44 protein-coding genes and 1 pseudogene are annotated in these 51,140 nt (G+C 71.6%); 27 read left to right on the plus strand and 18 right to left on the minus strand.

The window, feature by feature from the left end; translation table 11 throughout:
- Window positions 1–1,114 (plus strand): hypothetical protein (locus tag P1P70_RS03365; RefSeq protein ID WP_319234423.1); only part of this gene is annotated, 1,114 nt, incomplete at its 5' end.
- A gap of 270 nt (window positions 1,115–1,384) precedes the next feature.
- On the opposite strand, the gene P1P70_RS03370 is transcribed toward P1P70_RS03365, so the two are convergent.
- Together P1P70_RS03370 and P1P70_RS03375 are read right to left on the minus strand one after the other, a co-directional pair.
- The gene (locus tag P1P70_RS03370) at window positions 1,385–1,996 is read right to left on the minus strand and encodes a hypothetical protein (protein WP_319234425.1); all 612 of its coding nucleotides are present in this window, start codon (window positions 1,994–1,996) and stop codon (window positions 1,385–1,387) included.
- A 249-nt stretch (window positions 1,997–2,245) separates the two neighbouring features.
- The gene (locus P1P70_RS03375) at window positions 2,246–3,301 is read right to left on the minus strand and encodes a LacI family DNA-binding transcriptional regulator (RefSeq protein ID WP_319234427.1); all 1,056 of its coding nucleotides are present in this window, start codon (window positions 3,299–3,301) and stop codon (window positions 2,246–2,248) included.
- A gap of 375 nt (window positions 3,302–3,676) precedes the next feature.
- Between P1P70_RS03375 and P1P70_RS03380 the strand changes: the two genes are divergently transcribed.
- Window positions 3,677–4,990 carry an ABC transporter substrate-binding protein gene (locus tag P1P70_RS03380; protein ID WP_319234429.1) on the plus strand — a complete coding sequence of 438 codons (1,314 nt, stop codon included), beginning with the start codon at window positions 3,677–3,679 and terminating at the stop codon, window positions 4,988–4,990.
- 202 nt (window positions 4,991–5,192) lie between these two features.
- A complete protein-coding gene (locus tag P1P70_RS03385; RefSeq protein WP_319234431.1) occupies window positions 5,193–5,822 on the plus strand; it encodes a class I SAM-dependent methyltransferase in 630 nt (209 codons plus the stop codon).
- 23 nt (window positions 5,823–5,845) lie between these two features.
- Here the strand turns inward: P1P70_RS03385 and P1P70_RS03390 are convergent, their stop codons facing one another.
- The 3 genes from P1P70_RS03390 to P1P70_RS03400 all read right to left on the minus strand — a co-directional run bounded on the left by P1P70_RS03390 (window position 5,846) and on the right by P1P70_RS03400 (window position 9,310).
- Window positions 5,846–7,288 (minus strand): FG-GAP and VCBS repeat-containing protein, encoded by a 1,443-nt coding sequence (locus tag P1P70_RS03390; protein WP_319234433.1) that lies wholly within the window; start codon window positions 7,286–7,288, stop codon window positions 5,846–5,848.
- A gap of 106 nt (window positions 7,289–7,394) precedes the next feature.
- Window positions 7,395–8,561: an FAD-dependent oxidoreductase gene (locus P1P70_RS03395; protein WP_319234434.1), complete on the minus strand. Its 1,167-nt coding sequence runs from the start codon at window positions 8,559–8,561 to the stop codon at window positions 7,395–7,397.
- 35 nt (window positions 8,562–8,596) lie between these two features.
- Window positions 8,597–9,310, minus strand: a complete 714-nt coding sequence (locus tag P1P70_RS03400; RefSeq protein WP_319234435.1) for a GntR family transcriptional regulator — start codon at window positions 9,308–9,310, stop codon at window positions 8,597–8,599.
- 130 nt (window positions 9,311–9,440) lie between these two features.
- Here P1P70_RS03400 and P1P70_RS03405 point away from each other — a divergent pair, with 130 nt between their 5' ends.
- Window positions 9,441–10,397 (plus strand): aminoglycoside phosphotransferase family protein, encoded by a 957-nt coding sequence (locus tag P1P70_RS03405; RefSeq protein ID WP_319234437.1) that lies wholly within the window; start codon window positions 9,441–9,443, stop codon window positions 10,395–10,397.
- A 13-nt stretch (window positions 10,398–10,410) separates the two neighbouring features.
- On the opposite strand, the gene P1P70_RS03410 is transcribed toward P1P70_RS03405, so the two are convergent.
- A complete protein-coding gene (locus P1P70_RS03410) occupies window positions 10,411–11,991 on the minus strand; it encodes a TIGR03086 family metal-binding protein (protein ID WP_319234491.1) in 1,581 nt (526 codons plus the stop codon).
- Between the two features lie 141 nt (window positions 11,992–12,132).
- Here P1P70_RS03410 and P1P70_RS03415 point away from each other — a divergent pair, with 141 nt between their 5' ends.
- From P1P70_RS03415 to P1P70_RS03440, 6 genes are all read left to right on the plus strand, one after another.
- Window positions 12,133–13,533 carry a M1 family metallopeptidase gene (locus P1P70_RS03415; RefSeq protein ID WP_319234438.1) on the plus strand — a complete coding sequence of 467 codons (1,401 nt, stop codon included), beginning with the start codon at window positions 12,133–12,135 and terminating at the stop codon, window positions 13,531–13,533.
- A 229-nt stretch (window positions 13,534–13,762) separates the two neighbouring features.
- Window positions 13,763–13,918, plus strand: a complete 156-nt coding sequence (locus P1P70_RS03420) for a hypothetical protein (protein ID WP_319234439.1) — start codon at window positions 13,763–13,765, stop codon at window positions 13,916–13,918.
- Window positions 13,915–16,065: a molybdopterin oxidoreductase family protein gene (locus P1P70_RS03425; protein ID WP_319234440.1), complete on the plus strand. Its 2,151-nt coding sequence runs from the start codon at window positions 13,915–13,917 to the stop codon at window positions 16,063–16,065. Before P1P70_RS03420 ends, P1P70_RS03425 begins: the two co-directional genes overlap by 4 nt.
- A 42-nt stretch (window positions 16,066–16,107) precedes the next feature.
- Window positions 16,108–17,337 (plus strand): NAD(P)/FAD-dependent oxidoreductase, encoded by a 1,230-nt coding sequence (locus P1P70_RS03430; protein ID WP_319234441.1) that lies wholly within the window; start codon window positions 16,108–16,110, stop codon window positions 17,335–17,337.
- Complete coding sequence (locus P1P70_RS03435) at window positions 17,334–18,953, plus strand: FAD-dependent oxidoreductase (RefSeq protein ID WP_319234443.1); 1,620 nt, start codon at window positions 17,334–17,336, stop codon at window positions 18,951–18,953. The genes P1P70_RS03430 and P1P70_RS03435 overlap by 4 nt, the downstream gene beginning before the upstream one ends.
- Before the next feature lie 143 nt (window positions 18,954–19,096).
- The gene (locus P1P70_RS03440) at window positions 19,097–19,624 is read left to right on the plus strand and encodes an SMI1/KNR4 family protein (protein ID WP_319234444.1); all 528 of its coding nucleotides are present in this window, start codon (window positions 19,097–19,099) and stop codon (window positions 19,622–19,624) included.
- A gap of 165 nt (window positions 19,625–19,789) precedes the next feature.
- Here P1P70_RS03440 and P1P70_RS03445 read toward each other — a convergent pair whose 3' ends face one another.
- Window positions 19,790–20,521 carry a DUF1963 domain-containing protein gene (locus tag P1P70_RS03445; RefSeq protein WP_319234446.1) on the minus strand — a complete coding sequence of 244 codons (732 nt, stop codon included), beginning with the start codon at window positions 20,519–20,521 and terminating at the stop codon, window positions 19,790–19,792.
- Between the two features lie 155 nt (window positions 20,522–20,676).
- Between P1P70_RS03445 and P1P70_RS03450 the strand changes: the two genes are divergently transcribed.
- On the plus strand, window positions 20,677–23,139 hold the full coding sequence (locus tag P1P70_RS03450) for an ATP-binding protein (RefSeq protein ID WP_319234448.1): 2,463 nt from the start codon (window positions 20,677–20,679) through the stop codon (window positions 23,137–23,139).
- Between the two features lie 162 nt (window positions 23,140–23,301).
- Here P1P70_RS03450 and P1P70_RS03455 read toward each other — a convergent pair whose 3' ends face one another.
- From P1P70_RS03455 to P1P70_RS03465, 3 genes are all read right to left on the minus strand, one after another.
- The gene (locus P1P70_RS03455; protein WP_319234450.1) at window positions 23,302–24,360 is read right to left on the minus strand and encodes a macro domain-containing protein; all 1,059 of its coding nucleotides are present in this window, start codon (window positions 24,358–24,360) and stop codon (window positions 23,302–23,304) included.
- Window positions 24,361–24,535: 175 nt separating this feature from the next.
- Window positions 24,536–25,297 (minus strand): nuclear transport factor 2 family protein, encoded by a 762-nt coding sequence (locus P1P70_RS03460; protein WP_319234451.1) that lies wholly within the window; start codon window positions 25,295–25,297, stop codon window positions 24,536–24,538.
- A 154-nt stretch (window positions 25,298–25,451) separates the two neighbouring features.
- Window positions 25,452–26,318 carry an SDR family oxidoreductase gene (locus P1P70_RS03465; RefSeq protein WP_319234452.1) on the minus strand — a complete coding sequence of 289 codons (867 nt, stop codon included), beginning with the start codon at window positions 26,316–26,318 and terminating at the stop codon, window positions 25,452–25,454.
- 92 nt (window positions 26,319–26,410) lie between these two features.
- On the opposite strand from P1P70_RS03465, the gene P1P70_RS03470 reads away from it, so the two are divergent.
- Complete coding sequence (locus P1P70_RS03470; RefSeq protein WP_319234454.1) at window positions 26,411–27,370, plus strand: AraC family transcriptional regulator; 960 nt, start codon at window positions 26,411–26,413, stop codon at window positions 27,368–27,370.
- A 175-nt stretch (window positions 27,371–27,545) separates the two neighbouring features.
- On the opposite strand, the gene P1P70_RS03475 is transcribed toward P1P70_RS03470, so the two are convergent.
- Both P1P70_RS03475 and P1P70_RS03480 read right to left on the minus strand, forming a co-directional pair.
- Window positions 27,546–29,405, minus strand: coding sequence for a ricin-type beta-trefoil lectin domain protein (locus P1P70_RS03475; protein ID WP_319234456.1), 1,860 nt, complete (start codon window positions 29,403–29,405; stop codon window positions 27,546–27,548).
- 13 nt (window positions 29,406–29,418) lie between these two features.
- Window positions 29,419–29,640, minus strand: coding sequence for a hypothetical protein (locus P1P70_RS03480; RefSeq protein ID WP_319234457.1), 222 nt, complete (start codon window positions 29,638–29,640; stop codon window positions 29,419–29,421).
- A 596-nt stretch (window positions 29,641–30,236) separates the two neighbouring features.
- Between P1P70_RS03480 and P1P70_RS03485 the strand changes: the two genes are divergently transcribed.
- The 4 genes from P1P70_RS03485 (at window position 30,237) to P1P70_RS03500 (ending at window position 33,092) form a co-directional block, all read left to right on the plus strand.
- Window positions 30,237–30,365 carry a hypothetical protein gene (locus tag P1P70_RS03485; protein WP_319234458.1) on the plus strand — a complete coding sequence of 43 codons (129 nt, stop codon included), beginning with the start codon at window positions 30,237–30,239 and terminating at the stop codon, window positions 30,363–30,365.
- Entirely contained in the window at window positions 30,358–31,239 is an 882-nt protein-coding gene (locus P1P70_RS03490) for an amidohydrolase family protein (RefSeq protein WP_319234460.1), read from the plus strand. The genes P1P70_RS03485 and P1P70_RS03490 overlap by 8 nt, the downstream gene beginning before the upstream one ends.
- A gap of 206 nt (window positions 31,240–31,445) precedes the next feature.
- A complete protein-coding gene (locus P1P70_RS03495) occupies window positions 31,446–32,168 on the plus strand; it encodes a FadR/GntR family transcriptional regulator (RefSeq protein ID WP_319234463.1) in 723 nt (240 codons plus the stop codon).
- Window positions 32,169–32,495: 327 nt separating this feature from the next.
- Window positions 32,496–33,092 (plus strand): GNAT family protein, encoded by a 597-nt coding sequence (locus P1P70_RS03500; RefSeq protein WP_319234464.1) that lies wholly within the window; start codon window positions 32,496–32,498, stop codon window positions 33,090–33,092.
- Window positions 33,093–33,394: 302 nt separating this feature from the next.
- On the opposite strand, the gene P1P70_RS03505 is transcribed toward P1P70_RS03500, so the two are convergent.
- Window positions 33,395–34,090 (minus strand): type 1 glutamine amidotransferase domain-containing protein, encoded by a 696-nt coding sequence (locus tag P1P70_RS03505; RefSeq protein WP_319234465.1) that lies wholly within the window; start codon window positions 34,088–34,090, stop codon window positions 33,395–33,397.
- A 471-nt stretch (window positions 34,091–34,561) separates the two neighbouring features.
- On the opposite strand from P1P70_RS03505, the gene P1P70_RS03510 reads away from it, so the two are divergent.
- The 3 genes from P1P70_RS03510 to P1P70_RS03520 all read left to right on the plus strand — a co-directional run bounded on the left by P1P70_RS03510 (window position 34,562) and on the right by P1P70_RS03520 (window position 38,970).
- Window positions 34,562–36,820, plus strand: a complete 2,259-nt coding sequence (locus P1P70_RS03510) for an MMPL family transporter (RefSeq protein WP_319234467.1) — start codon at window positions 34,562–34,564, stop codon at window positions 36,818–36,820.
- 132 nt (window positions 36,821–36,952) lie between these two features.
- Window positions 36,953–38,317 (plus strand): sensor histidine kinase, encoded by a 1,365-nt coding sequence (locus tag P1P70_RS03515; protein ID WP_319234469.1) that lies wholly within the window; start codon window positions 36,953–36,955, stop codon window positions 38,315–38,317.
- Window positions 38,314–38,970 carry a response regulator transcription factor gene (locus P1P70_RS03520; RefSeq protein ID WP_319234471.1) on the plus strand — a complete coding sequence of 219 codons (657 nt, stop codon included), beginning with the start codon at window positions 38,314–38,316 and terminating at the stop codon, window positions 38,968–38,970. Before P1P70_RS03515 ends, P1P70_RS03520 begins: the two co-directional genes overlap by 4 nt.
- Before the next feature lie 113 nt (window positions 38,971–39,083).
- Here the strand turns inward: P1P70_RS03520 and P1P70_RS03525 are convergent, their stop codons facing one another.
- Window positions 39,084–39,617 carry an alpha/beta hydrolase fold domain-containing protein gene (locus tag P1P70_RS03525; protein ID WP_319234472.1) on the minus strand — a complete coding sequence of 178 codons (534 nt, stop codon included), beginning with the start codon at window positions 39,615–39,617 and terminating at the stop codon, window positions 39,084–39,086.
- 235 nt (window positions 39,618–39,852) lie between these two features.
- Here P1P70_RS03525 and P1P70_RS03530 point away from each other — a divergent pair, with 235 nt between their 5' ends.
- A complete protein-coding gene (locus P1P70_RS03530; protein WP_319234474.1) occupies window positions 39,853–40,296 on the plus strand; it encodes a DUF4436 family protein in 444 nt (147 codons plus the stop codon).
- Window positions 40,297–40,606: 310 nt separating this feature from the next.
- Window positions 40,607–41,119: an ATP-binding protein gene (locus P1P70_RS03535; RefSeq protein ID WP_319234493.1), complete on the plus strand. Its 513-nt coding sequence runs from the start codon at window positions 40,607–40,609 to the stop codon at window positions 41,117–41,119.
- 64 nt (window positions 41,120–41,183) lie between these two features.
- Here the strand turns inward: P1P70_RS03535 and P1P70_RS03540 are convergent, their stop codons facing one another.
- Both P1P70_RS03540 and P1P70_RS03545 read right to left on the minus strand, forming a co-directional pair.
- Window positions 41,184–41,570, minus strand: a complete 387-nt coding sequence (locus P1P70_RS03540; RefSeq protein WP_319234475.1) for a hypothetical protein — start codon at window positions 41,568–41,570, stop codon at window positions 41,184–41,186.
- Between the two features lie 425 nt (window positions 41,571–41,995).
- Window positions 41,996–42,583 (minus strand): hypothetical protein, encoded by a 588-nt coding sequence (locus P1P70_RS03545; protein WP_319234476.1) that lies wholly within the window; start codon window positions 42,581–42,583, stop codon window positions 41,996–41,998.
- Window positions 42,584–42,721: 138 nt separating this feature from the next.
- On the opposite strand from P1P70_RS03545, the gene P1P70_RS03550 reads away from it, so the two are divergent.
- The gene (locus tag P1P70_RS03550) at window positions 42,722–43,339 is read left to right on the plus strand and encodes an SUKH-4 family immunity protein (protein WP_319234478.1); all 618 of its coding nucleotides are present in this window, start codon (window positions 42,722–42,724) and stop codon (window positions 43,337–43,339) included.
- A 229-nt stretch (window positions 43,340–43,568) separates the two neighbouring features.
- Here the strand turns inward: P1P70_RS03550 and P1P70_RS03555 are convergent, their stop codons facing one another.
- Complete coding sequence (locus tag P1P70_RS03555) at window positions 43,569–45,005, minus strand: FG-GAP repeat protein (protein WP_319234480.1); 1,437 nt, start codon at window positions 45,003–45,005, stop codon at window positions 43,569–43,571.
- Between the two features lie 246 nt (window positions 45,006–45,251).
- Here P1P70_RS03555 and P1P70_RS03560 point away from each other — a divergent pair, with 246 nt between their 5' ends.
- The 5 genes and pseudogenes from P1P70_RS03560 to P1P70_RS03580 all read left to right on the plus strand — a co-directional run.
- Window positions 45,252–45,878 carry a hypothetical protein gene (locus P1P70_RS03560; protein WP_319234495.1) on the plus strand — a complete coding sequence of 209 codons (627 nt, stop codon included), beginning with the start codon at window positions 45,252–45,254 and terminating at the stop codon, window positions 45,876–45,878.
- Window positions 45,875–46,561, plus strand: a complete 687-nt coding sequence (locus P1P70_RS03565; protein ID WP_319234482.1) for a hypothetical protein — start codon at window positions 45,875–45,877, stop codon at window positions 46,559–46,561. Before P1P70_RS03560 ends, P1P70_RS03565 begins: the two co-directional genes overlap by 4 nt.
- 101 nt (window positions 46,562–46,662) lie before the next feature.
- Window positions 46,663–47,151 carry a MarR family winged helix-turn-helix transcriptional regulator gene (locus P1P70_RS03570; protein ID WP_319234484.1) on the plus strand — a complete coding sequence of 163 codons (489 nt, stop codon included), beginning with the start codon at window positions 46,663–46,665 and terminating at the stop codon, window positions 47,149–47,151.
- Window positions 47,148–48,449, plus strand: coding sequence for an MFS transporter (locus tag P1P70_RS03575; protein ID WP_319234486.1), 1,302 nt, complete (start codon window positions 47,148–47,150; stop codon window positions 48,447–48,449). Before P1P70_RS03570 ends, P1P70_RS03575 begins: the two co-directional genes overlap by 4 nt.
- 43 nt (window positions 48,450–48,492) lie before the next feature.
- Window positions 48,493–48,669 (plus strand): annotated as a pseudogene (locus P1P70_RS03580) (aldo/keto reductase); the annotation flags it as partial.
- 126 nt (window positions 48,670–48,795) lie between these two features.
- On the opposite strand, the gene P1P70_RS03585 reads toward P1P70_RS03580, so the two are convergent.
- A partial coding sequence (locus tag P1P70_RS03585; RefSeq protein ID WP_319234489.1) for a hypothetical protein occupies window positions 48,796–51,140 on the minus strand: 2,345 nt, incomplete at its 5' end.

Raw genomic sequence — 51,140 nt, forward strand, 5'->3', positions numbered from 1 at the left:
GAGGAGGGGTGGTCGGCGGACGGCCGGGCTGGGCGCCCTGGTCGGTGCGGTGCTGGTACTGGGCGCCTGCGGTCCGGAGGGCGGGGACGCCGGCACCACCTCAGGCGACCGTGAGTCGACGTACAAACGGGTCATCGAAGATCCTCACCCGAGCCCCGCCGACGTGATCGAGGCGGCTGGGGCTCCCTCCGGTGTGGTGAGCGCGGGCGACGGCTCGCTGCTGCTGACGTACGAAGCCAACAACGTCGAGGACGACGAGGGCCCGGCCGCGACTGCCTGGCGCATCGTCGGCCCCGACGGCCGTACGGTCGCCGAACACGCGGAGCACGCCGACGCGGAGGATGTGCAGCCCGTGTTCAGGGGAGTGCGCGGCGGTTTCGTACAGGTGCCGGGGGACCGGGGAGCGTACACCCTCGATGTCCGGGGAAAGCGGGCCGAACTCGCCCTCACCGAGACCCCGTTGCGCACCCGCCCAGGCGACGTCCTGCTCTCCGAGGTGGAGTCGGCCCTCGTCTACCGCCCCGCCACCCGCACCGTGGCACCTCCGGCCGGACTGCCGGACGAGGCCGTTCATGTCGCCGTGGACGAGCGGGGCACGGTCTGGAGTCTCGATCAGTCGCTGTCCGAGGAGCCGCATCGCGTGGTGTGGCAGCGTGACGGTCGCACGCTCGGCTCGGAGGCCGTGCCGAAGGCGTACGGGGTCGCCGCTCTCGCCGCGCGGGGTGGCACGGCGGCCGTCGCCCTGGACACGGACGAGGGCGTGCGCGGCCTGTTGCTGACGTCGGACGGCGGTGAACACTGGCGTACGGTCCTCGCGGGCGGCATCCCCTGGAACGACCTGGGGCGCGGCCAGGAGTTGTTCGTCCTGGAGGTGCTCGCGGACGGACGACTGCTCGTCGGGGAGGTGGGCGGCCGCTACTGGCTCGCCGCCGCCCCCGCCGACAGCGCCTTCCGTGAAATCGAGACCCCGGCGAAGTTCACGTCGTTGACCGTCGAGGGCACCACCCTCTACGGCATCGTGGACGCGACGACGGCGACGTACGACCTGGTGCGGGACGAGGGGCTGTGGGTCTCCGACGACGGCGGACGTGAATGGCGCCGCATGTCGGGCTAGAGGCACCGCTGCACCGCGGCACCGGGCTCGGGACCCCGTGGCTCCGTGACCTCGGAACAGGCTCCCTGTACCTGGGCACCGAGGACGAGTGCGGCGCCCCGCTCACCAACGCCCCGTACGAACTAGCTCGCGCCGGTGGCCCTACGTCCTTGAGCCACAGCCCGCTGATCCCGTTCGACCGGGGCGACGAAGCGGCGGGTGCCCTCCCATGGGGTCGAAGTCCAGGGGTGCGGGGTGCCCGCCGCGACGACGGCCCGGGCGCGGGGACGGTCAGCGCTCGCAGCTGTCCTTGAGGTCGTTGGCGTCTCCCGTGCAGGTGTCGGTGCCGGCGTCACCGAAGGAGCGGTCGTTGCCGGGCGTGGAGTCGCCGGCGACGAGGCGGTCGTCGCCGTTCCTGCCGAACATGACGTCGTCCCCGGCGCCACCGGTGATGTTGTCGACCCCGGCACCGCCGAAGACGGTGTCGTGCCCGCCCTGTCCGTCCAGGAAGGTCCTCGCGGTGGATGTGTAGTCCATGGTGATGATGTCGTCGCCCGTGCCGCCGGTGATGTTGGCGGACAGATTGCCGGTGACGAGGACCATGTCACCGAGGTCCCCCATGTCGAGCGTGAGGGTGCGGCCGTCGTACGGGCAGTTCACGGTGTCACGGTCGACCTGTGTGCAGCCCGATCCGGCCAGGACGGCGTCACCGCCGTCACTGATGGTGACCGTGTTGCTGGACCGGGTGACGGACAGGTCGTTGGCCTTGCCCGCCACTGCGCTGACGTATAGGCGAACGGTGTCCACGCGCACCCCCGTCGCGGCGTGCGCCTGACCCGCCGACAGCACCGTCGCCGCCCCCAGCGCCACGCTCGTCACGCCGACCTGCACCGCTGTGCGCATCGAGGTCTTCAATGCTCCTCCTCTTCCCCCTGCTGACCACTGACCACTACTACTGACCACTGACCACTGACTGGTTGTGCTTGAACATCGTGGGCGGGGAGCGGTGCGGGCACATGAGGGAAGAACCCCCAACTACGGGTGGTGCGGCGCCGGGTGCGGGCGATCGTGATGGTGCCGCGGGCCCGCCGACTTGGGTCGTCGGCGGGCCCGGCTGTTGGTTTTTGTGTGAATCGCTCTCGCGGTCCGTCTCTACGGGGTCGGTCGACCGGGACGAGGCGGCGGAGGCGCCGTCGAGCCGCGGACGACGAGTTCGACGGGTAGGTCGCCCGCCGGCGGCGGGGCGGTGTCGGGCTGCTCGATGGCGTGCACGAGAAGGCGGATGCCCTCCCCGGCCGCGGCCTCGAACGGCTGGCGCACGGTGGTCAGGGGAGGGGAGACGTAGGCGAAGACGGGGTTGCCGTCGAAGCCGACGACGCTGATGTCCTCCGGCACCCGACGTCCGGCCTCCCGCAGCGCGTGGATCAGGCCGATCGCCATCTCGTCGCCGGCGGCGAACACCGCGGTCACGGACCGGTCCGAGGCCAGCTCGCGGCCCGCGGCATACCCGGAGGCCGCCGACCAGTCACCGTTCAGCAGAGGAGGTTCGTGCGCGCCCCGTGCCGCCAGTGCCGTCTGCCACCCCTGGATGCGGTCCTTGGTGGCGTACCACCGCCGAGGACCGGCGAGGTGGTGGACGGTCGTGTGTCCCAGGTCCAGCAGGTGCTCGGTCGCCGCCTGAGCGAGTGCGTGGGCGCCCACACCGACCGTCACCGTCCGGGTGGAGGTGAAGGCCGGCGGTGCTCCGAGGAAGAGGACGGGCACGTCGAGGCGGACGGAAATACTTCCCTCCACGATGGGCTCGGAGACGACGACGCCGTCCACACCCTGTTCGAGGAGCGACTGCAGCGCACCGGCGATGCCTTCGGGGTCGCCGTCCGGCGTGTTGACGACGCGCAGCGCGTAACCGGCGTCCCGCACCGCCCGCTCGATGTGTACGAGCAGGGAGGCGGTTCCGTACCCGGTGGTGCCGAGCGCGACGACGCCGATGGAGCGGGTGCGTCCGGAGGCCAGGGCCCTGGCGGCGTGATTGAGCCGGTAGCCCAGTTCCTCGGCGGCCGCGAGGACGCGGCGGCGGGCCTCGTCGGAGACGTACGGCTCGTTGTTGAGGACGCGTGAGACCGTCTTGCGGGAGACCCCGGCCAGCCGGGCGACGTCCGCGCTCCGCGGCGCGGGAGCGCCCGCGCCGCGCTCCGCTCCTGGTGTCATGAGGTCTCCTGATGGCCGTGTGTCCAGGTCAGAGGGTCATGTTGCCGCATCGAACAAGGTCAACGACATGACCGCGCGATCTGACCGCGCGGTCATGTCTACGCATCCGGCGGTCGCGCGTCAAGAGTCCTGGCGGGCAGGTTGTGCCATGTCAGGGCGAGGGTCCGGGCAGTCTGGGGCGGTCGCGGCCGGTGAGAGGTGTTCGGCGCAAAGTCTTGACAGAGGGTCTCCGGAACGTTCACGCTTCCTCGCAATTGCCGATCGTATATGTCCGATCGCGTTGGTTTTTGGTCGTGTCGACAACCGTCCTTCCGTTCTACCCCCTTCGGGCCGACGTGCCTTGCCTCAGGTGCGGCAGCCCTGTCAGGAGCCGAAATGCACCATTCATCTCTCGGCCGGTCCACCCCCGGCACCAGCCGTCGCTCCGTGCTTCGCGGACTCGGCGGAGCCGCGGTACTGGGTGCCGGTATACCGCTGCTCAGCGCCTGTGGCGGCAGCGGCGGCACCGCCGCCGACGCCAAGACCGTCACTGTCGGCTCCAACGCGTCGGACGCGGTGCCGAAGAAGGCGTTCGCCGAGATCTACGCGGCGTTCGAGAAGCAGTCCGGGATCACGGTCGACGTGAACACCAAGGACCACAACACGTTCCAGGAGCAGATCAACACCTATCTGCAGGGCACGCCGGACGACGTGTTCAACTGGTTCGCCGGCTACCGCATGCAGTTCTTCGCGGCCAAGGGCCTCGCCACCCCTATCGACGAGGTGTGGGACAAGATCGGCGGCAACTTCCCCGACGCGATGAGGAAGCTCAGCAGGGGCGAGGACGGCAAGTACTACTTCGTGCCGATGACCACGTACCCCTGGGCGGTCTTCTACCGCAAGAGCGTCTTCCAGCAGCGCGGTTACGAAGTCCCCACCACCTGGGAGGAGTTCGTGGCGCTGTGCAAGCGGATGAAGAAGGACGGGCTGGTCCCGATCGCCTTCGGCGACAAGGACGCCTGGCCCGCGCTCGGCACGTTCGACCAGATCAACTTCCGTACCAACGGCTATGACTTCCACGTCGACCTGATGGCCGGCAAGGCCTCATGGACCGACCCCAAGGTGAAGGCCGTCTTCGACCACTGGAGCGAGGTCCTGCCGTACCACCAGGAGGGCGCGGTCGGCCGCACCTGGCAGGACGCGGCGCAGACCCTGGTGTCGAAGAAGGCGGGCATGTACCTGCTGGGCACCTTCGTGGGCCAGCAGTTCACCAACAAGGCCGACCTGGACGACCTGGACTTCTTCGCCTTCCCGGAGATCGACCCGGCGTACGGGCAGGACACCGTCGAGGCGCCGACCGACGGCTTCATGATGAGCAGGGCCCCGAAGAACAAGTCCGGCGCCGTCAGGCTCATGGAGTTCCTCGGCACCCCCGAGGCGGAGCAGATCTACCTCAAGGCCGACCCCAGCGTGGTGGCCGCGTCACGGAAAGCCGACATCTCCTCGTACTCGCCGCTCCAGCAGAAGGCGTTCGAGATGATCAGCGGGGCGAAGACACTGACGCAGTTCATGGACCGGGACAGTCGCCCCGACTTCACCTCCACGGTGATGCAGCCGGCGCTGCAGAAGTTCATCCGCGACCCCAAGGGCGTCGACAGCCTGCTCTCGTCCATCGAGCGGCAGAAGAAGACGATCTTCGCATCCGACTGAGAGCGCAACACCCCCCCCACGATGAGCGTCGACACCACCACGAAGCGGCGTCGGGCCGGGGGACGGCGGCCGTACGGGCCCGGCCGGGGTCCGCACCGTTAAGATCCTTTCGGCTCGGGACCGTGGCCATGGCCGTCTCCTCGGCCAGGCGCGGCGGCGGGGCTGTCCGCACGGTGGAGGCTGACCGGAAGGTGTGCTGAACATGACCGGAGATCGCGACCGTTGGGCCGAACTGACCGGCGGACAGGCCGGAGAGGAGTACGCCCGGCGTTTCGCGCGGCTCGCCGCATCGGGCCACGACGTCCACGGCGAGGCCCATTTCTGCGCGACTCTGCCGACAGGGCCTGCCGCCCGCGTGCTCGACGCCGGCTGCGGCACCGGCCGGATCGCGATCCGGCTCGCCGAACTGGGCCACTCCTGCACCGGCGTGGACATCGACCCCTCGATGCTCGCCGTCGCCCGCCGGGAAGCCCCCGCACAGGAGTGGCTCCTCGGCGACCTGGCCCGTCTGGACACCCTCGGCCTGGAACAGGACTACGACCTGGCGATCGCCGCCGGCAACGTCATCCCGCTCCTGGCCCCCGGCACCGAGGCGGCGGTCGTCCGGCAGCTGGCCGCCGTACTGCGCCCCGGCGGGCTGCTGGTCACAGGCATGGGCCTGGACGCGGCGCACCTTCCGCTGCCGGAACCGACGGTGACCCTCACGGAGTTCGACCAGTGGTGCGCCGAGGCCGGACTGACCCTCCGCCGGCGGTACGCCACGTGGAGCGGCGACCCCTACGAGGAGGGCTGCGGCTATGCCGTCAGCGTGCACTCCCGCTCCACGACCTGAGCGGCCTCGCCGTGCGGCCGGTCTCAGCGGGCGAAGACGCTCGCGAACTTCCGGCCCGCCACCACCGGGTATCCGAAGTCCGTCGCGTTGAAGGACGTCGCCGAGGTGGTGGTGAGGCCGGCGGCCGCGCCCCGCAGCACCCATCCCGCGCCGTCGTCGTAACCGTCCGGCAGGACGTCCTCGCCGTACGCGCCGATCGCGAGGTCGGCCTTGCCGTTGCCGTTGATGTCGCGCAGGCCCAGGGAGGAGCCGAAGTGGTCGCCGGCCTCAGCGGCACCGGGCACACCCGCGGTGGCCTGGTGGAACGACTGGGCGCCGGCCGTGGTCAGACCACTCGAACTGCCCTTGAGGAGGACGACGTTGCCGACGGTGCGCTTGCCGTCGACGCCCTCGCCGGGGGCGCCGATCGCGAGGTCCGCGCGGCCGTCGCCCGTCACGTCGCCCAGGGCCAGCGCGGAACCGAAGGCGTCGTACACCTCGTCGGTGCCGGGGACCCCGGGGCTGTCCTGGTGGTACGTGCGGCCCTTGAGCGGCAGACCGGACGCCGACCCGTACCGCACCGTGAACGAACCGCCCGCGGCGCCCGCGGCGTCGGCGACGACCAGGTCCTCGTACCCGTCGCCGTCGATGTCGCCCGTCGCGACCGCCGACGACCACCATGCCGGCGAGCCGGTCGTCCCGTCGTCGCCCAGGACCGTGTGCGCGGAGCCGATGTCGCCGGGCCCGCCGCGCAGCACGCCGAGGTAGCCGGGGGCGGGGGAGCCGTCGGGCTCGGTCCGGCTGCCGTGCAGGAGGTACTCGTAGCCGTTGCCGCCGTCCTTCGAGGAGAAGTGGCCGGCCACGATGCCGTCGAGCCGTACGCCGTCCGGCAGGAAGTCGACTTCGGGGGCGATCGCGCCGTCCTGTGTGGGCCCCCCGTCGCCGTACCACCAGAACGTGTCGGTACCGACGACGGCCAGCTGGGCGGTGCCGTCCCCGTCGAGGTCGGCGAAGGCCGCGCCCTCGCCGAAGCCGGCCGCCCCGGCGGTCGGGGCGGTGAGGGCGACGCCGCCTGAGGTGAAGGGCTTCGCGCCGCCCCAGACGATCGTCACCGAGCCGCGCGGCTTGCCGGTGACCTCCTCGCCGGGCGCGCCGACGATCAGGTCGGCGTAGCCGTCGTGGTTCACATCGCCGCTGGTGACGTTCTCCCCGAACTTGTCCACGCTCTCCGAGGCGCCGGGCACGCCGGGCGTGTTCTGGGTGACGTTCACGAACCGGGTCCGGCTGACGCCGGAGGCCGAGCCGAGGAGGACCGTGACCGTACCGCCGCTCGCCTTGGGCGTGCCGATGGCGAGATCGCGGTAGCCGTCGCCGTTGAAGTCGTCCGCCCGACCGGAGGGCGCCGCGCCGGCCGAGGGCGCGCCGAGCGCGGAGACGGCGAGGGCGAGGGCGGCGGCCGTGGCCACCGGCAGGGTGCGAGCGCGCAACGTGATGCTCCTGTCTGATGATCGGACGCCCCTACGACCCTCGGGGTGCGCAAAGGGTTGTACGCATATGACGCCGGACGCGACAGCACGCGTACGGCCCTCACCCCTACTGCTCGCCCAGCCCGACGGCCCGTTGGTCCACCTCGATGTCCGAGCGGGCCACGTCCTCGAACCGAGTGGGACGGAAGGACCCGAGGAGGCTCTGCTCCTGGTCGGTGGTGAGCTCTGCCGCGACCAGGCGCCCCAGCACCGGTGCCAGCGTGACGCCGCTGTGCGTGACGAGGCAGTAGACGCGGGACCGCGCGGTGGCGTAGCCGGCGACGGTGTGGCCGTCCGCCGGCAGTGAGCGGAGGCCCACACGCAGGTCGATCTCCGGTTCCCGGCGGGGGCCGGGCAGCAGCGCGGAGAACCGTCCGGCGAGGGTGCGCGCGAGGTCCCCGTCGGGGGACGGCGGGTCTGCCGGGTCGACGTCCGCGTTCAGGTCGAGGGCCTGCAGGACGGTACCCCCGTGGGCGGCGGGGCGGAGGTTGAGGCCCGGGCTGTGGATCACGCAGCGCAGGTCGAGGGCGGGAGACGTGGCGTACCCGAGGAGACCGACGGTCTGCGCTCCTCGACCGGTGTCCGTGACCATGGGGATGTCGATGCCGGCCCGGGCGGCGAGCCGTCGGGTCCAGCGGCCCGCCGCCAGGACGACGCGATCGGCCCTGTGGACCTCGCCTCCGGCCAGGGTGACGGCGACTCCGCCCGGCCCGTCGTCGACGGCCTCGGCCTCACCGATCAGGTAGGTGGCCCCGTGGCGTTCGGCGTCCGCCAGCAGGTTCCGCACGAAGAGCTCCGGAAGTACGTATCCCTCGCCGGGGAAGTGCGCGATGGAGGTGATGGTCGCCGGGACGCGGAGTTCGCCCGCGGTCCGCGTGGCTTCGTCGGCCGTGACCCAGTGCACGGGGTAGCCGAGGGAGCGCAGCCGTCCCACGTTGTCGGCGAGCCGCTGTTCGTTCGCGGCGTCCGCCCACTGCAGCGCCCCGCTGGGGAAGTAGGACGGCGCACCGGGCAGTCGCTCGGCGAGCCTGGCGTGCTCCTCCATGCCCGCGAGGTTCAGCCGGTGGTAGGCCGGGTCGGGCTTCCGGCTGGAGTTGGTCCAGGCGAAGGTGGTCGCGCTCGTGCCGGTGCCCGCTCCCCGCTGGTCGAGGAGGAGAACGTCCTGGCCGGCGACGGCGAGTTCCCTCGCCACGCTCACGCCCAGGACACCGGCACCGATGATGATGACCTTCATGGTTCGCGCATCCCCTTTCCGGAGGCGACTGGTGCTCACATGGCCGGAACCGGCAGCTCCAGGAAGAACTCGGCGGTTCCCGGACGGACGAGCGTCGTGACCACCTCGACGGTGGTCGCGTCCTCGGCACGCAACTCCCTGCGCCGCATCAACGCCGGTGTGCCGACCTCGCTGTTCAGCAGTGCGGCGTCCTGCTCGCCCAGGACCACCGGGTCGAGGTAGAGCCGGATCGCGTCGATCGGCACGCCTTGCCGCCGCAGATACGGGAGGGTGACGAGGTCTTCCAGGTTCTCGTTCAGCAGGTCGGGCGCGGCCGCGAAGAGCACCACGTGCCGTTCGACCGACTGCGGCTCCTCGCGCACGTTCAGCTTGCGGCGGACCAGTTCCACCACGGCCGTGTCGGCGGCGGCGTCAGGGAGGGGCAGGACCGCGTCGGCGGCCCTGACGATCCGCGCGGAGACGACCTCGTGCCGGCCCGGTGTGCCCTTGGCGGCTGTCGCCGGCGTGACGAAGTTGAGCAGATTGATCTGCCGGGTCACGTCCGCGACGAACGTACCGTGACGGCGTCGGCGGATCGCCAGCCCCGCCTCCGCCAGGTCGTTGAGGACACGTTGCGCCGTGGCGCGACTGACACCGTGCTCGACGGAGAGATCCTTCTCGGTCGGCAACCGGGTGCCGGGAGGCAGTTCCCCGGCCCGGATCCTCGCTTCGATCTGTCGTCTGATCCGAACGTAGAGCGGCGCGGCCAACTGACCAGTCCGTTCCTCGAATACGCCGACTGGCGACGTGGTTCCTGTCCTGCCCCGACACCTTGACCATACAATTCCGCAATTGACCGGTCAATCGCGGGAGTTACTGGATCTCGTACCGTGGCGCCGCATGACCGATGCCGAGCCCCAGACCGAGACCCGGACCCAGACCGCTACCGAGACTCAGACCGAGACCGAGATCACCGCGGAGTTGGTGCGGGATCTTCTCCGGGACCAGCATCCGGACCTCGCCGGGCTGCCCGTCCGAGAGGTGGCGGGCGGCTGGGACAATCACATGTGGCGTCTCGGGGACGAGTTGGCCGTGCGCATGCCGCGCACGGAACGTGCCCCGGATCTCCAGCGCGGGGAGCGCCGTTGGCTCCCCGTCCTGGCCCCGCGCCTGCCGCTGCCGGTGCCGAGACCCGTACGCGCCGGCGTACCGTCCGCGCGCTTCCCGAAGCCGTGGACCATCGTGACCTGGGTCCCCGGCGAGCCACTGGACCACAGCACCCTCAGCCGCGGCGACCACGCGGCCGAGGCGTTGGCGGACTTCCTCGGGGCGCTCCACGTGGAGGCGCCCGCCGATGCGCCGGTCAGTACGGACCGCGGCGGTCACCCCAGCGAGTGCACGGGCGGCTTCGACCACTTCTTCCACGCCGTACCCCTCGGCGGCCTGGCCGACGAGGTCCGGGCCGTCTGGGACGACGCCGTCGCGGCCCCCGCGTGGGAGGGTCCGCCGCTGTGGGTGCACGGTGACCTGCATCCCGCGAACGTCGTCGTCGCGGACGGGACGCTGACGGGCGTGGTCGACTTCGGTGACATGTTCGCCGGAGATCCGGCGTGGGACCTCGCGGCCGCCTGGGTCATCCTCCCCGAGGGCGCCGCCTCACGGTTCTTCGACGTGTACGCGCGCGCGGACGAGGCGACGATCCGCCGCGCCCGCGGGCTCGCCGCCATGAAGTGCCTGTTCCTCATGCTCATGGGCCGGAACGGAGACCGGGGCCTTCCCGGCGGCAAGCCGACCTGGGGACCCGCGGGCCGGGCAGCGCTCGACCGTGTCATTTCCGGCCTGCGCCAGGTGCATTGACCCGCAGGGTTGTTCACCCGGGGATCCCGCGGCCGAGGAACGCGGCCACCCGGTCGAGGGCCGGGGCGTGTCCGGGTGCGGGCCGCACCGGGGCGATGGAGCCGCCGGCGGTGCGGGGCAGGGTGCCGTGGATCTTCCGGACGACGGGCAGGGCCGCCCGCGCGATGTCCGGCTCCAGATCGCGGTCGAGGCCGAGTGCGGTCGCCAGGTCCCAGCCGTGCACGAGCAGTTCGACGAGGAGCTGCTCGACCACGCGACGGCCGGGAGCGGGACCGAAGGCGCGGTCCAGCATGCCCGGTCGCAGGAAGGCCTCACGAGCCCCGGCGGCGGCCGTCGCGAAGGCCGCGACGTGGTCGTCGCCGAGGTGGTCCTCGGTGTGGCCGACAGCCGGGGGCGTGCCCTGGGCCAGACCACCCCAGATGATGTTCTCCCACACCAGATGGTCGAGCAGGTCCCGTACGGTCCATGCCGCGCAGGGCGTCGGCAGTCCGAACCGGTCCGGCGTCGCCGCGCGCACGAGGGTGTGAACGGTGTCCTGGACGCGCGTGAAAGCGTTCAGGACACCGCCGGGCCAAGGGTCGGTGTCGTCCGCGTACAGGGCTTCGAGCGCGGCGTCACGCGCGCCGGGCGCGGGGTTGGCGTACAGCGCGGTGACGAGCCAACGGCCTTCCTCCGCGATGCCGGCGGGCGCGGGTCGGCCGCCGAGGACACACAGCAGTTGCCAGAAGCGCTCGACGGCGGGTTCGGCCGCGGCGGTCAGCTGCTCGCACAGGAGCGCGCGGGCCTCGGCGCCGTCGGAGACCACGGCGGGATCGGTGTTCGCCCGACTGGGCAGCCAGGCGGCGACGACGTCGGCGACGACCCGGTCGGCGGCCGGGGAGTCCGCCGCCGTGCCGGCCCGCATCGCCTCGCGGACACGCGCGGTCCAGGTGTCGGTGAGGGCGCGCATCTCCTCTGCGGCGGAGGCCTCTCGAACTCCCCGCCCCTGACGGGCGGCGTACTCGGCCATGCGCCGTAGCGCGGGACGCAGGTCCCCGTCGGCGATGAGTTCGCCCAGCTCCAGCCAGGCCTCCACCTGTTCGTCGGTGGGATCCTCCGGCAGGTCGGAACCGGCATCGAGGAGACCCTCGCGGAAGTGGGGCACATCCAGATCGCCGAGGGTGCCGGTGAGGAAGTCGTGGACGAGCTCGCGGCGTTCGCCGGGGGACAGGTGGGCGGTGCGGGTCATCAGAGCGAGCCCTTCGTGAGTCGTACGTCGGGTGACGGTGCGCAGGACGGCCTGATGGGTTCGCAGGCGGCGGATCTGCGCCTCCAGCGCCTCGACGTGCGCGGCGGCCACCTCCGTGAGCCCGTCCTCGCGGTCCAGGGCGGCCCGGATGTCTTTGAGCCCCATCCCCAGGTCCCGCAGCGTGCGGGCCAGGTGCAGCCTGGCCACACCGGCGGTGTCATAGCGGCGGTACCCGCCGCCGGTCCGGCCGACCGGTGTCACGACGCCCACGTCCGACCAGTGCCTGACCACTTTCACGGGCAGACCGACGTGCCGTGCCACGGCGCCGATGCTCCACGTCAGCCGTGACGCGTCGTCCCTGTGCATGCGCTCCACTCTTGACTCTCCCTCCGTGGGAGAGTCAAGCACCCCGAGGAGGCCACAGAAGCATCCGGCACCGTCACGCCCGGACGGAAAGCGCCTCCAAGTCGGCTTAACCCAGGCCGAGTTGTGGCAGGATCCGATGGCATGTCGCCGTCGATCACCTGGTCGGACACGTCCGGTCGCCGTCTGCTGAGTGTCCTGCTCGTCCTGCTGGTGCAACTCCTCGCGGTCGGTCCCGGCGCGCGGGACGCCGGCGCGGCGGCCGGGTCGGGAGCGAGCGCGGCCGCGACGCCGGATGGCGCTCGATACGACGTGTCCCTGCGCTCCGACAACGACGGCAGTCACTGGACGGGACGGCAGCGGGTCTCGTTCCGGAACGCCTCCCGTCAGCCGCTGCACGAGGTGTACCTCCGCCTGTGGGGCAACGGCGAGGACCGGTGCGGCTCGCCCGGCGCGCCCGCGCCCGTCACCGTGTCGAACGTCGACGGCGGCACACCGGGCCCGCTCACCGTGCGGTGCACTGCCCTGCGCATCGCCCTGCCCGGGCCGCTCGGGCACGGGGAGTGGACGTCGGTCGCCTTCGACGTCTCCCTCACCGTGCCCGACCGCAACGCGCGCTTCGGCCGCGAGGGCGCCCACCGCTTCCTCGGAAACGCCCTCCCGGTACTCGCCGTGCACGACGCGCAGGGATGGCACCTCGACCCGTACGTGGCACTCGGTGAGAGCTTCTACGCCCTGGCGAGCGACTTCCGCGTCCGGCTCGACCACCCCACGGCCCTGAAGGTGCCCGCGACCGGTCGGACCCAAGCCCTCCCCGGCGACCGCGGCCGTACGGTCACGCTGAGCGTCGCGCACCGGGTCCGGGACTTCGCGTGGGCGGCGGGCCCGTTCCGTACGGCGACGGAGACCACGCCCGGGGGCATCCGCGTGAAGTCGTACTGGGCGAGCGACACACCCGCCGAGGGAGTACGCCTCAACCGTACGGACGCCGTCGCCGCGATCGACCGCTTCGGCGAGGAGTACGGCCGCTACCCGTACGGCGAGATCGACCTCGTGATGACCAGCGGGTTCGGCGGCGGCATGGAATACCCCGGCCTGGTCCTGGTCGGCACCACCGAGGAGGGCGGCGCCGTCGTCCACGAGGTGGCGCACCAGTGGTGGTACGGCATCGTCGGCAACGACGAGTACGCCTCACCGTGGCTGGACGAGAGCTTCGCCCAGTACGCCAACGCCCGCTTCTACGGCTGGGAGACCCGCGACTGCTGGTCGGAGGTCCACTGGCCGAGCGACAGCGCCGCGCTGACCAACTCGATGGGCTACTGGTCCGAGCACCGCGACGAGTACCACCTCATCTACGCGGCCGGGCCCTGTGCCCTGGCCGACCTGGAACGCACGCTCGGCGCCGACACCATGGCCCGGCTCCTCAGGCGGTACGCGGAGGATCACTGGTACGGCGTCTCCACCACGCCCGCCTTCAAGAGGGCCGCCCAGGAGGTGACGGACGAGGACCTCGGCCCGTTCTGGGACAGCCACCGCATCCGGTGACGCTGCCGCACACGAGCGAGAGCCGTCGGCGACCCTCTCGTCTCCCGCGACGGCACCGCCGGTCCGAGCACCGTCGTCCGCACAGAGCCGAGCGCCGTCATCCGCACAGATCTGAACACCGTCGGCCGCACAGATCTGAACACACCGTGGTCCGGACAGATCTGAACACCGTCATCCGGACCGCCGTACTGACGGAGGAGGGGCCGCACGCCGGCCGTGGTGGGCCGTCGTGCTCGACCCCGAACCCGTCGAGGAGTACGAGGAGATGCTGCTGAGAGCGGCCACATCACCGCGGGCGCCGCTCGCGGCCGCGTCCGGACCGGACGCCACGCCCCCGACCGGGCGCGTGGCACCGACGCGGGCCGTGGAGGGCGGGCTCCGATGAACGAACGGGCCGACGGCGTCCCCACGCACTGCCCCTACTGCTCCCTGCAGTGCGGGACCGTGCTGCGGCCCGACCCGGGAGGCGCGGCGCCTGTCGCGGTCGCCGGGTGGCCGGAGTTCCCGGTCAACCGGGGGGCGTTGTGCGGCAAGGGACAGAGCGCCGCCGACCTGCTGGATCCGGCGGACCGGCTCACCACGCCGCTGGTCCGCGACGGCCGGGGCGCGCCGTTGCGGCCCGCCACCTGGGACGAGGCGCTGGAGCGTGTGGCCTCGGGCATCCGGTCGACGCAGACCGCGCACGGGAGGGACGCCGTCGGCGTGTTCGGCGGCGGCGGGCTGACCAACGAGAAGGCGTACCTGCTGGGCAAGTTCGCCCGCGTCGCGTTGCGCACGTCGGCCATCGACTACAACGGCCGGTTCTGCATGTCCTCGGCGGCCGCCGCCGTCAACCGGGCCTTCGGCCTGGACCGGGGACTGCCGTTCCCGCTCGCCGACGTCGCCGGGACCGACTGCCTCCTGCTGGTCGGCGCCAACCCGGCCGACACGATGCCGCCCGCCCTGCGCCACCTCACCCGACTGGCCGACCGGGGCGGCCGGTTGATCGTGGTGGACCCGCGCCGCACCCGCACCGCCGCCCGCGCCGACCTGCACCTGCGCCCCCTGCCCGGCACCGACCTCGCCCTGGCCCTCAGCATGCTGCACATCGCCCTCGCCGACGGCCACGTCGACGAGGACTTCGTCGCCGCCCGCACCACGGGTTTCGAGGCCGTACGCGCCACCGCGACGGAGTACTGGCCGGCCCGCGTCGAAGCACTGACCGGGGTGCCCGCCCACCGGATACGCGAAGCGGTGACGATGTTCGCCCAGGCGCCCACCGGGATGGTGCTCACCGCCCGGGGCAGCGAGCAGCACAGCAAGGGCACCGACACCGTGCACGCCTGGATCAACCTCTGTCTCGCCCTGGGCAAGGCCGGCCAGCCGTACAGCGGATACGGCTGCCTGACGGGCCAGGGCAACGGACAGGGCGGGCGCGAGCACGGGCAGAAGGCCGACCAACTGCCCGGCTACCGCAGCCTCACCGATCCGGCGGCGCGGGAACACATCGCCCGCGTCTGGGGCGTCACGCCCGGGGAACTACCCGGCCCCGGTACCTCGGCCTACGAGTTGCTCGACACCGCGGGCACGCCCGACGGGGTCCGGGCCCTGCTGGTCATGGGCTCCAACCCGGTCGTGTCGGCGCCCCACGCGGACCACGTGGAGCGCAGGCTGCGGGAGCTGGACCTGCTGGTGGTCGTCGACGTCGTACGGTCCGAGACGGCCGAACTCGCCGACGTCGTCCTGCCGTCGGCCCAGTGGGCGGAGGAGACCGGCACCCTGACCAACCTGGAGGGCAGGGTGATCCTGCGCCGCAAGGCCGTCGAGCCGCCCGCACAGGTGCGCACCGATCTGGAGATCCTCTCCGCCCTCGCGGCCCGGCTCGGCCGGACCGAGGGCTTCCCTGCCGATCCCCGCCTCGTCTTCGACGAACTGCGGGCCGCGTCGGCCGGTGGCCGGGCCGACTACGCGGGGATCAGCTACGAACGGATCACCGCGGAGAACGGGGTGTTCTGGCCGTGCCCGGCGGACGAACACCCCGGAATGCCCCGGCTGTTCCTGGAGTCCTTCGCGACGTCCGACGGCCGGGCCCGCATGGTGCCGGTCCACCACCGGGCGGCGGCCGAGACCACCGACGAGCGGTATCCACTGCACCTGATCACCGGACGGCTGCTGGCCCACTACCAGAGCGGCGCGCAGACCCGCCGGGTGGCCGCCTCACAGTCCGCCGCGCCGGGGCCGTACGTCGAGATCCACCCCGCCACGGCTGCCCGGCTCGGCGTGGCGGACGGCGAGCCGGTGACGGTGACCAGCAGGCGGGGCACGGCCACGGCCCCGGCCAGGCTGAGCGCGGACATCCGCCCGGACGTGGTGTTCATGCCCTTCCACTGGTCCGGGCCGGGACGGGCCAACACCGTCACCAACCCCGCGCTCGACCCCGTCTCGCGCATGCCCGAGTTCAAGGTCTGCGCCGTACGCGTGGCACCGGTGGCCGCGCCCCGTTCCCGTCCGACGGGAACGCCGCCCGCGGCGACCGCCGCACAGGCCCTGTGATCGGTCGATCGGTTCCTGGAGGTGTCCGTGGGAGAGGTGTCCGTGGGAAGGGAAGACGGTGTCGCGCGCCGCGTCCTCGTGGTCGGCTGCGGCATGGCGGGAGCCCGGTTCGTCGGACGGTTGACGGCCCTGAACCCCGACATCCGGATCACCGTCCTCGACGGCGAACAACGCCCCGCCTACAACCGCACGCTCCTGACCGGCGTCCTCGCCGGCCGCCACCACCCCGAGGACATCGCCCTGCCCCTGCCGCCCGGCATCGACCTGAGGACCGGCGTCCGCGCAGTGACCGTGCACCGGGCCACCCGCACCGTCGTCGACTCCACCGGCACCGAACACACCTACGACGCACTGGTCCTGGCGACCGGCAGCCGCCCCCGCCACCCGTGGCCCCGCAGCCGCCCGGGGCCGGGCGGCTGCCGCCACCTGACCGACGACCACGCCGACGCCGGCGCGCCCGTGGTCGTCGGCGGCGGACTCCTGGGCGTCGAGACCGCCCTCGCCCTCGCTGCCCGCACCCTCCCGGTGACCCTCGTCCACCGTGGCCCCCACCTGCTCCACCGTCACCTGGACACGAGAGCCGGAGCCCTGCTCCGGGGCGTCCTGGAGGACGCGGGCGTCACGGTCAGGACGGGAACGCCCGCGTCGGGACCCGTCGACGGCCCCGACGGCCCCGACGGCCCCGAGGGCCCCGGGGTGCGGCTCGGGAACGGGGACGTGGTGGGCGCCGACCTCGTCGTGCTCACCAGTGGTACGCGACCGCGCGTCGGGCTTGCGCGAAGGGCGGGGCTCCCGGTGCGGTCCGGGGTGGTGGTCGCCGACACGCTGGCCAGTGTCGGCGATCCGGACGTGTACGCCATCGGGGACTGCGCCGAGCACCGCGGGGTCGTGCACGACACGGCCGTGCCGGCCTGGCAGCAGGCCGAGGTGCTCGCGGCCAGGCTGTCCGGACACGACCGGCACGCGCGGTTCACGGGCGCCCGCACCCTCACCCGGCTCATCACGAAGGACGTCGACCTGGCGGTGTTCGGCGAGGCCACCACCGCGATCGGGGCCGGCCTCCGGGCTGCTGCCAGGACCGATGTGCTGTCCGTGTCGGACGACCGGCGGCGCGTCTACAAGAAGATCGTCACCCGCGACGACCGCGTCGTCGGCGGCATCCTGCTCGGCGATCTGTCCACCGTCGACACCGTGCGCCGGGCCTACGAGACGACCGGACCGCTGCCACCTGACCGCCTCCACCTGGTCTCGACACTCGGGGGCGACGGATGACCGGCCACCTCGTGCTGGTCGGCCACGGGATGGTCGCCCACACCCTGCTGACGGCCCTGGACGCACGCGGCGCGTTACGGCACCGGCGGGTCACGGTGGTCGCCGAGGAGGACGTACCGCCCTACGACCGCCTCCAACTCTCCCGGTACCTCCAGGAGGCCGACCCGGAGAACCGCCTCCTCCAGCGGACCGGACCCACGGGCATCCTCCTCGGTGAGCCCGGCCTCGCCGACCGCACGGGCATCCGTACCCACCTCGGGGACCCCGCCGTCGCCATCGACCGCCGCCGGCGCCGCGTCACCACGGCCACCGGCCGCGTCATCGACTACGACCACCTGGTCCTCGCCACCGGCTCCCGCCCCCTCGTCCCGCCCGTACCCGGAGCCGACGCCACCGGCTGCTTCGCCTACCGGACGGCCGCGGACGTACGGGCCATCCGCGCCCACTGCGACGCGACAGGAGCGCGGGTGGGCACGGTGATCGGCGGCGGGCTGCTGGGACTGGAGGCCGCGGGCGCGTTACGGACCCTCGGGCTGACCACCCAGGTCGTCGAGTCGGCCCCTTGGCTGATGCCCCGTCAACTGGACGAGTACGGCGGCTGGACGCTGCGCCGGCACATCGAGGACCTGGGCATCGCCGTCCACACGGACACCCGTCTCGCCGCCGTCGACACCGACGCGGGGAACGGGGCCGTCGGCGTACGGCTCCGGTCACCGGACGGTGCGTCACCCGTGGCCGTCCGCGCCGACGTGGTCGTGTTCGCGGCGGGGGTGCGGCCCCGCGACGAACTCGCCCGGTCCTGCGGACTCGCCGTGGGGGAGCGGGGCGGCATCGTCGTCGACGGGACCTGCCGCACCGAGGACGAGCGCGTGTACGCCATCGGGGACTGCGCGCTCACCCCCGACGGACGCGCGCCCGGCATGCTGGCTCCGGGCAACGCCATGGCCCGGGTGGTCGCCGACCGGCTGACCGGCGGCACGCAGACCTTCACCGGGTGGGACACGGCGACCCGGCTGAAGCTGCTCGGCGTCGTGGTCGCCTCCTTCGGCGACCTGCCGGGGGAGGCGAGGACCGGAGGGTTCGACGCCGTCGACGCCGTCGGGACCTCCGGGACCTCCGGGAGCTTCGAGGCGACGCACCTCGACACGCGGGCCGGGGTGTACCGCAGCCTGCGCGTGTCCGGCGACGGGCGGCTGCTCGGCGGGATGTTCGTGGGGGACTCCTCCGGCTACGCGGCGTTGCGCGACCTCGTGGGCAGCGACCGTCCACTGCCCGCCCCCGTCGAGGAGCTCGTCCTCCCCGGACCGCTGCCAGGGCGGTCGGCGGCCCTCGGACCGGTGCCGGACGAGACGGTGATCTGCCACTGCCACAACGTCCCGGCGGGCACGGTCCGCTCTGCGGTCCGGGACGGCTGCGCCGACCCGGAGGCGATAGGGCACCGCACCCGCGCCGGAAGCGGCTGCGGAGGCTGCGCGGAGACCGTGGCCGCACTGCTGGGTGAAGGGCTGCCGACCCCGGGCGTCGGCCTGACCCCGACGACCGCGACGACGGTGTCGACCGCGACGACGGTGACGGGCACAACGCCCCCACCGGAGCACCGGCCGTCGGTAGCGTGATCGTCGTGATGGTGGGCACTGCGGAAACCCGGCTGGTCGTGCTGCGCGGCAACAGCTACGCCCTCGACGCCGCATTGCCCGTTGACCGTTGACCGTTGACCCGAGTTTGATCGCGGTAGACGTCTTGTCGCTAGCATGTGCGAGTGACGCCCGCCGATGACCGCCGTTTCCCCGCCGCGCTCGCCGCCGCCCTGGCCGTTCCGTCCGCATACGAGGGCGGTGACGGGGTCGACTTCGAGCCCTTCGAGGTGTTCCTGTCCGCCGAGGAGACCACCGAGTGGTTCCGGGCATGGACGGGAAACGACGAACTGGACGGCGAGGCCTTCCGCGTCTTCGGCCAGGACGGAACGGGCGGGTACGCGGCGTTCTGGTTGATCCGGCCCGGCCTGCCCCTGGCCGATCAACCCGTCGTCTTCCTCGGCTCCGAGGGAGAGACCGGTGTGGTGGCCCGTGACCTGGGCGACTTCCTGTGGCTGCTGGCGGGAGGCTTCGGCCCCTGGGAGGCGGCCACCTCGTACGAACCCGACTGGACACCCAGTCCGCATCACGAGCTGACGGCCGTCGCTGAACAGTTCGCACCGGACCACCGTCAACCGGCCGCGGCCGTGATCGAGCTGGCCACCAAGGAGTTCCCCGACTTCGACGACACCGTCATGGCACTCTGCCGCTGACCCCCGCGAGGGCGGCGTCACCCTTCGGCGTCGCCGCCCCGCCCATGCGTCAGGACCGTGCTCGTGACCCCGTTGGAGAGATGGTCGTCGCGTGGCGCTTCGGCGAGTACGACGACGAGGAACAAACCCCTTGAGCCGACGGAAGCACAGGACGACCCGCCCGCGTCAACCGGCCATGTCGTAGCAGGCCCGTGCCTCGGTGAAGCGGCCCGCGGACAGGTCGTCCCGGCGTATCACCCAGTGGTCGATGCCCAGTTCACCTTCGGTCACGTCCTCGCCGCCCACCTCCGCGAGCAGGACCCGGTCGCCGGGGCCGTGATCGTGCTCGGTGAGGGGATCCGCGTTCCAGACCCAGGGGCAGCCGCCCCACTGCACGGGACCGTCCGTCTGCATCTCGCCGGAGGTCTTCCACCACACCGAGCCCAGCTCATCGCCGTGCGGGAACTCCTCGGTGCCGGAGGCGCGGTTGGGCAGGGAGGGATCGAGCGACAGACGGAGGTCCTGGACCGGAAGGACCTGCGGAGGCCAGTCCCCACCCGGAGCGCGTTCGGAGACGGGCGTGCCGACCGGGACGTACACGAGCCGGTACCAGTCGTCGCCGTCCCACGGTTCCTCGGTGTCCGCGAAGAAGAGCAGCGTGCCGTCCTGCGGCAGCGGTAGATCCGTCGAGCCGGACGGGACGGCCGCGAGGTCGACCGAGGCGAGGAACGGCAGGTCCGGAACGGGCTCGCCCTCGGCCATCGGCGGCAGCCCACCCAGCCGCCCGGCCACCGCGCCGTCGAACGGGGCCTGACCCACCGGAGTCAACGTCACGCAGGGACGGACGGTCCCGAGCCACCGCTCGATCTCGTCCTCCGGCACACCACGACCACGGGCTTCCTCACGGAAAGGATCCATCGATCTCATCCTGCCGAGTATGCCCGGCGCCGATCACCGCCCGCGCTCTCGGCAACTGGCTCGATGGCACCTCTCGGAAGGCGCGCGGGAAAGGGGACAGTTGAGGCGACCGAGCGGGAGTCCTTGTCGTCGCCGGGCTGTACCAGGGGGTGCCGATGCTGGGGGAGTTGCTGCGTGAGCACCGACGGCTGCTGGGTCTCACCCAGGAGGAGTTGGCGGAGCGGGCGGGTGTGAGTGTGCGCACCATCAGCCACCTGGAGACCGGCCGGATCAGCTGGCCGAGACCCGCCACCGTACGGCAACTGGCCGACGCCCTTGCGCTGGTGGGCGAACCGCTTCGACGATTCCGGCAAGCCGCGACGGACACGACCTGTACGGACCCGGTACCGAAGGCCGCGCCGAAGCCCCCAGGAGCAAGAGCCGGCTGGGCGGCGCCCGCCCAACTCCCCTCGCCACTGGCAGGGTTCGTGGGCCGAACCGAGCAACTGCGCGCACTGGATACTCTCTTGGGTCCTGTACGGAAGGCCGAGGGGCAGCGGCACGCCGACGGTCAGCACGCCCTCCACCAGGACCCGCGCGACAGGCTCGACGGACCCCGAACGGTCGTCATCTCGGCCATCGCGGGCACCGCCGGCGTCGGGAAGACCGCTCTCGCCGTGTACTGGGCGGCCAGGGTCGCTCACCATTTTCCTGACGGGCAGCTGTACGTGAACCTGCGGGGGTTCCATCCGGCGGAGTCGGTGATGAGTTCCGGGCAGGCGACCCGCGGATTCCTGGAGGCGTTCGGCGTCCCCGCCGAGCAGCTCGCCGGGGAGGCGGAGGCGCAGACGGGGCTGTACCGGAGCCTCTGCGCCGGCAAGCGGATCCTCGTGCTGCTGGACAACGCGCGCGACGCCGAGCAGGTACGGCCGTTGCTGCCGGGCTCGCCCGGTTGCCTGGCCCTGGTCACCAGCCGCAACCGGCTGACGGGGCTGGTCGCGTGCGACGGCGCCCAACCCCTCCCGCTCGACCTGCTGACCGAGGACGAGGCACGACACCTGCTGGCCCGCCGCCTCGGCGCGGCCCGGGTCGCGGCGGAACCCGGCGCGGCGGCGGAGATCGTGAGCCGGTGCGCCCGGCTGCCGCTGGCGCTGTCGATCGTGACCGCCCGGGCCGAGATGAACCCGGCGTTCCCCCTGTCGGGATTCGCCCGGGAGCTGGGCGAGGCCGGTGCCGGTCTCGCTCCCTTCACCGGGGGCGACCCGTCGACGGACATACGGGGCGTGTTCTCGTGGTCGTACCGCCTGGTCGGCGAGGAGGCGGCGCGGATGTTCCGGCTGCTCGGGCTGCACCCGGGCCCCGACATCGCCAGGGAGGCGGCCACCAGCCTGTACGGGCTGCCTCCCGGTGCGGCCCGTGCCGCCCTCGCCGAACTGGAGCACGCGCATCTGATCGGCCAGCACCTCCACGGCCGTTACACCCTCCACGACCTGCTCCGCGTCTACGCGGGCGAACTGACCGACACCCTCGACGCGGAGACCGATCGGGACGCCTCCCTCCGTTGCCTCCTCGACCACTACCTGCACAGTGCCGTGGCGGCCACCGAGGCGCTCAGCCCGCACCGGGAGCCGATCCGTGCCACCGGGCCCGCCCCCGGGACCGCCCCCGAGCGGCCCGACACCTACGGCTCGGCCCTTGCCTGGTTCGCCACAGAGCTGTCCAACCTGACCGAGGCGGTACGAACAGCCGCCGCCCGTACCGGCTTCGAGACCCACGCCTGGCAACTGGCCTGCGCCATGGTGAGCTTCTTCGACGTCGCCGGACGCTGGCCGGAGTGGACCGAGACCCATCTGCTCGCCCTGGACGCCGCCCGGCGCGCCGGCGACACCCCCGGCGAGGCCCGAACCCTGCGCAACCTCGCCCGCGTCCACTCCCGGCAGGGCCGGTACGTCGAAGCCGTCGGCGCGCTGCGCCGCTCGCTGTTGCTCTGCCTCGATCTCGGCGACACGTTCGGACAGGCCCAGGCCCTTCGTTTCCTCAGCACGGTGCTGGGTCGGCTCGGCAGACACAGCCTCGCGCTGGACCAGGCGCAGAAAGCCCTGGACCTGCTGAAGGCCGCCGGTCATCCCGTCGGGCAGGGCCGGGTCCTCAACCAGATCGGCTGGCAGCTCTCGCACCTCGGCGACCACCACCGGGCTGTCCAGTACTGCCGGCAGGCCCTGCGGATCCTCCAGGAGTTCGACGACCCCGACGGCGCGGGCGCGACCTGGGACAGCCTCGGTTTCGCCCACCGGCACCTCGGCGAGCACGACGAGGCGATCGCCTGTCTCCAGGAGGCCCTGCGGCTACGGCGGGAGCGCGCCGACAGTTACGAGGTGGCCGAGACCCTCGCCCACCTCGGCGACGCCCTGCTCGACGCGGGCAAGCACGAACGAGGCCGCCGAGTCCTGCGCGAGGCCCTGGAGATCCTCGAACAACTGGGCCACAGCGACGCCGTCCACGTCCGCGCCCGCCTGCGCGCGGCCGGCGGGCCGGGGCGGCCGACCCCAGCCGCCGGTCCCGGGCCGACGGCACCGGGGACGGCACTGCAGACCGCATGGACCCATGCGCCGCGACCCCCGCGCCCGACTCACCGTTGAGGTCCCACCGGCCCGTACACACACGGCTGTCGCACGGCGGACGCCGCACACCTGAAAGCCGCGACCGCCGGCGGGGATCCGCTCGGTCGAGGCCGTCGCGTAGGCGGTCAGCAGCAGTCCGGCCCCGCACCACCCGATGGCGGCGACGGCCGCCTCCGCCTACTACCGTCCCGCTGACGGAAGCGGGCCGTGGGCATCCGCGGGCCCCGTGCGTCCGTCGCCGCCGAGGGCGTTCCGGTAGGCCCGTTCGTCGTCCTCCCCGAACACGGTGAAGATCACGCGGTCGAACCGGCCGGGACGCGCTGCGATCCAGTCGGCGACGGTGCGGAGCGCGACGGGTGCCGCCTCGGCCTTGGGGTAGCCGAAGACGCCCGTGCTGACGGCGCACAGCGCGACCGTGCGGATGGCCTCCACCTCGGCGGCGAGGTCGAGGCACGCCCGGTAGGAGGAGGCGAGCAACCGCGCGTCCCGTGCCTGCGGACGGCCTCGCAGCACAGGACCGACGGTGTGCAGGACGTACCGGGCCGGCAGGTGGTAGCCCCGGGTGATCTTGGCCGTACCGGTGGGTTCGAGGGCTCCTTGTCCCACGATGATCGTGTGGCAGTCGTCGCGCAGGCGGGGCCCGGCGGCGTTGTGGATGGCGTTGTCGATGCAGGGGTGCATCGGACGGAAGCAGCCGAGCAGCTGGCTGTTGGCGGCGTTGACCACGGCGTCGGCGGCCAGCGTGGTGATGTCTCCGCGCCACAGCACGGTCTCGGTCGCGCCGGGGTGGGCCGTGCCCGGGAACTCCTCGCCGATGGTGGGCAGTTCGAGTGCCGGGACGGCGGGCCGTAGGTCCCGTTCCGCGCCGAGGACCGCGTCCAGATCCCGGTCCGTTCCCTCCGGCAGCGGACCGGGATCGCGTACGGTCAGCAGGGCGCGCAGCATCCGACGGGCCGTGGCTGCGCCGGTGCCGGTTTCGGTGCTTGCGCCGGTTTCGGTATCGGTGAGGTGCCGCAGCATGTCGGGCCGCAACCCCGACCGGGACACGGCCGGATCGGCACCGAGCAGGCGCAGTGCCGAACGCACATGGGCGTCCAGCCGATCGGCTGTGGCCGGGGCCGCCGTCGGACGGAAGGGCTCGTCGAGGGCGACGGCGGATCGGTAGGCGGCCAGGGGCAGCGCGGAGGACCGGGTCTCCGTCCCGGCGACGGATTCGGCCCCGACACGGATCGACTTCATCAAAGGCTCCGGGTGGTGCGGGTGAACGAGGTGTGCCGATGGCCCGGCACCGCGCGTCGGCGCACGCGGGGCAGGGCCATCGATGGGTGGGTCACACTTCTTCGTGTGTGCCGACGCGCGGCTCGCCGGTCCGGCCCTCAGCCGTGTCGTAGGCCCGGAAGGCGGTACGGGACGGTCAGAACAGGCCGTTGCCGTGTGGGAGTTCGGCCGGGACGGGGGCGATGACGTCCCAGTGCTCGACGATCCTGCCGTCCGCGACCCGGAAGAGGTCGTAGTAGGCGACCGCCACGCCGAACTCGCCCTCGGACTGGGTCAGGACGAACTCGCCCTCGGCGATGATCCGGTGGACCTTCTTGTAGACCAGGTTCTTGCCCTGCTCGGCCCACTTGGCCGCGGCCGCCCCGAAGCCGTCGAGGCCGTCGGCGGCTTCGGTGTTGTGCTGGTGGTAGGTCTCGGTGGAGATGTAGTCGGTGAGCACCGAGTAGTCGGCCCCGACGAGGACCTTCTCGGCGAACTCGGCCACCAGGGCGCGGTTGGCGTCGGTCCGGTCGGTCTCGGTGACGGCCGCGGGACCGTCGGTCTGGGAGCGGCCGGAGACGGTGTCCTTGACCAGCGGTGTCAGGGCGTCCCAGTGCTCGGCCAGCTTGCCGTCGGCGTCGACGCGGAAGACGTCGAACCCGACGAGCGGGTCCGGACCGAAGCCGTGGTACGTGCCGTGCAGGGCGACGAGGTCACCGTCGGCGAGGACCCGGGCGCCCTCGTAGCGGAAGTCCTCGCCCAGGCCGCCGACGAGCCCGCGCAGGGCCTCGGGCCCGTCGGCGGCGAGCGCGCTGTGCTGCTTGTAGTCGGCGGCCACCCAGCGGTCCACGGCGGAGGGGTCCTTGTCGCGGAACAGCTCGGCGGCGGCCTGAAGGACGGTGTTCTTCGCGTTGCTCATGACTGTCTTCCTTGCTCGGGGGCCCGGCCGGGACGGATCGATGGTTCCGGCGGCGATGTGTTCAAACTAGGCCGACGGCATCGGTTTTCTCCGCAGAATGTGGACTGCTGATAGTCAAAAACCGACAAGCTTCCTGTGTGGGCGGCAGTGTGCCTCAGCGCGCGACGGCACGGACGACATCGGCGAGGAGCGTGGCGGGACGGCCGGTGAGGCGGGGCACGGCATCGCTGACGCCGTCGAGCTCGCCGGAGGCGATGGCGGTGTAGGTGGACACCCAGGCGTCCACCTGCCAGTCCGGAGCGCCGTAGGAGGCGCGGGAGGCGTAGGCCTCCTCGACCGTCTCCTGCCGGTAGGTGACGGCGCGTCCGAGCTGCTCGGACAGGATGGCGGCCGCATCGTCCAGCGAGAGCGACTCGGGTCCGGTCATGTCGTACGTCAGGCCCACGTGGTCGTCGGGCCGGGACAGCACCGCGGCGGCCGCGTCGGCGATGTCGTCCTGGGCGACGAACGCGGCGCGCCCGCTTCCGGCCGGGCCGCGGATGACGCCGTCCTCGCCGACGAGGTCCGGGACGAACTCCGCGTAGAAGTTGTCCCGGAGGAAGGTGTACGCCAGTCCGCTCGCGCGGATGTGCTGCTCGGTGTGGAAGTGGTCGCGCGCCAGGGTGAAGGTGGCGTCGGGTGCCGCGCCGTAGAAGGAGACGTACACCAGGTGCCGCACACCCGCCTCGGCCGCGGCATCCACGAACGCCTTGTGCTGGGTGAGCCGGTCGGCGCTCTCGGAGGCGGAGACCATGAAAAGGGTGCGGGTTCCGGCGAGGGCCTCCCGCACGGCGTCCCGGTCCGCGTACGCGCCGCGCACGGCCACGGCAGCGCTCAGCCGAGGGGCGCGTTCCGGGTTGCGGACCAGGAGTTTCTGCGGGACGCCGCGCTCGGCCAGCCGCCGGGCGACGCGCCCGCCGAGCCGACCGGTGGAGCCGGTGACGACGGTCGTGGGGGTGGATGCGGCGGTTGCTTCGGACATGTGGGCATGCCTTCCTTCAGAGGTTCCGTCCCCCCAGCGGCACTGCCAACGTACGAAGAGCGCGGGAAGGAAGCCGGATAAACTTCGGACTGATGATGGCCAAAAAGCGACACGAGTCCCCGCGCGACATCCCGGAGATCCTGTTCGCCGCGCCCGCCGGCACACCCGCCGGGATCGAGGTCATGTCGCTGGCCGAACTACGGCGGCGTGTCTCCGGGGACACCCTCACCCGGACCCGGCGTCCCGACTTCCACCATCTGCTCACGCTCACGGCGGGCGACCTCCGGCACGTCGTCGACTTCGACGACTACGCCCTGCGGCCGGGCTCCTGGCTGTGGGTACGCCCGGGGCAGGTGCACCAGTGGGGTGACCTCACCCATGCCGAGGGGACTCTGATCCTCTTCCAGCAGGACGTGCTGGACCCGGCCACGGCGACAGCCGCCAGGGTCGACGATCCGCACGCACCGGTCGTCACCACCCCCGTAGGCGCCGACGCCGAGGCGGTGACCATGGCCGCGGACCACCTGCGCCACGAGTTCCAGTCGCTGGGGCACCTGCCTCTCGACCTGCACATCGCGGCTCTGCGTCACCTCCTGGCCGTTCTCCTGCTGCGGCTGGCCCATCTCACCGTCCCGGTCGGCGGCCCCGCTCCGGAGCCCGACGAGACCTACCTGCGCTTCCGGGACGCGGTCGAACGGCACTTCACCGCCACCCGGCGGGTGGAGGACTACGCCCACATGCTCGGCTACTCGGGGCGCACCCTCGCCCGGGCGGCCCTGGCGGGCGCCGGGCTGAGCGCGAAGGAGTTCATCGACCGCCGGGTCGTGCTGGAGGCGAAGCGTCTCCTGGCGCACAGCGACGAGAGCGCGGCGCAGATCTCGGACCACCTCGGCTTCGTCACGCCGTCCCAGTTCAGCAAGTTCTTCCTGCAACGCGCGGGCCGCACCCCGATCGACTTTCGCAACGGAATCCGGGGGCGGGCCGAGGCCCCCGAGCCGTCGGCTGCCCCCGGCCGCCGCGCCGACGGGCGAAGCACGCGCAAGGTGTCGTAGGTGTGCCGCGTCGCGATGGTCACCCAGCGGGTGCCGGAGAACGCCCCGATGCCCCGCCGACCGCCGAACCGGCCGTATCCGCATGGTCGTTCCGGCCGGCCGAGCCGCAGCACGACGCGGCGTCCGGCCGGTCCGCGGGACGTACCCGCGCACCGAACCGGACGCCGTTCGTCCGTCAAGCTCCGCTGGAGAGCGACCACTTCTGGTTGGACGCGCCGGTGCAACTCCACAGCTGGACCTTGGAACCGTTCGCCGTCGCCGTGCCGGTCACGTCGAGGCAGAGTCCGGACAGGTCGTTGGTGACACTGCCGTCGGCGCGGAACGTCCATTTCTGGCTGGCGCCGCCGTTGCAGTCCCAGGTGATCACCTTCGTCCCGTTGGCGGTGCCGTTCCCGGACGCGCCGAGGCACTTGCCCGCGATCCGGAGTTCGCGGCCCGCGGAGTAGGCGTAGGCCTGGTTGGCGTTCCCGGACGTGCAGTCCCAGATGTACTGCTGGACACCGTTGGCCGGGTTGCCGGTGTCGTCCAGGCACCGGTTCGAGCCCTGGCCGACGAGCGGGGCGGCGGCCGTCTGCGCGCCCCGGGTGAAGGTCACCGTGGCGCCGGCGGGCAGGGTGTACTGGAAGGAACCCGCGTTGTTCCAGGTGACTGTGAAGGCGGTGCTGCTGCTGTTGTTGTTGTGCGCGACCATGACCTCACCGCCGTCCGGGTTCTTGTAGGCCTGGGCCCAGACGTTGCCGCCGTCGCTGTAGCCGATCCGCGTGGCGCCCGGGGCGACGAACTTCGAGAACTGGCCCAGCTGGTAGTAGTTGTTGGTGTACGTCGCCTTGCCGGTCGCCTGGTCGACGGTGACCAGCCCGGTGCACTTCTCGCAGCCGACGCCCATCTTCGGTCCGCCGGCGGTGTCCAGGGCCAGGTTCCACAGGAGCACGCCGTTGGCCCAGTTGAAGGTGGACTCCAGGGTGAGCTGGGCCGCGTTCATCGGCGCGATGCCGGGGCCGGTGGAACACTCGCTCTCGTAGAGCCTCTTGTCCGGGAACGAGTTGTGGATGGTCGTCATGTTCCGCAGGTCGTTGCGGTAGCAGTGCCACGCGGTGCCGTACAGCGCGTCGCGGGCCGCCTGGTTGCCCATCAGCGTGTTGGCGTAGTTGACGTTCACGTGGTCCGCGTCCGCGCCCAGGATCTTCGTGTCGTCGAGGCCGGCCTGCTTCAGCGCCGGGACGAGGTGGTCGGCGATCCACCGTGCCTCGTCGGCGGCCGGCCACAGCATCGCCGAGTACGACGACGGCGAGATCGTCGGCTCGTTCTGCGGGGTGACGCCCCAGACCTTGACGCCCTTGGCCTTGTACTCCTGGAGGAACTTCACGTAGTACTGCGCGAGCGGGCCGTACATGTCGGCCTTCAGGGTGCCGTTGCCCGCGCCCAGCATCGTGTTGCTGGTCTTCATCCAGGCCGGCGGGCTCCAGGTGTTGGCGAAGAGCTTCATCGACGGGTTGAGCGCCTGGGCCTGCTTGATGATCGGGACGATGTAGGCGTCGTCGTGCGCGGTGGAGAAGTTGGCGAGGCTCGGGTCGGCGACGCCGCCGTTGTCGTCGTAGGACCAGGTCGAGGGGTTGTTGGCGGGGGTCGCGGTGTAGTCGGAGGACCCCATCGGCGTCCGCATGAGCGACAGGCCGATGCCGGACCCGCGGGTGAACAGGTCACGCATCACCCGGTCGCGGGTGGTGGCGTCGAGCTTGTTCTGCAGCAGGTAGGCCGAGGTGTCGGTGAACGAGGCACCGAAGCCGTCGATGGTCTGGAAGGTTTGGGTGTCGTCCACCTTCAGGTTCACGCTGCCCGAGGACACCGGCCCGAGTGCGATGCCCGGCTGCGGGGTCAGGGCCTGGCTCAGGTCCGACGTCGTCAGGGTCACGCCGATCGTGTCGCTCGCGGCCGACGCCGGCGCCGGGGCCATCACCGCCACTCCGCACGTGAGGGCGAGGGCCAGGACGGTGGCCTGCGCGCTCAGTCCGCGGAGGGGTTGTCTTTTCTGCATGGAGAGCCTTTCTTCACTGGAGGGTGAGGTCGTCAGGAACGAGTACGGGCCGGGGCACGGCACCGCACCGGGACATGGGCTGGGGGATCGTTCGGAGGGGGCTGACGGTCCGCTGCTGGTCGGTGTGGCCGTTCCGGGCCAACCGCCGGCACGCGGCGCCGTTGTCGGTGGCGCCCCAGCTGTCGGCGACCATGCCGTTGGCTCGGTTGACCGGCTTGTGGCGACGGGGTTCCACTCATTGACGAAGGTGCCGGCCTTGTCCTTCGCTCCGTCGATGAAGTCGTGGACCCAGGTACTGACGTCTGTCGATCGCTCTCGACATGGAGAGACCTCCCTCCGGGGCACATGAGGCGTTCCGATGGTTGACGGTGAGCAGCGCGGTCTCGGCCGACGGGTGAGCTGTGAATTACTCCCATGTCTCTTGAGCGGGGAGGACGTTACGGCTGGGTTGCCGACGATGACAAGGGTCCTCAAGCACTGATTCACGCGAGTGGGGCCGGGGAACCGCCCCCGTACCGCCCGACGGAACTGCTGGAATCAACAGCGCACCGTTCTGACCTCTACTTTCAGGCGGTTCATCGAGCGCGAGGACGCGGGTCGTGGCCCTGCTTACAATTTGGCAACGCGCCTGACAAAAGGCGGCTGAGGTAGCGGATGTCCGCTTTGTGAGGGTGCGTGACCTGCGAGCCCGGATGCGTACCATCCATGGATTGCCAGTCACCGTGTCGAGTGCCTACAGTCGGCCCCTGCCTCATTCATCCCATGTATGGGGCATCGTTCTGCCCCGCATGCCCTGACGTTTCCGCCCGCCCCTGCACTGGAGTCGCCGTCATGTCGTCCGCCGTACGCTCGTCACCGCGCATCACGGCCCTGGAGGACGTCCTCGACGTCCGTGTCCCGACCTGCTTCGTCGACCCCGTACGCGTCACCGGCGGCCCCGTCTGGGCGGCCCGTGTCTGACACCGACCGCCCCCGCCTCGTCGACGCCCACCACCACGTGTGGAACCTCGACCGACACCGTCAGCCCTGGTTGGACGACCCGGGGCATGAGCCGATCCGCCGCTCCTTCGACGCCGGCAACCTGCGTACGACCGCCACCCGGACGATCGCCGGACGCCGTCTGGAGCGAACCGTGCTCGTCCAGTGCGTCACCTCCCTGCCCGAGACGCGCGAGCTGCTGGCCCTGGCCGACGCCGACCCCCTGATCGGCGCGGTCGTCGGCTGGGTCGACCTGACCTCCCTAGCCATCAACGACATCCTCGACGCGCTGCGCGCCGCTCCCGGCGGCACTCACCTGCGAGCCGTCCGGCACATCGTGCAGGCGGAGCCGGACCCCCACTGGCTGAGGCGCCCCGTCGTCGAGTCCGGGCTGCGTGCGGTGCGCGACCACGGACTCGGCTACGACGTCCTGATCCGAAGCCACCAGCTGCCCCAGGTGATCAGGCTCGCCGAAACCATCCCTGACCTGCGAATCGTCCTCGACCACGCGGGGAAGCCGCCCATCGCCGGCGGCGACCTGAACGACTGGGAACGACAGATCCGCCTGCTGGCCCGGCATCCCCAGGCGCGCTGCAAGATATCGGGTCTCGTCACCGAGGCCGACCACCAGAAGTGGACCCTCGACGACATCCGCCCGGCGTGGGACGTGCTGCTCTCCGCCTTCGGCCCGTACCGGCTCATGTTCGGCTCGGACTGGCCGGTCTGCGAGCTCGCGGGCGGATGGAACCGCTGGGCCGCCACCGTCGAGGAGCTTCTCGCCGACTGCTCCGCGAGCGAGACCGAGGCGATCCTCGCCGGCACCGCGACCGACTTCTACCGACTGCGCCCCGGCTGAGCGGGCAGTCCGGCACCGAACCAGGAGACACCGAACCAGGAGACACCCGCCCCGAAGCCGTACCCCTCGGCCTCCCGCTGATAGTCATCCCCCGCACCCCTCCCCGTATCATCGACATCACGCCCGGCATGCGCCATGGGGACCAGGTCACGCATAGACAGCGGACCGGGCATGCCGGAAACACACACGCGCGAAGAGGGGGCACGGTGTCCCTCACGGACAAGGCCATCGAGCAGATTCGTGAGCTGATCCGGACCGGCGAGCTGCCGCCCGGTTCCAAGCTGCCTCCCGAGCCGGATCTGGCGGCTCAGCTGGGGCTGTCCCGCAACCTGGCGCGCGAGGCGGTCAAGGCGCTGGCGGTCGCCCGTGTGCTGGAGGTCAAGCGGGGCGACGGCACCTACGTCACCAGTCTGCAGGCGAGCGTACTGCTGGAGGGCCTCGGCGGAGCCGTGGAACTGCTCCAGGCCGACGCGGGCGCGCTACTGGACCTGATGGAGGTACGGCGGCTGCTCGAACCCGCCGCCACCGCGGTCGCCGCCACCCGCGTCACCGACGAGCAACTGGCCGGGATCAAACACCACCTCGACGCGATGCGCGAGGCCCGCGACGACGTCGAACTCCTCAACGTGCACGACGCGGCCTTCCACCGCGCCGTGGTCGAGGCCACGGGGAACGAGTCCCTGCTGGCACTGCTCGAAGGCGTCTCCGGCCGCACGCTTCGCGCCCGGGTCTGGCGCGGCCGGGCCGACGTGCAGGTCGCGACCAGGACCGTCATGGAGCACGAGGCGATCTACGCGGCGCTGGCCGCCCGCGACGCCACACTCAGCCAGGCGGCCGCGCTGCTGCACGTGAGCAGCACCGAACAGTGGCTGCGCGAACACATCGAGTCCGAAAGCCTTCCCTCGGCCACGTCCGCGAACTCCGGCTGAGAGCAGGACGAGGGGACGAATGTGGTGACGGCGGCGCACGTCAGCCGCAGAACACGGCGTTGCGGCGGAGCCGTTCGGCACACCACCGGAAGTGCCCGTCGCGGTCGTCCAGGCCGAAGGCCTCCGTGAACCGGGGCCGCCTGGTCACCGGCCGTCTGCGGGGCGACCGGTTCGGTACGCGGGCCCGACCGCACGCGGGAGGAGCGCTGTTCCAGGACGTAGATCTCACGCTTCAGACGCCCGTGGCAGAGTCGTCCCGCCACCGACAGCGACACCGCGGCGGCGAACGTCCGACAATGGAGTCCCCGTCGAACGCCAGGAGGCAGCTTGAGCCGGCCCTCGCAGACCCGACCGGCCGGCCCCGGGATGCGGCTTCAGCCGCTGACCGAGGCCGGGGCCTACCAGATCGAGCACTGGTTCGACCACCCCGAGGTCCAGAAGCGCCTCGGCGGCCGGTCCTGGATCCACAGTCAGCTGCGGCTGATCAACGAGCACACCCGTACCGTCTTCCGCGGCGCGCTGGTGCTGCGCTCCCACGGCTGGATCGGCCTGGATCAGGGCGGGAAGCCGGTCGCGTTCATCTGCGGCGATGTCTACGACCGCTGGGTCCGCTACCACGGTGAGGGCCCCGAGGGAGCCGTTCTGTCCGACGCCGACCCCCGCCGCGCCCTGGGCCTGGCCTACCTGGTCGACCCCGACCGGTGGCGGCACGGATACGGCCGCGCGGTCCTCCAGGCCGTTCTCACCCACCCCGGCACCGACGACGTCCAGACGTTCTTCTGCGGCATCGACGCCGACAACCAGGCCAGTCGCGACTGCGTCGTCTCCGCCGGCTTCACTCTCCCCGACCCCGAACCGGACCACGAAGACATGCTGTACTACCGCTGCACCGGGCGGCCCCCGAGCCCGGGCCGAGGCAGGTGAGGGGCAGAGACGAGGCCTGCGGACTGAACCCGTCGGACTACCGGCGTGCCGCCCACGGCATCCCCGAGTGAGGCACTCGGGGCCGCCTACACGGGTGGAGACGAACGATCCCGGAGGTAACTGTCCACCGTGTTCAGCGAGTTGCTCGCCACGGCCGCCGACAAACGCCTGGACCCGATGGTGACCCGGACCCTGCCCCTGGAGAAGGTGCCGACGGCCTGACCGAACCTTCGGGCCGACGGGTGCGGGGCAAACTGGTCCAGGTCTCCTCCTGACGGAATCTTCCTACGACGGGCGGCTGCTCAGACGAGGTGTCGGACCACTGCCTCCGCGACGGCCTTGGCGCTGCCCGGGTTCTGACCGGTGATGAGGCGGCCGTCCTCGACGACGTGACTGTCGAAGGGCTTCTCCGCGATGCTGTACGACGCGCCGAGTTCCCTGAGCCGGTCCTCCAGGCTGTAGGGGACGGCGTCCGCCCGCTGCGCGAGTTCCTCCTCGCGCCAGGAGAAGCCGGTCACGTTCCTCCCCTTCACCAGGGGCTCGCCGCTGCTCAGGGTGACGTCGAGCAGGCCGCACGGCCCGTGGCAGACGGCCGAGACGATCCGGCCGGTCTCGTAGAAGCGGGCGATGAGCGTCTCCAGCGCCTCGCTCTGGTGGAAGTCGAACATCACGCCGTGACCGCCGGTGAGGTAGATGGCGTCGTAGTCGTCGACGTCGACCTGGGCCACGGCCACGGTGTCCTTGAGCTTGTCCATGAACTGGCGGTCGGTGTACCGCTTGTCGGTGCCGAGGTCGTCGAGGACCGCGTGGGCGAGGCTCTCCGGGTCGAGCGGCACGGGCCCGCCGTCGATGCTGGCGATGGTGATATCGAACCCGGCCTGTTCGGCGACGTCATAGAAATGCGTCAGCTCACCCAGCCACAGACCGGTGCGGTATCCGACGGTCTCGTACTCGCCGACGCTGGTCACGATGACAAGGATGCGGTTCTTGCGGGGCATGGGATTCCTTCTGTTGCGGATCGACGGTGATGTTGAGGCCTCTGACGACAACTTAGGAGTGGTCTTCCACGCGCCTCCCAGTACTCCGGTAGTGAATCGGGACACGCCGTGTAGTACCGGAGTACTACGGTCCATCATCCACTCGGTGCCGGACAGGGCGGGGTGTTGAACCCGACAGCACCGAAACCTCACCGGCACGGCCCCGAATGTCCACCAGGTGCAAGCCGTTCTCCGAGGCAAGGGTGCCGAGCGCCGCCCGGTGCACCCGACCCGACCGGGTCCACCACTGCCGGAGTCTGCGTGCTTCCGGATGAGGGCGACCGGTACCGGAGGAGGAGGCGTCGTCGTCGTATTCGCTTCCCTGGTGCCGTGGGTGGCTGGATTTCCGCGCCTAGTTTGAGGGACGGGTCACGCAGACCCACTCAGTCTCGTCTTCTCTGTCCCGTTGTTTCCCAGGTGGGAGTACTTTCTGTGGCCACCCTCCTCTACCGACTCGGCCGGTTCGCCTTCAGGCGGCGACGCCTGGTGGTGTTGTTGTGGATCGTCGCTGTGGCGGTCGTCGGTATCGGCTCCGCGAGCGTGTCGGGCACGTCCTCGGACCAGTTCACGATCCCGGGTACCCAGTCGCAGAAGGCGCTGGATCTGCTCGACGAGGAGTTCCCGCAGGCGTCCGCCTCGGGTGCCACCGCCCGGGTCGTCTTCGAGGCCCCCGGCGGGCAGAAGCTGACGTCGGGCGCCAGCAGGGCCGAGGTCGAGTCACTGATCGCCGACCTCCACAAGGCCCCTCAGGTGGCGAGTGTCAGCGACCCCTACGCCAGTGGTCTGATCAGCCGGGACGGCACCGTCACCTACGCGCAGGTGACGTACCGGGTCGCGCAGGCCGAGATCACCGCCGGGGCGCGGGACGCCCTGCACGCCGTCGCCGGCAAGGGCGACAGGGCGGGTCTCGCGGTGAGTCTGGGCGGTAACGCCGTCAACGAGAAGGAGGGCGCCAACGCCGGCGAGCTGATCGGTCTCGCGGTGGCCGCCGTGGCGCTGGTGATCACCTTCGGCTCGCTGCTCGCCGCGGGCCTGCCGCTGCTGACCGCGCTGCTGGGCGTCGTCTTCGCGATCCTGTCGATCACCATCGCGACCGCGCTGTGGGACATGAGCGGCTCGGCGTCGACGCTCGCGCTGATGCTGGGCCTGGCGGTCGCCATCGACTACGCCCTGTTCATCGTCTCCCGCTACCGCGGGGAGATCAGGGCGGGCCACGAGCCGGAGGACGCCTGCGGGCGTGCCCTGGGCACGGCCGGATCAGCGGTCGTGTTCGCCGGCCTGACGGTGGTCATCGCGCTGGCGGGACTCAGCGTCGTCGGCATCCGGATGCTGTCGGACCTGGGCCTTGCGGCGTCGTTCGCGGTCGTCGTGGCCGTGGTCGTCGCGCTGACCCTGCTGCCCGCGGTCCTGGGCTTCGCCGGGACGCGCATCATGAGGGGCAGCCTCCGGACCGGGCGCATGCGGGCGCTGGAGCGCGGCGAGGGCGAGCCGATGGGCGTGCGCTGGGTCCAGCACGTCATCCGCCACCCCTGGCGGGCGCTGCTGGTCTCGGTCGCCGTCCTTGGTGTGCTGGCCGTTCCGGCGCTGTCGATGCGCCTGGGCATGCCCGACGACAGCACCGCTGCCGCGGGCAGCACCCAGCGGGTCGCCTACGACACCCTCAGCAAGGGGTTCGGCCCCGGTTACAACGGCCCGCTGACCGTCGTCGTCGACGCCCGGGACAGCAAGGACCCCAAGGCCGCCGCCGAGGAGACGGTCACCGTGCTGGGCGAGCTGCCCGACGTCGCCTCCGTGAGCCCGCCGGTGTTCAACTCCTCCGGGGACGTGGCCCTGATCCGCGCCGTCCCCAACAGCTCCCCCAGCAGTCAGGAGACGGTGGACCTGGTCGGGGAGATCCGTGACACCACCGCCCCGGCCGTGCTGAAGGCCACCGGCGCGGAGGTCGTGATCACCGGCACGACGGCCCTGAACATCGACGTCTCCGACAAGCTCGGCGACGCCCTCGTGCCCTACCTCCTGGTCGTGGTCGGTCTGGCCGTGATCCTGCTGCTGCTCGTGTTCCGCTCGGTCCTGGTGCCGGTCAAGGCGACGCTGGGCTTCCTGCTCAGCGTGGTGGCGACCCTGGGTGTGCTGGTCGCGGTCTTCCAGTGGGGCTGGCTCAAGGACGTCTTCGGTGTCGACACGACCGCGCCGATCGTGAGCGTGATGCCGATCTTCATGATCGGTGTGGTCTTCGGTCTCGCCATGGACTACCAGGTCTTCCTCGTCACCCGGATGCGGGAGGAGTACGTCCACGGTGCCGAGCCCACCGAGGCGGTGGTCGCGGGCTTCCGGCACGGTGCCCGTGTGGTGACGGCCGCGGCGATCATCATGATCTCCGTCTTCGCCGGCTTCCTCCTCGCCGACGCCGCACTGATCAAATCGATCGGCCTGGGTCTCGCCTCCGCCGTCCTCTTCGACGCCTTCGTCGTCCGCATGACGATCGTGCCCGCCGTCATGACCCTGCTGGGCCGCCGGGCCTGGGCCCTGCCCCGGTGGCTGGACCGAATCCTGCCCGACGTCGACGTCGAGGGCGAGAAACTGCGGCACACCCTGGACGGACCGGCCGACACCACAGAGCCGGACGGGCAGGCCGAGCCCACGAGTGCCCAGGACAAGCCGCTCGAGCCCGCCCGCCGGGGCCGGGACTGAGCACCGCGCCGCTTACAGTGGCCCGGCGCACGTGATCCCACGCAGCGGGAGCCGCCCCTCCAGACGCCGTCCGCCGGCCCTCACCCCCCGAGGGCCGGCGGACGGTCCGCCGGTACCCCGGAGACACACCCCGTGACCTCAGCATCGAAGGACCACTCCACCGCCCCCGGCTTCGGGCCGTGCACCTCGAAGGACCGTACCGTCGACCCCGTCACCCTGCTCTGCGGTGCGGAGGACCGTACCGTGGTCCGGCTCCTGGCCCTGCTGGCCGCCGTGGGGCGGGCGGACCAGGCACACCCCCGCGTCAGGAGGTGGGGGGTGCCCCTCCTGTGCGCCGCGCTCGGCCTCCAGCCCCTGCTGGAACACCCCGCGTCCGGACGACCCGCCCTCCCCGTCTCACTGCTCCTGCTGGCCGGAATCACCGTCCCGCTGCTGTGGCGCCAGAGCCGCCCCGTCCTGGTGTTCGCCGTCGTCACGGGGTTCTCCGTGACGGAGGCCGCGTGCGGGGTACTGACCCACGCGCACTTCCTCGCCCAGCTGATCATGCTGTACAACCTGGCCCGCTTCGCCTCCCCCTTCGCGCTGGCCGGCGCCGTGACGGTCGCCGTACCCCAGACACTGATCACCATCCTCGCCTTCTCCTCCGACGTACAGCTCAAGCGCATCACCACCGCCCTGGCGCTGGCCGTCATGCTGACGCTCAGCATGCTGGCGATGGCGGGACTCGGGCTGGGCGGACGGGTGGCGCGCCAGTACATCGCCACGCTGCAGGACCGGGCGGTGCGGCTGGAGGTGGAACGGGACCAGCGGGCCCGGCTCGCGGAAGCGGCGGAGCGGGCACGCATCTCCCGGGAGATGCACGACATCCTCGGCCACACCCTCGCCGTCATCGTCGGCCTCGCCGACGGCGCGGCCGGGCTCGTCGAGTCCTCTCCCCGACGGGGCGCCGAGACGCTCCAGATCATCGCGGACAGCGGGCGGGGCGCACTGGCGGATCTGCGCCGGCTCCTCGGCACTCTCCGCGAGGACGGCACCGCCTCCCGCGGCACCCCGCTGGCACCCCAGCCCGGCCTGACCGACCTCGACGCCCTCGTGGAGCGGATCCGGGCCGCCGGCCCCACCGTGACCCTGCACACCGAGGGTGCTCTCGCCGGCCTTCCCGCAGGCCTGCAACTCACCGTCTACCGCATCGTCCAGGAAGCTCTGACCAACACCCTCAAGCACGCGGCCCCCACCACGACGATCGACGTGTCCGTCGTGGCGACCTCCCACGCGGTACGCGTCGCCGTCGAGGACGGCGGCCCTCCGCGTACGCCCCGTAGGCACCCTCGCGAGGCCGGGGGCCAGGGCCTCCTCGGCATGCGCGAGCGAGCCTTGCTCTACCAGGGGACCGTGACCGCCGGCCCGAACGCCCGGGGCGGCTGGAGCGTCCGAGCGGAACTGCACTTCGCCCCACCCACCCACACGCCCACGCCTACGGAGAAGCACCCGGCATGACCACTGTCCTCATCGTCGACGACCAGGCCCTGCAACGCCTCGGCTTCAGCATGCTCATGGAACAGCACCCCGACCTGACCGTCGTCGGCGAGTCCACACACGGCGCCGAAGCGGTCCGCATGACCGCCGAACTCCACCCGGACGTCGTCCTGATGGACGTCCGCATGCCCGGCATGGACGGCATCGAGGCGACCCGCCGCATCGTCACCTCCGGCGGCCGCTCCCGCGTACTCGTCATGACCACCTTCGACCTCGACGAGTACGCCTACGACGCCCTGCGCGCCGGAGCCAGCGGCTTCCTCCTCAAGGACGCCCTGCCCGAGGAACTCCTCGCAGGGATCCGCGCGGTCGCCGCCGGCGACGCCGTCATCTCACCCGGGCTCACCCGCAAACTCATCGACGCCTTCACCACACGCCTGCCCGGCCGTACCCGTGAGCAGGCGCGACAGCTGGAAGCCCTCACCGAGCGTGAGATCGAGGTGCTCACCGCGGTCGCCTCCGGCTGCAGCAACGCCGAGGTCGCCGAACGCCTGCACCTCGCCGAGACCACCGTGAAGTCCCACGTCAGCCGCATCCTCGCCAAGATCGGCGCCAGGGACCGGGTCCAGGCCGTCATCTTCGCCTACGACGCGGGGCTCGTACGACCGTCATGAAGAGCCGGAGCGGTACGGGGCCACTCAGCTATACGGGAAGCGGTCGCCGATGGGGGCCCGCCCCCCCCGACGACCCGGGAACCGGCCCGGACGATCCGCGACCGCGCCCCCGATCAGTCGGGGTGCACAGCCTGACGCACGTGCTGGGCCATCAGGCCGTAGACGCCTCGGGCCACTTCGGCGTCGTCCTTGTCGTAGCCGTGGTCGGCGCCCGGCACCTCGCAGTGGTCACGGAGCGCACCGGCGCCGCGCAGCCGCTCGGCGTAGCGCGTGCCTTCCGCGCGGAGGAGTTCGTGCTCCGGCGTGATGACGACCGCCGGGGCGATACCGGTCAGGTCCGCGGTGTCGGAGGGATGGGCGGGGGAGACCAGGGGATCACCGCGCAGCGCCGGGTCAGGCACGTACGAGGTGTCGAAGATGTCCGCCATCCACGGGCGCAGCAGCGGCTTGGCGATGACCGAGCGCTTGTCCCGGGCATCGGTGACCAGGTCCAGAGGGGGATAGTGCAGGATCTGCAGAGCGATCGCGGGCCCTCCCTTCTCCAGCGCCTGCCGCGCCACCGCCGCCGCGAGGGCCCCTCCGGCGCTCTGGCCGCCCACGGTGAGCAGGCCGCCGTCCCAGCCGTGCTCGGTGCCGTGTTCGGCCACCCACCGGACGACCTCGTACGCCTGGTGGGGCGGCGCGGTCGGCGCCCTTGGCGTCCACGGTGTCGCGGCAGGCCCGGGTCGCCTCGACGTGCATGCGGCCGGTGGACGGCGCGTTGGAGACCAGGCCGAGCGCGCGGGCGTTGAACTGGTCGATGTTCGGGCAGGTGAGCTCCGGGTCGGCCACGACACGCTCTTCTCGGTCTCCGCGGAACCAGCGCCCTCCCGCCAGGAGGCCGTGGTGACGCTGGGGCTGGCGCGATCGGGCAGCTCGCTGGTCTTCGCGGTCTTCATGATGGCGGTGATGTGGGAGCTCGCGGCATCCGTGCTCATCGGGGCCTGGTACCTGACGACCGGCCCCGAGGGCCTGGTCTGGCCCGGCCCGGCCTGGATGGCCGCCACCCTGTTCGCCCTCGCCGCGTTGCGCAACACCGCTCCCGGCACACCCCCGATCGGCTGCGTGCTGGACTGGTTCGCCTTCCTGTGGGCCGAGCCCGTCATCGCCCTGTGCCTGATCACCGTGGTCATCACCGGCGTCCACAAGGCCCTCCGCGAGGACGGGCCGCCTGCCTGGTGGCTCTGGGTGGAGGAGGTGGGCGGGGCCGGTTCGGCTGCGGTTTACGTGGCCTGTGGCCTGTGGCCCGTGGCCGACCCTGGATGGTCCGCCGACGCTGTCGACTAGGGTGAAAGCATGTGTTGCTGCGCTGCCATGACCACCCGTACCGCCGCTTAGCGGCGGTACCCGCGGTCGCCCATGACCGCGGCCTCGTTGCCGGCCCCGGCCGGAGCCAGTGCCACGACGTACCGCCGGATCAGCGTCCTGCCGGCAGCCACTCGCCTCTTGCTGTGCTGCCGGGCCGTCCTGCCTGATCAGGGGAGTCATGTCTCAGTCGCAGCGCTTCTTCGATGCACAGCTCGAAATCCCGTTTCCCGTCCCGCACGGAGCAAGCCCCGTCGTGGCGCAGGATCCGCCTGTCGCCACCCTGTTCCTGATGGTCGGGCTCCCCGGGGCCGGGAAGACCACCCGGGCCAAAGAGCTCGCCGCAACCCACCGGGCACTGCGGCTGACCCCGGACGACTGGATGATCCCGCTGTTCGGCGATTCGATGGCCGACGGAAAGCGCTGGGTACTCGAAGGGCGGCTCATCTCGGTCGCCCTCCAGGCGCTGCGGCTGGGGACCAGCGTCGTGCTCGACTACGGACTCTGGGGCCGTGATGAACGGTCGGCACTGCGCTGGCTGGCACGCTCGGCAGGGGCAGCATGCCAGGTGGTCTACGTGCCCGTGGACAAGGACGTCCAGCTCGCCCGCATCGCGCACCGCCAGGCGACGACACCGGACCAGACGTTTCCCATGAGCGAGACCGACGTAGACCAATGGCGGGAGCAGTTCCAGGCTCCTGACGCCGCCGAACTCGCCGGGGGCGAGATCCCCACCCCGCCGACGGGCTCGCCGAGTTGGCCGGAGTGGGCGGTGGACCACTGGCCCTCGTGCACCGACGCCTGAAAGAGCTCGTTCTCTCCCGGGATGAAACAACGGGAGAGAACGCCTTCTCAGCCCGGATGCGTCGTCAGCACGGCACCTGGCTCACCACTTCGAGCTGGCTGTCCGGAACCCACCCGGCCCACCCGCCGGTGGTGTCGTCACGGACATAGTTCCAGTACACCCCTCCGACGATGCGATAGCAGTGCAGGTCGACCTTGTGCGTCGGCTGTCCCTCGCCGCACGCGCTGGCCGAGGTGGAGGCCGTCTGGCGGAGCTTGGTTGCGTTCTGACTGAAGTACCGTTCCCAGACAGAGCCGTCCTTGTCGTTCGGTGCCCAGTACGAGCCGGCGGGCTTGCACGGCCTCCAGGCGTCGGCGGCCTGCGCGGTGCCCGACAGGAGGACACCCTGAAGTCCTGCGGAGACGGCGATCACCGTTGCCGCCGATACGAAGCGTGAGGTCAACGATTTCATCGAGAGCCCTTTCTGACTTCCTCGCGGATCGAGCGGATCAATTCGAGTTCGTCTCCAGCGTTCGCGCTTCGTCGTCTCAGCCGAACTCCCACAGGTCCTTGCCGCTATGCCCTGTGCCGTCGTAGTGACCCCTGGGCTTCGCGGCGACGGCAGGGTTGACGGCCCCGTGCGGTGGTGAGAGCCGGCCGAAGCGCCTGGCCGGGACGCTTCAAACGGTCCCAGCGGCAGTCCGGCCCAACCAGGAAGGCAGCACGCAGCCTTCACGCAACTGACACGCAACTGAGGGGATGTCGCCTCGCGCCGCTACAGGTGCCGAACGACAGAGACCGGACGGCAGAGGCCGGACGGCAGAGGCCGGACGACAGAAGTCCGACCACAGAGGCCGGAGGTCGACGGCGCTGCCCCTTTCCCGGGGTTGGGGACCGTCAGTCGAAGATGTCCAGGAGGTCCGGCCAGGAGCCTGCGTCGTCCGTGCGGCGGGGCCGTATCGGGAGCGGGTCCGGGTAAGCCCGCGTCGCGGCTCTCGAGCGGACGACATCGGGCCCGCCGCACGCCTCTACCGCGAAGGCGCCGAATACCTCGGCGAACGCGGCAGGATCACGGAACTCCACGCCGAACGCCCGGCCGTCCAGCAGTGGCACCCACACCACCCGGTCGAACCGTGCCCATTCCAGCACCGGTTGGTCGTCCGCCGTCGATCGGCCCTCCAGCCACAGCCGCGCCACGTGCAGCAGGTTCACCTTGTTCATCGGCAGCCGCTTGCGCCGCACCCGCAGTTCACGCGCCGTCAGCTCGACGCGCTGGTCCTTCCTCGGGTACCAGACGACACCGATCCCGAACGGCACCCACAACAGGATTCCGATCAGCGGCCAGACCAGAGCGTCGCCCCACGACCGGAACAGCCCGCCGTCCAGCAGGTACAGGGCTCCGAAGACCAGCACCCACTTCGCTGTCATCCGCCAGAACCCGCTGCCCTGCCGGTACAGGACCCGCCGCTTCCCCGTCCTTGCCATGCCCCCACGCTATCGGCCGCCCCGCAGCGCACCGTAGGCGCCCTTCGCCCCCCCGTGGACGGAACGCCGGGGGCCCGGTCCCCGGCACGGGCGTGGATCTCGGCGCCGGGCGACCCTCCCGGGCCGTAGTGTCGAGCCGTGCTCTTCGACGTCACCCGCAGCGAACTCGCCGACATCTTCGGCGAGGACCGGCTCGCCGCCCTGCCCGCCACCGCCTTCCCACCCTCCACCGCGGACACGGAGGGCGCCCGCCTCCTGCAGACCGTCGGCATCCCCACCGGGACGCTGTGGCTGCGGGAGGCCGACGAGGAGTCCGGTCGACTCTCTCTCGTGCACGAGGTCGTCGACATCGGGGACTTCGAGGACGCCGCGGAGGGCGCGGGCGAGTGGACCGTCATCGGCTGGCTGCTCAACGCCCACCTCGCCCTCGACCCCGTCTCCGGCCAGGTGCACGCGTTCGACCCCGACGAGGAGACGGTCCGGGAACTCCACACGGACGTCTCCTCCCTCGTCCAGGTCACCCTCCGGTTCCAGCGCCTGCTCGAGGAGTTCACGTTCAGCGACGACGACGTCGACGAGGAAGCCGACTTCGAGCGCCTGGACGACGAGGTAGAGCGCATCCGTGAGGAGACGACCGCCATCGACCCGCTCCCCTTCCAGGACGACGAGACCCTCTGGTCGGTCGTGGGCCAGGAGATCGCCATGGGCCAACGCTTCACGGGCAACCGGCCGGGAGGCCTGCCGCCCTACGGGTGACGGACGACCGCGAACGCCACAACTCGTCGTCGCGGCCATGGGACCGCCACGCACGGGACCTGGTCGCACCCGCCGCCCCGCCGACGCCGATGCCTACGCCGACTCCGACGCTGGAGCCGTCGGGCGCGGCCGGTGAGTTGCCCGCTGCCCGCTGCCCGCCGGTCGCCTGTCGCTGGTCGTGTGGGTCCCTGAGCGCGTTCGGTCAGGGACCCACACCGAACTCGATGAGCTAATGCCCCAGTACTTCGCCGTACTTGATGGCCCCGTTGGGCAGTGCGAAGCCGAACGGGGTCAGTGATTTGCCCAGCGGGTACGTCTCCTCGGTGCTGGTGGGTACGAACCAGACGCCGCCCGACTTCGGCTCGCCGGCGTTCTCCCCGGGCGCGCTCACCGCCGTGTCCCCCAGGCCGTCGCGGTTGTAGTCGCCGACGGTGACCTGGGCGCCGAAGCGGTCGCCGGCCTCGGCGGCGCCGGGCATGTTCGGGGTGCTCTGGCTGCGGGCAAGACCGCCGTGGAGACCCTGCTCCGTGCCGTTCAGGACGACGTACCCGCCCGCGTCCTTCAGGGTGCCCACGTCCTCACCGGGCACGCCGACGACCAGTTCCGGGCGGTGGTCGCCGTTCAGGTCGCCGGCGGAGAGCGCGGCGCCGAAGTCGTCGCCTTCCTCCGCGGCGCCGCCGACCTGCGGGCTGGACTGCGTGACGCACTCGCTCCCGGCACCGAACTTCGCGGTCTTCGAGCCCTTGAACACGAGCACCGCACCGCCGAGGCGGTCCTGGCAATGCGTCGTGTCGGACTCGGTACTGGGTTGCACGAGGCCGACCGCGAGGTCGTCGGTGCCGTCCTGGTCGAAGTCGGCGGCGGCGAGTGCGCTGCCGCGGTCGGAGTCGGCCCACCACTGCGCGGGTGTGGCCTGGTCGTTCCACCGGGTGATGTAGGTGCCGGAGTCCTCCAGAGCCCGCCAGGTGGCGGCCAGGTCGTCCCTGCCGTCGCCGTCGAAGTCGCCGGTGGCCAGGTCGAGGGTGTGGCCGCCGATGCTGTACCGGCGCACGGCGGTGGTGGTCACCGGGTCGCCGGTGAGCGGGCCCGGGCGGAACCGGAGCGCGCCGTTCTCCTCGCCGTTCTCGCCGTACGCGAGGTCGGCGTCGCCGTCGCCGTCGTAGTCACCCGTGGCGATGGTCAGGCCGACGTTGCTGTACTCGGATGTGCCCCGGGCCACGGTGGTGCCCGTGACGTTCCACCCCGAGCCGTCCAGGACGGTGATGGTGCCCTCGTCCTTGAGCTGGTCGGAGGTGAGCGACTCGCCGCTCGCGCCGACGGCCAACTCGAAGACACCGTCGCCGTCGACGTCCACGGGCACCACGGAGGAGCCGAACCGGTCGCCCGCCTCGGGCGTGCCGGGTATGCCGGTCTCGGCCTGGCTGATGACGCCGGTGGACTGACTGGGGCTCTGCGGGCCGCCGTAGATCACGCTGACGTAGCCGGCTCCGGCCTTCCCGCCCACCGTGGCGTCAGGCATGCCGACCGCGATGTCCGCGTATCCGTCGCCGTTGAAGTCGAAGCGCGCGGCCGACGCGGCCGCGGCGCTCCCCGCGAGCGGCAGGGTCAGGCCGGCAGCGGTGAGGGCCGCGACGACGGCGGTGGCGGCCAGGGTGCGAGCGCGCACGGTGAACTCCCGTGGTAGAAGGGGGAAACGAGGGTGAAGGTCGTACGCGGATGTGACTCGCGAGGTGGACGAAGGGTTGTGTGAAGACGGCCGCCCGGCCAACGCGACCTCATGCCCGGGCGACAGCACCCCTGTGCCCGGGCGGCAGCACCTCTGTGCCCGGGCGACAGCCCCCCTGCCTTGCGCCCGCTGCCGCAGCGAAACCCCGTGGTGGTGCGACAGCGGGTCCGGGATCATCTCCGTGTGATGGTGATGCAACCCGTTCTGGAGATCTTCGCCGTCGGCGGCTTCGCGCTCTGGCCCGTCGGCGAGCACGAGTCCTACGGCTATCTCGTGCTGGACGGGGACCTGACTCCGGCGGAGGTCGGCACCGCGGTCATGCGGATCGCCGAGTGCAACGACGTCGAGCCGGAGGAGGACCACGGGCCGTGCCCGACCGACCCGCTCGGCGCGTTCCTGCACGGGCTGCTCACCATGCCCGACCTGTTCGCCGCCGGGGGGTTCCGCGTGACCGACGACGCCACCGGCACCGTCTACATCGACCCGAGCTGCTGCAACGGCCTGGAGACGTGGCGGGACTGGCTGGAGGTGCTCGACGGCACCGGCAGCGCCTACTTCGGCCATGACCCGTCCTCGGCGGCGGAACGCGTCGGCTCCACCGTCCGGTTGACGTTCGACGTCCACGCGGAGGACGGCAGCCCGGTGATCGAGCTGCCGGTGGACGAGGTGCGCGCGCTGGTCACCGGCGCTGAGCAGGACCTGCGGGACTTCTTCGGCCTCGCCGGGAACTGGGCCGGGGAACACCTGCCGGCACACGCCGCCGCCGTCACCGCGGCCCTGGCTCGGGCCTTGGATCTGGAGCCCGCACAGTGACCAGCTTCCTGACCCACCGGGCGCGCGTGTGCGACGCCCGACTCCCGCTCCATCGCCGGCACAGCGCGCTGCGCACCTGCCTCACCGTCTTCGCGCCCTACGGCCTGCGGGCCACCTACCACCACCTCACCCTCAGCGCCGCGATTCCCCGGCGGCTGCATGCCGATCCGGACGCGCTGGTGCGGGCGGTCGAGGAACTGCACGAGGCTCGGGTGCTGTGGCTCGCGCGGGCCGAGCAGTACGCCGCGCGGCGCCGGGCTGAGAAGCGGGCCGGGAGGCGGGCCGTGCCGGACCCCCGTCCGTGGTGGCTGCGGGGCTGGTGGGAGGGATCGGAGCGCGCCTGGTACGACGCCCCGTTCCACCACCCGTCGCTGCGTCTGCCCGAGTACGTCCGGCGGCAGAACGCGCTTCTGGACGGTGCCGAGCTGCCGGGCTGCCCGGCGTGCGGTGACGAGGGACCACCGGAGCAGCACTCGACCGGACACGGCTGGGTCGAGCTGTGCGGCCGGTGCGCGTGGGCGCCGGCGCGGTGTTCGTGCGGACGCAGGCACCAGCTCGTGCCGGAGACCTCGTACAGCTGGAACTCGATCTGGCGACGGGCGCATATGGGCGATGACGGCATGCCTAACCCCCACTGGCCCGTGAGCGGGCCGGCTGGATGCGGTGCGGCGAGCGACGGGTAAGCCGGCTGCGGTCGCGGCTGCGGTCGCGGTCGTGGGGTGTCCCCGCCACAGTGCGCCGAATCATCGTAGCGCTGTTATATTAGTGCTGTTATATTAGCGCTGTGACATCATCAGATCCCACAGCGCTACCCGATCCCTGGCACTCTCTGCACGAGCTTCTGGCGGCCATGGACGCCGAGATCGAGCAGGTGTACGTCGAGCGCGGCATCAAGGGGGTGCGGCCTCGCTTCGCCTATCCGCTGATCCGGCTCGCCCATACCGGACCACTGACCATCCGCGAGCTCGCCCAGTCCCTGGGCCGCTCGCACTCCGCCGTCAGTCAGACCATCGCCGCCATGCGCAAGGAGGATCTCGTCACCTCCGAGCCGGGGCCAGACGCCCGCACCCGGCGCATCGGCCTGACCGAGCGCGGGCGAGCGCTGGTGCCGTTCCTGGAGGCGGAGTGGCGTGCTACCCACGCGACGGTCGCCGAGCTGGACAGCGAACTCCCGTACGCGATGACCACCGTTGTCGAGGAGGTGCGGCGGGCCTTGCGGCACCGGTCGATGCGGGAGCGGATCCTCCAGCACCTCGTCGAACCACCGCGATGAGACGGCGCGTCCGTATCCGGTTCCTCGACACCCGCCCGCTGCGCGGCAGCCAGCCGTTTCGTGCTCTGTGGATCGGCACCTCCGTCTCGCAACTCGGCGGGCAGATAGCCACCGTGGCGGTGCTGGCCCAGGTCTGGGACCTGACCGGCAGCCCCGTGGGCACCGGCGCCATCGGGCTCGCCACCGGTCTGCCGATGGTGCTGTTCGGGCTGCTCGGCGGCACGTTGGCCGACACCTTCGACCGTCGCGCGGTGGTGCGGACCACCACCGCGGGCCAACTGCTGGCCGCCGCAGGGTTGTGTGCCCAGGCCCTGGCGGACAACCGCAACGTGCTGGTGCTGCTCGCCCTGGTGGCCCTGGGGACGAGCTGCGGCGCCCTCGGAGCTCCTGCCCGGCGCACCTTCCCGGTCCGGCTGTTGCCGGGCGACCAGGTCGCGGCCGGACTCGCGCTGACCAACGTCTCCTTCCAGGCAGCGATGCTGACCGGCCCCGCCCTGGCCGGACTGATCATCGCCCGCTGGGATCTCCCTGCCGCGTACGCAACCCAGGCCGTGGCCACGGCAGTTGCGATGCTTACGGTGATCCGCCTGCCTGCCGTGCGGCCCGAAGGAGCCGAAGCGGCAGGCGGCAGGCGCCGGCCGGAGCGTGGCGGCTGGCGGATCGTCCTGCGGCGCCCGACGCTGTGGGGCTCCATGGCCACCGACCTCTCCGCCACGCTGCTCGCCATGCCCGTCGCGCTGTTCCCGCTGGTCAACGAGACCCGCTTCGGCGGGAACCCGCAGACCCTCGGCCTGTTCCTCTCCGCCGTCGCGGTCGGCGGGATCACGGCGGGTCTGCTCTCCGGCACGGTGACGCGTTGGCGCCGTGGCGGCCTGGTACAGCTGTCCGCGGCCGCCGTCTGGGGCCTGGCACTGGCATGTTTCGGTCTGGCGGGGCCGTTGTGGCTGGCGCTGTGCTGCCTTGCCGTGGCGGGCGCTGCCGACACCGTGTCCGTCGTCACCCGCGGTGCGCTGGTCCAGCTGGAGACGCCGGACGCGTACCGAGGGCGGGTTTCCTCGGTGGAACACGTCATCGGTGTGGCGGGCCCCGAACTCGGCAACTTCCGTGGCGGCCTGCTGGCGTCGGTGACCTCTGCCTCCTTCTCCCTGGTCTTCGGCGGACTGTCCGCCGTCCTGGCGATCGCCACCGTGTCCGCGACCAACGCGCCCCTCCGCGCCTATCGCACGCCTCCCACACCCACGAAACCGACAGCCCCTGAGGTCGCCGACGCGACGGCGCCCGGCGGCCAGGCCTGCTGACGCGCTTCCACTCCTGAGAACGGCAGGCCACATGGTCAGCGGGCTCGACGCCACCCCCACGCAGGTGGCGCTCGCCTGGCCCCTCGGCCGCTCACCCGTCATCCTCCCGATCCCCGGCACCGCCCGGACCGATCACCTGGAGGAGAATCTCGCCGCGGAGCGTCTCGAACTGACCCCGGTGGACCGCGATCGCCTCGACCGTCTGCCGGAAGTGGCATAAGCCTCCGCCATTTCTGCGCCGGAGCCAGGATCGGTCGGCCCAGCCGGTGATGCCGCCGAAGGTTGGGCTGTCGACGATGGCCGCGCCGCGCCGTGGGCCGGTGGAGGTCGCCGGTCGCGTACCACGTCACTTGAGGTGGACGAGCGCCACGGAGTCCGGCACCCTGCTGCCGTCGTCGAGGACCGCGGTGAACGTCAGCCGCTGGTCGGTCCGGCGGGACACGGAACGGTCGGCCGTGACCGTGAAGTCGACGCCCGTACGGCCCTGGGCCGGCACCCGGACACGGGGCGCTCCTCGTGGTCGGACCGACCAGCCTGCTGCTGGGCGGGGTGTGAGCGTCACGTGCCGCGCCGAGCCGTCGAAGTTGTAGACGTCGACCGTCATGCGCGTACGACGCCCGAGGCGGTAGCCCAGCGGGGGAGGGGCGTCGCCGTTGTCCTTGCCGGGGGCGGCGTTCCGCGCCGCAAAGCGTTGACCGAGGACGATGTGCTCGGCCGGGGAGAGGAGATGGCGCGCGGGCCGGGGAGCGAGGTCGACCGGTGGGGCGCAGGACGGTACGACGACATAGACGGGGTCGGGCGAGGCGGTGACCGTGGTGACACGGCGACCCATGAGGTCGTAGGCGGTTCCCCGCAGGTCGACCCGTACTCGCTCCGGCGCCCACAGGACGGTGACCCGCTCGCCGCGCCCGCTGTCGAAGACGAACCCCACGGCGCCGTCGGGCAGTTCGGGGACGGCGCCGACGAAGCGGGCCGCACCGAGCAGTGAGGTGAGCACCGCGAAGGCCGTGTACGAGGGCAGGGGGTGGAACCGCCGGTCGAACAGACCGAAGTACACGCCGTCGTCATGAAGGGGCGGTCCCGCGAACCAGAACTGCCGCGCGTTTCCGGCGGCTAGCCCCTCCACCATGGAACGGACGACGTATCGGGCCTGCACGACCTCCTGGGCGGGCGTGAGGTCGTGACACGGGCGGGCCTCCAGGAAGGCACCGCACTCCGTCATCCACAGCGGCATGCCCGACGCCCCGCGTCGGCCGGCCAGTTCGTGCTGCTCGTCCGCCGCGCCGGGGAACCGCGGGTCGTCCTTCTCGGCGGGGTCCGGGTATCCGTGGAAAGCCCAGACGTCGGCGTACCGTACGACGTCGTTGTCGATCATCAGGTCCTGGAAGGTGCCGCTCTGCGCGATGCCGGGCAGGACGACCAGCGGCGGCTCCGCGTCGATGTCGTCCTCGGACAGGTCCCGGGCGGCGTCCCTGATGCCGAGAGCGAGGGCCTTGACGAACGCAGCGTGGGCGTCGCCGGTGCTGCGCGTGGTGTCGACGTCGGGCTCGTTGGACAGCTGGATCGCTTCCGGGGCGGCGTGTGCCAGGCGGCGGGCGTAGTGGTAGGCGTGGCGAAGGTCCGCCGGGAGCGGCAGCGACGCCTCGGTCATCGCCCACTCCGGTGCGGACGAGACCACGTCGCAGACCGCGAGTCCGTGCGCGCGCAGGGCACGGGTGACGCGGTCGTGGCGCACGGTGTCGTACACGCGGGGTGCCGGTTCGGCGGCGGGCCAGGACTGACCGTCGCGCACCCAGCCCGCGCCCATCCGCCGCAGTGCGTCGGCGAAGGCGTCGATCCGGGACGGTGGTACGAGAGAGGACACCCAGATGTTGACCCCGAACCGGCTCGCGGCGCCGGTGACGGGTAACTGCCGCGGGAGGCAGGCGAATTGCCCGGTGACGCCCCTGGCCTCCACCCGGTAGTGCCCGGGCGGCAGCCGGGGGAGCAGGACGGTGGCCGTCGCGCTCCCCGCACGCAGGGTCGCCTGACCGTCGGCCACACACTGCCCGTGATGGTCGGTGACCGTGTAGCGCACCTGATGTGTGCGGACGGCGTGGCCGTCGAAGCGCACGCTCAAGGGAGGGGCGGGATCGCCGTGACGGTGGACGGGGACCGAGACCTCACGGGGCACGGGCTGCCCGGCCCGGGGCCGCCGCAGGGTGAACGTGACATGGTCGAGCCGGAGCACGTACGCGATGGCGTGGTCGACGGGGACGGCCTCGCCGACGCGGAAAGTGACCGTGTTCTCGCCGTGTCGGAGCTCGACCTCGCCGAGTTCGAGCACGGACAGGTCCCCCCAGGCGCGGCGCGACTCGTACCAGAGCGGCTGTGAACGCGCGATCTCGGTGAACGGGCCGTCGTTCACGCGCAGTCGCATGTACGAGGCGACTGCTTCCACCTGTGCCGTCTCGACGGGAGCCGTGGCGACGGCGGTCAGCGCGTACACCCCCGCCTCGGGTGCCGGCACCCGGTACGCGGCGAACCACCCGCTCTCACCGGGCGCCTCCCGGCCGGTCATCAGCGCCAGGTACCGCCCCCGCGAGGCACGCCGGTCACGGACCACCGGAATGTTCGTACGGACAGCGGCCTCGCCTGGCACGGTGATGACCACCTGCGCCGCGTCCGCTCCGCCCCTGCCTGCCACCCGAC

This window comes from Streptomyces sp. MB09-02B (assembly GCF_033794485.1).
Lineage (GTDB): Bacteria > Actinomycetota > Actinomycetes > Streptomycetales > Streptomycetaceae > Streptomyces.

What these genes read in the sequence shown, in the direction of transcription:
- P1P70_RS03370 (WP_319234425.1), bottom strand. Translation starts at nt 1,996, where the DNA reads ATGCGCACAGCGGTGCAGGTCGGCGTGACGAGCGTGGCGCTGGGGGCG.
- P1P70_RS03375 (WP_319234427.1), bottom strand. Translation starts at nt 3,301, where the DNA reads ATGACACCAGGAGCGGAGCGCGGCGCGGGCGCTCCCGCGCCGCGGAGC.
- P1P70_RS03380 (WP_319234429.1), top strand. Translation starts at nt 3,677, where the DNA reads ATGCACCATTCATCTCTCGGCCGGTCCACCCCCGGCACCAGCCGTCGC.
- P1P70_RS03385 (WP_319234431.1), top strand. Translation starts at nt 5,193, where the DNA reads ATGACCGGAGATCGCGACCGTTGGGCCGAACTGACCGGCGGACAGGCC.
- P1P70_RS03395 (WP_319234434.1), bottom strand. Translation starts at nt 8,561, where the DNA reads ATGAAGGTCATCATCATCGGTGCCGGTGTCCTGGGCGTGAGCGTGGCG.
- P1P70_RS03405 (WP_319234437.1), top strand. Translation starts at nt 9,441, where the DNA reads ATGACCGATGCCGAGCCCCAGACCGAGACCCGGACCCAGACCGCTACC.
- P1P70_RS03410 (WP_319234491.1), bottom strand. Translation starts at nt 11,991, where the DNA reads ATGCACAGGGACGACGCGTCACGGCTGACGTGGAGCATCGGCGCCGTG.
- P1P70_RS03415 (WP_319234438.1), top strand. Translation starts at nt 12,133, where the DNA reads ATGTCGCCGTCGATCACCTGGTCGGACACGTCCGGTCGCCGTCTGCTG.
- P1P70_RS03425 (WP_319234440.1), top strand. Translation starts at nt 13,915, where the DNA reads ATGAACGAACGGGCCGACGGCGTCCCCACGCACTGCCCCTACTGCTCC.
- P1P70_RS03435 (WP_319234443.1), top strand. Translation starts at nt 17,334, where the DNA reads ATGACCGGCCACCTCGTGCTGGTCGGCCACGGGATGGTCGCCCACACC.
- P1P70_RS03445 (WP_319234446.1), bottom strand. Translation starts at nt 20,521, where the DNA reads ATGGATCCTTTCCGTGAGGAAGCCCGTGGTCGTGGTGTGCCGGAGGAC.
- P1P70_RS03450 (WP_319234448.1), top strand. Translation starts at nt 20,677, where the DNA reads ATGCTGGGGGAGTTGCTGCGTGAGCACCGACGGCTGCTGGGTCTCACC.
- P1P70_RS03455 (WP_319234450.1), bottom strand. Translation starts at nt 24,360, where the DNA reads ATGAAGTCGATCCGTGTCGGGGCCGAATCCGTCGCCGGGACGGAGACC.
- P1P70_RS03460 (WP_319234451.1), bottom strand. Translation starts at nt 25,297, where the DNA reads ATGAGCAACGCGAAGAACACCGTCCTTCAGGCCGCCGCCGAGCTGTTC.
- P1P70_RS03465 (WP_319234452.1), bottom strand. Translation starts at nt 26,318, where the DNA reads ATGTCCGAAGCAACCGCCGCATCCACCCCCACGACCGTCGTCACCGGC.
- P1P70_RS03470 (WP_319234454.1), top strand. Translation starts at nt 26,411, where the DNA reads ATGATGGCCAAAAAGCGACACGAGTCCCCGCGCGACATCCCGGAGATC.
- P1P70_RS03475 (WP_319234456.1), bottom strand. Translation starts at nt 29,405, where the DNA reads ATGCAGAAAAGACAACCCCTCCGCGGACTGAGCGCGCAGGCCACCGTC.
- P1P70_RS03485 (WP_319234458.1), top strand. Translation starts at nt 30,237, where the DNA reads ATGTCGTCCGCCGTACGCTCGTCACCGCGCATCACGGCCCTGGAGGAC.
- P1P70_RS03505 (WP_319234465.1), bottom strand. Translation starts at nt 34,090, where the DNA reads ATGCCCCGCAAGAACCGCATCCTTGTCATCGTGACCAGCGTCGGCGAG.
- P1P70_RS03520 (WP_319234471.1), top strand. Translation starts at nt 38,314, where the DNA reads ATGACCACTGTCCTCATCGTCGACGACCAGGCCCTGCAACGCCTCGGC.
- P1P70_RS03535 (WP_319234493.1), top strand. Translation starts at nt 40,607, where the DNA reads ATGGTCGGGCTCCCCGGGGCCGGGAAGACCACCCGGGCCAAAGAGCTC.
- P1P70_RS03540 (WP_319234475.1), bottom strand. Translation starts at nt 41,570, where the DNA reads ATGAAATCGTTGACCTCACGCTTCGTATCGGCGGCAACGGTGATCGCC.
- P1P70_RS03545 (WP_319234476.1), bottom strand. Translation starts at nt 42,583, where the DNA reads ATGGCAAGGACGGGGAAGCGGCGGGTCCTGTACCGGCAGGGCAGCGGG.
- P1P70_RS03560 (WP_319234495.1), top strand. Translation starts at nt 45,252, where the DNA reads ATGGTGATGCAACCCGTTCTGGAGATCTTCGCCGTCGGCGGCTTCGCG.
- P1P70_RS03575 (WP_319234486.1), top strand. Translation starts at nt 47,148, where the DNA reads ATGAGACGGCGCGTCCGTATCCGGTTCCTCGACACCCGCCCGCTGCGC.